52 protein-coding genes and 1 pseudogene (1 of these 53 cut by a window edge) are annotated in these 55582 nt (G+C 72.1%); 14 read left to right on the forward strand and 39 right to left on the reverse strand.

The window, feature by feature from the left end; all coding sequences use genetic code 11:
- Nucleotides 1-575 carry the 5' portion of a MerR family transcriptional regulator gene (locus tag ABZT74_RS21700; protein WP_356437259.1) on the reverse strand. Its footprint begins 427 nt before the window's first position, so the window shows 575 of its 1002 coding nt (coding positions 1-575); it begins with the start codon at nt 573-575; its stop codon lies off the left edge, out of view.
- Nucleotides 576-686: 111 nt separating this feature from the next.
- On the opposite strand from ABZT74_RS21700, the gene ABZT74_RS21705 reads away from it, so the two are divergent.
- The 3 genes from ABZT74_RS21705 to ABZT74_RS21715 all read left to right on the forward strand — a co-directional run bounded on the left by ABZT74_RS21705 (nt 687) and on the right by ABZT74_RS21715 (nt 2782).
- Complete coding sequence (locus tag ABZT74_RS21705; protein ID WP_356437262.1) at nt 687-1280, forward strand: sigma-70 family RNA polymerase sigma factor; 594 nt, start codon at nt 687-689, stop codon at nt 1278-1280.
- A 168-nt stretch (nt 1281-1448) separates the two neighbouring features.
- The gene (locus ABZT74_RS21710; protein WP_081222772.1) at nt 1449-2033 is read left to right on the forward strand and encodes a sigma-70 family RNA polymerase sigma factor; all 585 of its coding nucleotides are present in this window, start codon (nt 1449-1451) and stop codon (nt 2031-2033) included.
- Nucleotides 2030-2782, forward strand: coding sequence for an anti-sigma factor (locus ABZT74_RS21715; RefSeq protein WP_355877420.1), 753 nt, complete (start codon nt 2030-2032; stop codon nt 2780-2782). The genes ABZT74_RS21710 and ABZT74_RS21715 overlap by 4 nt, the downstream gene beginning before the upstream one ends.
- A gap of 101 nt (nt 2783-2883) precedes the next feature.
- Here ABZT74_RS21715 and ABZT74_RS21720 read toward each other — a convergent pair whose 3' ends face one another.
- The 6 genes from ABZT74_RS21720 to ABZT74_RS21745 form a co-directional block, all read right to left on the reverse strand.
- Nucleotides 2884-3690 (reverse strand): DUF1295 domain-containing protein, encoded by an 807-nt coding sequence (locus tag ABZT74_RS21720; RefSeq protein ID WP_356437265.1) that lies wholly within the window; start codon nt 3688-3690, stop codon nt 2884-2886.
- Nucleotides 3687-5006, reverse strand: coding sequence for a cyclopropane-fatty-acyl-phospholipid synthase family protein (locus ABZT74_RS21725; RefSeq protein ID WP_356437268.1), 1320 nt, complete (start codon nt 5004-5006; stop codon nt 3687-3689). The genes ABZT74_RS21720 and ABZT74_RS21725 overlap by 4 nt, the downstream gene beginning before the upstream one ends.
- On the reverse strand, nt 5003-6271 hold the full coding sequence (locus ABZT74_RS21730) for a cyclopropane-fatty-acyl-phospholipid synthase family protein (protein WP_355884317.1): 1269 nt from the start codon (nt 6269-6271) through the stop codon (nt 5003-5005). Before ABZT74_RS21730 ends, ABZT74_RS21725 begins: the two co-directional genes overlap by 4 nt.
- Nucleotides 6268-6999: a DUF1365 domain-containing protein gene (locus ABZT74_RS21735; RefSeq protein ID WP_355884315.1), complete on the reverse strand. Its 732-nt coding sequence runs from the start codon at nt 6997-6999 to the stop codon at nt 6268-6270. Before ABZT74_RS21735 ends, ABZT74_RS21730 begins: the two co-directional genes overlap by 4 nt.
- Nucleotides 6996-8318 (reverse strand): FAD-dependent oxidoreductase, encoded by a 1323-nt coding sequence (locus ABZT74_RS21740; RefSeq protein ID WP_356437271.1) that lies wholly within the window; start codon nt 8316-8318, stop codon nt 6996-6998. The genes ABZT74_RS21735 and ABZT74_RS21740 overlap by 4 nt, the downstream gene beginning before the upstream one ends.
- Before the next feature lie 226 nt (nt 8319-8544).
- Nucleotides 8545-9357: an MBL fold metallo-hydrolase gene (locus ABZT74_RS21745; RefSeq protein WP_356437274.1), complete on the reverse strand. Its 813-nt coding sequence runs from the start codon at nt 9355-9357 to the stop codon at nt 8545-8547.
- Nucleotides 9358-9528: 171 nt separating this feature from the next.
- On the opposite strand from ABZT74_RS21745, the gene ABZT74_RS21750 reads away from it, so the two are divergent.
- Complete coding sequence (locus tag ABZT74_RS21750) at nt 9529-10131, forward strand: TetR/AcrR family transcriptional regulator (protein ID WP_356437276.1); 603 nt, start codon at nt 9529-9531, stop codon at nt 10129-10131.
- Between the two features lie 231 nt (nt 10132-10362).
- A complete protein-coding gene (locus ABZT74_RS21755; RefSeq protein WP_355884307.1) occupies nt 10363-10800 on the forward strand; it encodes an SPW repeat protein in 438 nt (145 codons plus the stop codon).
- A 92-nt stretch (nt 10801-10892) separates the two neighbouring features.
- Here the strand turns inward: ABZT74_RS21755 and ABZT74_RS21760 are convergent.
- Together ABZT74_RS21760 and ABZT74_RS21765 are read right to left on the reverse strand one after the other, a co-directional pair.
- A pseudogene (locus ABZT74_RS21760) lies at nt 10893-11372 on the reverse strand (SRPBCC family protein); the annotation flags it as partial.
- A 16-nt stretch (nt 11373-11388) separates the two neighbouring features.
- On the reverse strand, nt 11389-12924 hold the full coding sequence (locus tag ABZT74_RS21765) for an AMP-binding protein (protein ID WP_356437279.1): 1536 nt from the start codon (nt 12922-12924) through the stop codon (nt 11389-11391).
- A gap of 137 nt (nt 12925-13061) precedes the next feature.
- On the opposite strand from ABZT74_RS21765, the gene ABZT74_RS21770 reads away from it, so the two are divergent.
- Nucleotides 13062-13634 carry a GNAT family N-acetyltransferase gene (locus ABZT74_RS21770; protein ID WP_356437281.1) on the forward strand — a complete coding sequence of 191 codons (573 nt, stop codon included), beginning with the start codon at nt 13062-13064 and terminating at the stop codon, nt 13632-13634.
- Between the two features lie 207 nt (nt 13635-13841).
- Here ABZT74_RS21770 and ABZT74_RS21775 read toward each other — a convergent pair whose 3' ends face one another.
- A complete protein-coding gene (locus ABZT74_RS21775; protein ID WP_356437283.1) occupies nt 13842-15296 on the reverse strand; it encodes an APC family permease in 1455 nt (484 codons plus the stop codon).
- 212 nt (nt 15297-15508) lie between these two features.
- Between ABZT74_RS21775 and ABZT74_RS21780 the strand changes: the two genes are divergently transcribed.
- Nucleotides 15509-16684 (forward strand): ROK family transcriptional regulator, encoded by a 1176-nt coding sequence (locus tag ABZT74_RS21780; protein ID WP_355884299.1) that lies wholly within the window; start codon nt 15509-15511, stop codon nt 16682-16684.
- 89 nt (nt 16685-16773) lie between these two features.
- Here ABZT74_RS21780 and ABZT74_RS21785 read toward each other — a convergent pair whose 3' ends face one another.
- Nucleotides 16774-18216: a hydrolase gene (locus ABZT74_RS21785; protein WP_356437285.1), complete on the reverse strand. Its 1443-nt coding sequence runs from the start codon at nt 18214-18216 to the stop codon at nt 16774-16776.
- 231 nt (nt 18217-18447) lie between these two features.
- Here ABZT74_RS21785 and ABZT74_RS21790 point away from each other — a divergent pair, with 231 nt between their 5' ends.
- Nucleotides 18448-18711 carry a GlsB/YeaQ/YmgE family stress response membrane protein gene (locus ABZT74_RS21790; RefSeq protein ID WP_355884296.1) on the forward strand — a complete coding sequence of 88 codons (264 nt, stop codon included), beginning with the start codon at nt 18448-18450 and terminating at the stop codon, nt 18709-18711.
- Nucleotides 18712-18883: 172 nt separating this feature from the next.
- Nucleotides 18884-19765, forward strand: a complete 882-nt coding sequence (locus tag ABZT74_RS21795) for a GNAT family N-acetyltransferase (RefSeq protein ID WP_356437287.1) — start codon at nt 18884-18886, stop codon at nt 19763-19765.
- Here the strand turns inward: ABZT74_RS21795 and ABZT74_RS21800 are convergent.
- The 13 genes from ABZT74_RS21800 to ABZT74_RS21860 all read right to left on the reverse strand — a co-directional run bounded on the left by ABZT74_RS21800 (nt 19704) and on the right by ABZT74_RS21860 (nt 34444).
- Nucleotides 19704-20684 (reverse strand): NAD(P)-dependent oxidoreductase, encoded by a 981-nt coding sequence (locus ABZT74_RS21800; RefSeq protein ID WP_356437290.1) that lies wholly within the window; start codon nt 20682-20684, stop codon nt 19704-19706. The genes ABZT74_RS21795 and ABZT74_RS21800 overlap by 62 nt on opposite strands.
- Nucleotides 20685-20754: 70 nt before the next feature.
- On the reverse strand, nt 20755-21531 hold the full coding sequence (locus ABZT74_RS21805; protein ID WP_356437293.1) for a GNAT family N-acetyltransferase: 777 nt from the start codon (nt 21529-21531) through the stop codon (nt 20755-20757).
- 161 nt (nt 21532-21692) lie between these two features.
- Entirely contained in the window at nt 21693-23021 is a 1329-nt protein-coding gene (locus ABZT74_RS21810) for an MFS transporter (protein WP_356437296.1), read from the reverse strand.
- Between the two features lie 359 nt (nt 23022-23380).
- Nucleotides 23381-24331 carry a catechol 2,3-dioxygenase gene (locus tag ABZT74_RS21815; protein ID WP_356437299.1) on the reverse strand — a complete coding sequence of 317 codons (951 nt, stop codon included), beginning with the start codon at nt 24329-24331 and terminating at the stop codon, nt 23381-23383.
- Nucleotides 24332-24340: 9 nt separating this feature from the next.
- A complete protein-coding gene (locus ABZT74_RS21820) occupies nt 24341-25426 on the reverse strand; it encodes a 4-oxalomesaconate tautomerase (protein ID WP_356437302.1) in 1086 nt (361 codons plus the stop codon).
- The gene (locus ABZT74_RS21825) at nt 25423-26133 is read right to left on the reverse strand and encodes a 4-carboxy-4-hydroxy-2-oxoadipate aldolase/oxaloacetate decarboxylase (protein ID WP_355872559.1); all 711 of its coding nucleotides are present in this window, start codon (nt 26131-26133) and stop codon (nt 25423-25425) included. The genes ABZT74_RS21820 and ABZT74_RS21825 overlap by 4 nt, the downstream gene beginning before the upstream one ends.
- A complete protein-coding gene (locus ABZT74_RS21830; protein ID WP_355872561.1) occupies nt 26130-26918 on the reverse strand; it encodes a PIG-L deacetylase family protein in 789 nt (262 codons plus the stop codon). Before ABZT74_RS21830 ends, ABZT74_RS21825 begins: the two co-directional genes overlap by 4 nt.
- A 75-nt stretch (nt 26919-26993) precedes the next feature.
- Nucleotides 26994-27644 carry a GntR family transcriptional regulator gene (locus tag ABZT74_RS21835; RefSeq protein WP_355872563.1) on the reverse strand — a complete coding sequence of 217 codons (651 nt, stop codon included), beginning with the start codon at nt 27642-27644 and terminating at the stop codon, nt 26994-26996.
- A 279-nt stretch (nt 27645-27923) separates the two neighbouring features.
- Nucleotides 27924-29000 (reverse strand): Ldh family oxidoreductase, encoded by a 1077-nt coding sequence (locus tag ABZT74_RS21840; RefSeq protein WP_356437305.1) that lies wholly within the window; start codon nt 28998-29000, stop codon nt 27924-27926.
- A gap of 17 nt (nt 29001-29017) precedes the next feature.
- Nucleotides 29018-30748, reverse strand: coding sequence for a thiamine pyrophosphate-dependent enzyme (locus tag ABZT74_RS21845; RefSeq protein WP_356437308.1), 1731 nt, complete (start codon nt 30746-30748; stop codon nt 29018-29020).
- A 13-nt stretch (nt 30749-30761) separates the two neighbouring features.
- On the reverse strand, nt 30762-31622 hold the full coding sequence (locus tag ABZT74_RS21850) for an amidohydrolase family protein (protein ID WP_355872569.1): 861 nt from the start codon (nt 31620-31622) through the stop codon (nt 30762-30764).
- Between the two features lie 131 nt (nt 31623-31753).
- Complete coding sequence (gene lhgO / locus ABZT74_RS21855) at nt 31754-32965, reverse strand: L-2-hydroxyglutarate oxidase (RefSeq protein WP_356437311.1); 1212 nt, start codon at nt 32963-32965, stop codon at nt 31754-31756.
- 30 nt (nt 32966-32995) lie between these two features.
- Complete coding sequence (locus tag ABZT74_RS21860) at nt 32996-34444, reverse strand: aldehyde dehydrogenase family protein (RefSeq protein WP_356437314.1); 1449 nt, start codon at nt 34442-34444, stop codon at nt 32996-32998.
- A 204-nt stretch (nt 34445-34648) separates the two neighbouring features.
- Here ABZT74_RS21860 and ABZT74_RS21865 point away from each other — a divergent pair, with 204 nt between their 5' ends.
- The gene (locus ABZT74_RS21865; RefSeq protein ID WP_356437317.1) at nt 34649-34936 is read left to right on the forward strand and encodes a putative quinol monooxygenase; all 288 of its coding nucleotides are present in this window, start codon (nt 34649-34651) and stop codon (nt 34934-34936) included.
- A 96-nt stretch (nt 34937-35032) separates the two neighbouring features.
- Here ABZT74_RS21865 and ABZT74_RS21870 read toward each other — a convergent pair whose 3' ends face one another.
- From ABZT74_RS21870 to ABZT74_RS21925, 12 genes are all read right to left on the reverse strand, one after another.
- Entirely contained in the window at nt 35033-36055 is a 1023-nt protein-coding gene (locus ABZT74_RS21870; protein ID WP_356437320.1) for a methionine synthase II (cobalamin-independent)-like protein, read from the reverse strand.
- 3 nt (nt 36056-36058) lie between these two features.
- Nucleotides 36059-36547, reverse strand: a complete 489-nt coding sequence (locus ABZT74_RS21875) for a heme-binding protein (RefSeq protein WP_356437323.1) — start codon at nt 36545-36547, stop codon at nt 36059-36061.
- Nucleotides 36544-37344, reverse strand: coding sequence for an alpha/beta hydrolase (locus tag ABZT74_RS21880; RefSeq protein ID WP_356437325.1), 801 nt, complete (start codon nt 37342-37344; stop codon nt 36544-36546). Before ABZT74_RS21880 ends, ABZT74_RS21875 begins: the two co-directional genes overlap by 4 nt.
- A 50-nt stretch (nt 37345-37394) precedes the next feature.
- The gene (locus ABZT74_RS21885; protein ID WP_356437328.1) at nt 37395-37766 is read right to left on the reverse strand and encodes a VOC family protein; all 372 of its coding nucleotides are present in this window, start codon (nt 37764-37766) and stop codon (nt 37395-37397) included.
- Nucleotides 37763-38560, reverse strand: a complete 798-nt coding sequence (locus tag ABZT74_RS21890) for a fumarylacetoacetate hydrolase family protein (protein ID WP_355872585.1) — start codon at nt 38558-38560, stop codon at nt 37763-37765. Before ABZT74_RS21890 ends, ABZT74_RS21885 begins: the two co-directional genes overlap by 4 nt.
- Nucleotides 38561-38565: 5 nt before the next feature.
- Nucleotides 38566-40014: an NAD-dependent succinate-semialdehyde dehydrogenase gene (locus ABZT74_RS21895; RefSeq protein ID WP_356437331.1), complete on the reverse strand. Its 1449-nt coding sequence runs from the start codon at nt 40012-40014 to the stop codon at nt 38566-38568.
- 82 nt (nt 40015-40096) lie between these two features.
- Nucleotides 40097-41017 carry a VOC family protein gene (locus ABZT74_RS21900; protein WP_356437334.1) on the reverse strand — a complete coding sequence of 307 codons (921 nt, stop codon included), beginning with the start codon at nt 41015-41017 and terminating at the stop codon, nt 40097-40099.
- A gap of 174 nt (nt 41018-41191) precedes the next feature.
- Nucleotides 41192-42103 carry a LysR family transcriptional regulator gene (locus tag ABZT74_RS21905; RefSeq protein ID WP_356437337.1) on the reverse strand — a complete coding sequence of 304 codons (912 nt, stop codon included), beginning with the start codon at nt 42101-42103 and terminating at the stop codon, nt 41192-41194.
- A gap of 124 nt (nt 42104-42227) precedes the next feature.
- Nucleotides 42228-43184: a sugar ABC transporter substrate-binding protein gene (locus ABZT74_RS21910; RefSeq protein WP_356437339.1), complete on the reverse strand. Its 957-nt coding sequence runs from the start codon at nt 43182-43184 to the stop codon at nt 42228-42230.
- 116 nt (nt 43185-43300) lie between these two features.
- The gene (locus tag ABZT74_RS21915; protein WP_356174732.1) at nt 43301-44314 is read right to left on the reverse strand and encodes an ABC transporter permease; all 1014 of its coding nucleotides are present in this window, start codon (nt 44312-44314) and stop codon (nt 43301-43303) included.
- Nucleotides 44311-45849, reverse strand: coding sequence for a sugar ABC transporter ATP-binding protein (locus ABZT74_RS21920; RefSeq protein ID WP_356437341.1), 1539 nt, complete (start codon nt 45847-45849; stop codon nt 44311-44313). Before ABZT74_RS21920 ends, ABZT74_RS21915 begins: the two co-directional genes overlap by 4 nt.
- A gap of 38 nt (nt 45850-45887) precedes the next feature.
- Nucleotides 45888-46451 (reverse strand): carboxymuconolactone decarboxylase family protein, encoded by a 564-nt coding sequence (locus ABZT74_RS21925; RefSeq protein WP_356174826.1) that lies wholly within the window; start codon nt 46449-46451, stop codon nt 45888-45890.
- A 235-nt stretch (nt 46452-46686) separates the two neighbouring features.
- Between ABZT74_RS21925 and ABZT74_RS21930 the strand changes: the two genes are divergently transcribed.
- Both ABZT74_RS21930 and ABZT74_RS21935 read left to right on the forward strand, forming a co-directional pair.
- Nucleotides 46687-47091: a cupin domain-containing protein gene (locus ABZT74_RS21930; RefSeq protein WP_355872600.1), complete on the forward strand. Its 405-nt coding sequence runs from the start codon at nt 46687-46689 to the stop codon at nt 47089-47091.
- Nucleotides 47092-47246: 155 nt separating this feature from the next.
- The gene (locus ABZT74_RS21935) at nt 47247-47681 is read left to right on the forward strand and encodes a (2Fe-2S) ferredoxin domain-containing protein (protein ID WP_356174739.1); all 435 of its coding nucleotides are present in this window, start codon (nt 47247-47249) and stop codon (nt 47679-47681) included.
- A gap of 316 nt (nt 47682-47997) precedes the next feature.
- Here the strand turns inward: ABZT74_RS21935 and fusA are convergent, their stop codons facing one another.
- Nucleotides 47998-50103 carry an elongation factor G gene (gene fusA / locus ABZT74_RS21940; protein ID WP_356437343.1) on the reverse strand — a complete coding sequence of 702 codons (2106 nt, stop codon included), beginning with the start codon at nt 50101-50103 and terminating at the stop codon, nt 47998-48000.
- 589 nt (nt 50104-50692) lie between these two features.
- Between fusA and ABZT74_RS21945 the strand changes: the two genes are divergently transcribed.
- Nucleotides 50693-51448, forward strand: coding sequence for an MBL fold metallo-hydrolase (locus ABZT74_RS21945; RefSeq protein WP_356437345.1), 756 nt, complete (start codon nt 50693-50695; stop codon nt 51446-51448).
- 63 nt (nt 51449-51511) lie between these two features.
- On the opposite strand, the gene ABZT74_RS21950 is transcribed toward ABZT74_RS21945, so the two are convergent.
- Together ABZT74_RS21950 and ABZT74_RS21955 are read right to left on the reverse strand one after the other, a co-directional pair.
- Nucleotides 51512-52369, reverse strand: coding sequence for a GNAT family N-acetyltransferase (locus ABZT74_RS21950; RefSeq protein WP_356437347.1), 858 nt, complete (start codon nt 52367-52369; stop codon nt 51512-51514).
- Nucleotides 52370-52701: 332 nt separating this feature from the next.
- Entirely contained in the window at nt 52702-53457 is a 756-nt protein-coding gene (locus ABZT74_RS21955) for a chaplin (RefSeq protein WP_356437350.1), read from the reverse strand.
- 290 nt (nt 53458-53747) lie between these two features.
- On the opposite strand from ABZT74_RS21955, the gene ABZT74_RS21960 reads away from it, so the two are divergent.
- Nucleotides 53748-55373, forward strand: a complete 1626-nt coding sequence (locus tag ABZT74_RS21960) for an alpha/beta hydrolase (protein WP_356437352.1) — start codon at nt 53748-53750, stop codon at nt 55371-55373.
- Nucleotides 55374-55582 lie beyond the last annotated feature (209 nt).

A 55582-nucleotide genomic window follows, 5' to 3' on the forward strand; every position in this document is an offset into this window, starting at 1 on the left:
GCCCGGGAGATGTGCCAGGACAGCAGGTGCTCCACCTCGACGTAACGGTCGCCGGCGGACTCCCATTTGCGTCCCACCGCGTGCAGGGTCGGCACCATCACCTCCTCCCAGCCGACGACCACGCCGTGCCGCTCGACGAGCGAGGTCAGCTGGTCGTCGACGGAGGGCGCGTCGAGGCGTACGGCGGCGCGCGCGAGTCCCTTGCACTCCTGCCGGGCGTCACCGAGAGGCAGCGGGCCCGCCGCCTTCGAGCGGGGCCGGTACGCGTCCGTCGGCGGCTTCGCCTCGGCCGGGGCGGGGTCGGCCCCCTCCTTCGCGGCTCTGGCCGCCTCGGCGGGCGGTACGCCGGCGGAGGTCAGCCGGCACATCTCCTCCAGCATCGCGACGTCCTGCGGCGCCCAGCGACGGTGCCGTCCGTCGGAGCGGACGGCGGGTCCCACGCCGTACCGGCGGTCCCAGGACCGCAGGGTGGTGGGTGACACGCCGAGCCGGCGGGCCAGCGCTCCCGTGGTGACGCCCGCGTCGACCGACACGGCGCCCGCTCCCCGCTCCTGATCCGACCGGCTCTCACCCATACGGCCGACTATACGACGCAGAAACGATGCGAGTTGTCGCTTCTGTCCAACGGTTCACACGATGGGGTGTCAGGGCCCGGAGCAGGAGGTGCCCGGAGCGAGGAGCGTGCCATGAGCGCAGATGCGACCACCGCACAGCGGTCCGCCGGGCCTGCCGGCCCGGGCACGGACGCCGACCTCGCGCGCGGCATCGCCGAGGGCGACGAGACCGCCCTCGCCACCGTCTACCGGCGCTGGTCGCCCCTGGTCCACACCCTCGCCCGGCGCTCGCTCGGCGACCCCCGCGAGGCGGAGGACGTCACGCAGCAGGTGTTCCTCGCCGTGTGGCGGGGCGGCCGGGGCTTTCGTCCGGACCGCGGCACACTGGCCGGCTGGCTCGTGGGCATCACCCGGCGGAAGATCGCCGACGCCCTGTCCGCGCGGACCCGGCGCACCGAGCTGGTGGGCGTGGCCGGTGCCCTGCTGGCCCTGTCCGACGAGGGACGAGTCCGTCCCGAGGCGGTGCTCGACCGTGTGCTGGTGGGGCACGAGCTGTCCAAGCTGCCCCCGCCCCAGCGCGAGGTGCTGCACCTCGCGTTCTACGAGGACCTCACACAGACGCAGATCGCCCAGCGCACCGGCTGGCCGCTGGGCACGGTCAAGAGCCACGCGCGGCGCGGTCTGCACCAGCTCCGGCGCTGTCTGCCGTCGCCCGCGGAGGTCTGACCCCCGGGCCCGTGCGACGGTTGCTCCGGCCCGTGGTCCCGCGGGCCGGCCGCTTCGCGTCGCGTCGGCCACCGACCCGTCCGGAACTTTCCCGGCCGCGGGGCAATCCGTCGGCCGATCAGCTTCGGATCACCTGCGAATCAACAGCGCGTCCTGGAGGACCACACCGTGAAGGAAGCCGTGGAGATCGGGAGAAACCCGTCTGCGGAGCCGGATCTGCCGGAACTGATGGCCCGGGTCGCCCGGGGCGACCAGCAGGCGTTCGCCTCGCTGTACGACGTCGTGGCGGGCCCCGTCCTCGGCATCGTGCGCCGGGTGCTGCGCGACCGGGCCCAGTCCGAGGAGGTCGCCCAGGAGGTGCTGGTGGAGGCGTGGCGCACGGCCGCCCGCTACCGGCCCGAGCGGGGTTCGGTGATGAACTGGGTCCTCACGCTCGCCCACCAGCGGGCCGTGGACCGGGTCCGCTCCGTCGAGGCGTCGGCGGCCCGCGAGCACAAGGCCGCGCTGCTCGACAGGACACCCGAGTACGACGAGGTGACCGAGCAGGTCGAGGCCCGTCTCGAGCGCGAGCAGGTGCGGCGCTGTCTGCGCACGCTGACCGAGCTCCAGCGCCAGTCGGTGACCTTGGCGTACTACCGCGGGCTGACCTACCGGGAGGTGGCGGAGCTGCTGGCGCTTCCCCTCGGCACGGTCAAGACGCGCCTGCGTGACGGTCTGATCCGACTGCGTGACTGCCTGGGGGTGACGGCGTGACCACGGTCGACCTGCACACGCTGACCGGCGCGTATGCCCTGCATGCGCTGGCCGACGACGAGCGCGAGCTGTTCGAGCGGCACGCCGAGGACTGCGAGTCCTGTGCCCTGGAGGTCCGTGAGCTGACGGCCGCCGCCGCGCGGCTGGGCATGGCGGTCACCGAGACGCCGGCTCCGGCGCTCAAGGAGCACGTGATGCGGCGCATCACCACGGTCCGGCAGGAGGCGCCGCGGACCGTTCCGGTCGCCGCGCCCCGGCGGGCGGCCGGTCGCGGACGCCGGCCCGCACGGTGGGCGCTCGCCGCCTGCCTGGCCGCCGCGGCCGGACTCGGTGGCACGGCGGTGTGGCAGCACGACCGCGCCGAGGACGCGCGGCAGCAGGCGCGGCAGGCCGAACGCCGGACGAACGAGGTGGCCTCGGTGCTCGCCGCTCCCGACGCGAAGTCGCGTACGGCGACATTGGCGGACGGGGCGCGGGGCACGGTCGTGGTGTCCAAGAGCCGGGACCAGGCGGTGTTCGTCGCCGCGGGGATGGCGAAGCCGCCGACCGGCAAGGTGTACCAACTGTGGTTCAACGACGCGGGGACCATGCGGTCCGCCGGTCTCATGGACCCGGCGCGTACGACGGAGGCGGTGCTGATGAAGGGCTCCGTGGACGCGGCGTCCGGGATGGGGATCACCGTGGAGCCGGCCGGTGGTTCGGCCGAGCCCACCTCCGATCCGGTCGCCCTGCTGAACTTCCCCGCCTGAGCGGTCGTCCCCCCGGTCTTTCGGGGGAGGGGACGAACGGCTGAGACGCGTCGCCCCGCCGGGTTCGACCCGGCGGGGCGACGTGTTTCCGGCGGGCGGGGTCAGCCGCGCGTCTTCGGGGGCAGGGGGAAGAAGCCGCTGGTCCGGGCCACGTACTCGGTGAAGCCGGGGCGCTGCGCCATGTGCCGTTCCAGCATGGGCTTGCCGCTGCCCTTGGTGAGCAGGTAGCTCATCACCAGCGGGGACACCACGGACACGGCCGCCGCGGCGCCGCTGTCACAGGTGAACAGGAACAGGCCCCACCAGACGCAGAAGTCGCCGAAGTAGTTGGGGTGCCGGGTCCAGCTCCACAGACCGCGGTCCATGACCTTGCCCTTGTTGGCCGGGTCCCGCTTGAAGCGGGCGAGCTGGAAGTCGCCCACCGCCTCGAAGAACAGACCGCACGCCCAGAGCGCCACGCCCGCCCAGGCGAATCCCGTCACGGGTCCCGGCACGTACTGCGCCGCCTGGACGGGCAGGGACACCAGCCACACCAGCGCGCCCTGCAGGAGGTACACCATGCGCAGGGCGTACAGGTCGCGGTTGCCGGGGGCCTTGGCGAGCATGGCGTCGTAGCGCGGGTCCTCGCCGTGTCCCCGGCCGCGGCGCGCGATGTGCGCGGCCAGCCGCAGCCCCCACACCGCGGTGAGGGCCGTGACCAGCGCCCGCCGTACGTCGTCGCCCTCGCCGGCCGACGCCGCGAAGGAGACCAGGGCCACCGCGGTGAACCCGATCCCCCAGGCGACGTCCACGATGCGGTGCAGGCCCTTGTGCACGGCGACGGCGAACGTGACCAGCATGACGGCGAACGCGGCGGCGGCCGCGAACCCGAGGTTCTGGGCGAACGCCGCCCAGGGGAAGCCGCTCATCGCTCGTCCGTGCCCGTGTACCAGGTGTGCGGTACGGCGGGCATCCCCGCGGCCCCGCCGGGTGTGGGCCGCACGCTCAGGATCTGGTCGACGCCCATGCGCCTCTCCTCGAACGCGAGGGCGCCGCCGACCAGGTAGAGCCGCCACACACGGGCGGTCTCCTCACCGACGAGCCGCACGAAGTCGTCCCACCGCTCCTCCAGGGTGCGGTGCCAGGCGGCGACCGTGCGGACGTAGTGCTCGCGCAGCGATTCCACGGAGCGCACTTCGAGTCCGGCGCCCTCCAGGAGTCCGACGGTCTCCCCCAGCGGCCGCATGTGCATGTCGGGGGCGATGTACGCCTCGATGAACGCGCCGCCGCCCGGGGCGACCGACCCCCGGGACATCTGCTGCACGAGCACCCGCCCCTGAGGACGGACCAGCCGCCGCAGGGCCGCGGCGAACGCCGGGTACTCGGCGTCGCCGACGTGCTCGCCCATCTCGACCGTGGCGACCGCGTCGTAGGCACCGCCCTCGATGTCGCGGTAGTCCTGGCACACCACGTCGACGAGGTGCTCCAGCCCGCGCTCGCGCACCTGCTCGCGTACGTGGGCGGCCTGCTCGGCGGCCAGCGTGACGGCGGTGACCTGGGTCTTGTACTCCTCGGCCGCGTACAGGGTGAGGGAACCCCAGCCGCACCCGATGTCCAGGAGCCGGGCTCCCGGCACGAGGGCGAGCTTGCGGCAGATCAGCTCCAGCTTGGCGCGCTGGGCGTCGGCTGGCCCGAAGCCGGGGTCCTCGCTCGTCCAGTAGCCGCTGGAGTAGGCCATGGTCTCGTCGAGAAGGAGGCGGTAGAACGCGTTCGACAGGTCGTAGTGGTGACTGATGGCGGCCCGGTCGCGGGACCTGCTGTGCAGGCCGCCGCGCAGGCGGGCCTGGGACGCGGGTGTCGGGGGGCGGGGGCCGACGGCGCCGAGTCGCACGGCGGCGCCGACGGCCCGGCCCCGGTCGGCGAGGCCGATCCGGGGCGCGTGCAGGCCGCGTTCGCGGACGGCTCCCCACATCACGCGCAGGGCCTCGGCGAGGTCGCCCTCGACGTCGAGTTCACGGGTGACGTAGGCCTGCGCGAGGCCGAGTTCGCCGGGCTGCCAGAGCAGGCGCCGCAGGGCGCGTCGTGAACGCACCACGACGACGGGGGTGTCCTGCGGTCCGGCCTCGCTGCCGTCCCAGGCGCGCACCCGCAGCGGAAGGGGGCCGCCGAGCGCCTCCTCGGCGAGGGCGGCGAGCCGTTGGGCGGCGCCGCGTCGGACGGCGCGGGCGACGGGCGCGGTGCTCATGGGATGGGGACCTCCTTGGTGAACAGGTACTGCTGGACGTCGAGATAGCCGGAGCGGAAACCGGCCTCGGAGTAGGCGAGGTAGAAGGTCCACATACGGCGGAAGGTCTCGTCGAAGCCGAGGGCCGCGACCTCCTCGGCCCGCTCGGTGAACCGCTCCCGCCACAGCCGCAGGGTCTCCGCGTAGTGCGCTCCGAAGGCGTCCCTGCGGGTGGTGCGCAGCGTGGTGTGCTCGCGGGTGACGTCCTCCACGGCTTCCACGGAGGGCAGCAGTCCGCCGGGGAAGATGTACTTCTGGATCCAGGTGAAGGTGTCGCGTGAGGCGCGCATCCGGTCGTGCGGCATGGTGATCGCCTGGAGCGCGACGTGGCCGCCGGGCACGAGCAGGGTGTCGAGGGCGGCGAAGTAGGTGGGCCAGAACTCCTCGCCCACGGCCTCGATCATCTCGACGCTGACCACGGCGTCGTAGGTGCCCACGGCCTCGCGGTAGTCGCACAGTTCGATGTCGACGCGGTCGTCGAGTCCGGCCTCGCGGACGCGCTGCCGGGCCAGGTCGCGTTGTTCGCGGGACAGCGTGAGCGAGGTGACGTGGGCTCCCCGCGCGGCGGCCCGTATCGCCAGTTCGCCCCAGCCGGTGCCGATTTCGAGGAGTCGGGTGCCGGGGCCGACCTCGGCGAGGTCCAGCAGCCGGTCGATCTTGCGGTGCTGGGCGGCGGGGAGGAGGTCCCAGGTGGCGGGGAAGCCGCGGAAGAGCGCCGCGGAGTAGCTGAGGGTGTCGTCCAGGAAGAGGGCGAACAGGTCGTTGGACAGGTCGTAGTGGCGGCTGATGTTGTCGCGGGCGCCGGTGGGGGTGTTGCGCTGGATGTCGGGCCGGCGCAGCGCCCAGAGTCCCCGCAGTTTCTGGAGAGGGGCGGGGATGAGTCCGGCCGCGTTCCCGGCGAGCACGGTCAGCGCGGCGACCAGGTCGGGCGCGTCCCACTCGCCCGCCATGTAGGACTCGCCGAAACCGATGAGTCCCGAGGTGCCGATGCGGGCGTGGAAGGCGGCCGGGTCGTGGATGTCCATGACCGGGCCGCCGAGGCCGACGCGGGTCCCGTCGGCGAACCGGGCCTGCAGGGGCAGGCGTTCGAGTGCTCGGCGCAGGACGGCGCGGGTGACGGCGGTGCGGGCGCGCGAGGCGTCCGGTCGCGTCAACACGTCCGGCCGGCTGTCCGGGTCGGTGTCCTGTCGTGGCGTCTCGACGGGGCAGGACTCGGCTGTCCTCATTTCACGTTCTCCTGGGTTCGACGTGGGGTGCGGGGCTGCACGGGCAGTCCGCGGAGATACAGGCGGACGCCGTGCAGCCGGATGGCGGCGGACACGGCGACGGTGGACCAGGGGTGGCGCAGCGCCTGACGCAGCAGCGCGCCGAGGGTGGCCGTCCGGCGCGTTCCGCGTACGGTCGCGGTGAAGGGACGTGTTCCCGCGCGTTCCAGATGTACCGTCAGGTTCAGGCTGCTGTCGGGCTCGGGCAGCCGCATCCGGTACGCGCCGTCGACGGGGAAGAACGGCGAGACGTAGAACTCCTTGGGGGTCCGCGCGGTCCCGGTGTCGTCGGGGTGCAGCAGGTAGGTGTGCCGTTCGCCGTACGTGTTGTGCACCTCGGCGACGACGCAGCGCTGTGTGCCGTCGGGGTCGTGGCACCAGTACAGGGTCAGCGGGTTGAAGACGTGGCCGAGGACGCGGGCGTGGGCGAGCATCAGCACGTCACCGCCGAGCAGGTCGATGCCGTGCGAGGCGAGATAGCGGTCCAGGCCGGCGCGGATGGTCGGCTGGTCGCCGTCGAAGTGGTCGCGGGGGTCGAACCGGGCCAACGGGCGCAACAGGTAGGGCAGTTCGGGCGGGCGGTCCGGGTCGGTCAGCCACATGTACGTACGGTGGCGCAGGGCGTACCGGCTGGGCGCGGTCCGTATGTGGGCGACCGTGCACGGGTAGAGGGCGGGGGCGGCGGTCACCAGGTCACCCCGAGCGCGGCGGCGGCCTCGACACCGGAGCGGCAGCCGTCCTCGTGGAAGCCCCAGCCGTGGTAGGCGCCGGCGTAGGCGGTCACCGGGCTGTTGAGGGCGGGGAGTTGTCGTTGTGCGGCGACCGACTCGGGTGTGTACACGGGGTGTTCGTACTCCATGCGGGCCAGCACTCGGGTCGGATCGACACGGTCGCCGCCGCCCAGGGTGACGACGTAGGTCTCGGGTGCGTCGAGCCGCTGGAGGCGGCTCATGTCGTAGCTCACCCGGACCCGGTCCGCGCCGGCGTCGCAGTCCGGCATCAGGTAGTTCCAGGAGGCGCGTGCTCCGCGGGCGCGCGGCAGCAGTGTCGTGTCGGTGTGCAGGAGGGTGGCGTTGCGCGAGTAGCGGAAGGCGCCGAGCACCTCGCGCTCCTTCCCGCTGGGGTCGGCGAGCAGCCGCAGGGCCTGGTCGGGGTGGACGGCGATCACCACGGAGTCGTACGAGGCGGTGGTGCCGTCCTCGGTGGTGATGTCCACTCCGTCGCCGTGCCGGCGGACGGCCCGTACGGGGGCGGAGGTGTGCACGGCGTCGAGCTGCTTGGCGAGCCGGTCGACGTAGGAGCGGGAACCGCCGGTCACCGTGCGCCAGACCGGCGAGTCGCCCACGGACAGCATGCCGTGGTGGTCCATGAAGCGGAACAGGTAGGCGGCGGGGTAGCGGCGGGCGGTGGAGGCGTCGCAGGACCAGACCGCGGACACGAGCGGGGTCATGAAGTGCCGGGTGAAGTAGGCGGAGAATCGCTGCCGGACGAGGAACTCACCGAGGGTGAGGGTGTCCTCGCCGTTCTCGGTGCCCTCGGCGAGCAGACGGCGGGCGGCCCGGTGGAAGGCCGGCACCTCGGTAAGCATCCGCAGGTAGGGGCCGCGCAGCGCGTTGCCGGGCCGGGGGAAGAGGCCTGCGGGACCGCGGGCGCCCGCGTACTCGAGTCCGCATCCCTCGCACCGGACGGACATGCTCATTTCGGACTCCTGGGTGGCGACGCCCAGCTCGGCGAACAGCCGCAGGAGGTTGGGGTAGGTGCGGTGGTTGTGCACGATGAAGCCCGAGTCGACGCGGTGCACCCGCCCGTCGGAGGAGGCGAGGTCGTGGGTGTGCGCGTGGCCGCCGAGCCGGTCGTCGGCCTCGTAGACCGCCACGGACCGCGTCCGGCTGAGCACGTGCGCGGCGGTGAGGCCGGCCACTCCCCCGCCGATCACGGCCGTACGTCCCGCCTCTCGCCCTCCGGCGCGCCCCGCGTCGCCGCCCGACGCGTCTGCGGACCTGTTCATCGTCGTTTCCTCCCGCCCGGCTCCTTGTCAGAGCTCTCGGTGGTATTCCGAAGCTGGGCCCTCTACGGATTGCCTGGGGCGCGATCTTCCTCAAATCGGGTGAGCGGACCCCGGAAGGCCGTACGGGAGGGCATCGGAGCGCGGTAGGGAGGTCCCGCCCGTGGGCGGTCGCGGCGCGGCCGGGGCGGCGGACCGGCTCTCGTCGGGGCGCCGTCCCGGCCCCGGTTCAGCCCGTGTACCTGGCCAGCTCCCACGGGTCGTGCGCGCTGAAGACCTCGACCTCGTCGCCGTGCAGGCGGACGAGTTCCCGCAGCCGGGCATGGTTGCCGAGCCGCAGGGGCCGGTCCACCTCGGTGAGCCGCTGGAGGAGGTCCGTCCCGGGGTGGCCCTCCGGGCGGTCGGGGTCGACCTCGCGATGGAAGTAGTAGGCGTCCCCGCAGTGCAGGAGCCGGCGCCCGCCGTCCTGGACGGCTATCGCGCTGTGGCCGCGCGTGTGTCCGCCGAGCGGGACGAGCAGGATCTCGGCGTCCATTCCCTCCAGCGGGCGGACCGCGTCGAACCCGAACCAGGGGTCTCCCGTGGCCCCCGCGTACGTGACCCAGTGCGGGCGGTGGGCCCACTGGGCAGGGCGGTAGCGGACGCGGTCCTCGGGGTGGGTTCCAGGTGCCGCCATCGCCGCGCGGTGCTCCGCCTCGCTCAGGTGGACCTTGGCCCAGGGGAAGTCGGGGAGTCCTCCGGCGTGGTCGAGGTCGAGGTGGCTGAGTACGACGTGCCGGACGTCCTCGGGCCGGAAGCCCAGGGCGGTGACCTGGTGGAGGGCTGTCTCGGCGAGGTCCAAAACCGGCTGCGCGCGGGCGAGGAAGCCGGCTCCGAGGTTCTCCTCGGGGCGCGCCACGTCGGCCGTACCGATCCCGCTCTCGACGAGGACGAGCCCGTCGCGGTCGGTCTCGACCAGCAGGCAGTGGCAGACGGCGGGCAGGCTTCCCTCCTCGCTGTCGATCGTGCGCAGGGAACCGCAGTTGAGATGGCGGATCTTCACGATGAGTCCCTTCAGGGTTCGCGGATGCCGTCGGCGGAGCGTTGCCGGGGGCGGGACGGGCTCGCTGCGGGAGCCGGGCGACAAGGCGGGCGAGCCGACCCGGCCCGCTCCGGATAAAATAGCGAACGTTCGTAAGCTAAAAGCGAACGGTCGTGAGGTTAAGCTGTCCGCATGAGCCCGCGCAAGTCCGTCGCCGAAACCGCCGCCACCCGCGACCGGATCCTCGGGAGCGCGTTGGCCCTTGCCTCGGCCGAGGGCCTCGAGGGCCTCACGATCGGACGCCTCGCCACCGGCCTGGGCATGAGCAAGGCGGGCGTGATCGGCCACTTCGGCAGCAAGGAGGTGCTCCAGCTCGCCACGCTGGACGCGGCGGTCGAGCGGTTCCGGCTGCGGGTGCCGGGGCGGGCCGTCGGCGCGCGGCCCGGCACGGAGCGGCTGGCGCGCGCCTTCGACGAGTGGATCGCGTACATGGCCGAGGACGAGGGGCACGGGGGCTGCTTCCTCACCGCGGTGGCGAGCGAGTTCGACGGCCGCCCCGGGCCGGTCAGGGACGCGGTCCTCGACGCGCTGACCGCGTGGACGGCGTACGTCACCGCGGAACTGGACACCGCGATCGGGACCGGCCAGCTCCCCGAGCGGACCGATGTGGACCAGCTGGTCTTCGAGCTGGGCGGCGTGATCCTGGCGGCCGACCAGGCGATCCAGCTGCACCGCGACCCTCAGGCGCCGACGCGGGCACGCCGCGCGATCGCCCGTCTGCTCATCGCCTTCTGAGGCGGCACGCGAAGGCCGGGGAGACCGGGGCACGAGGACACGGGTTCACGTCCGACCGGCCAGGGCCGGCGAACGTCGCGGTCGTCGGCGCCCGGTCTCTTTTCGCAGCCGACATCCCTACACATAAGGGAGAAATAAGAGCAGACTGAAGGTAAGCGGTCCTGACCGCACCCCCTCCGGGCGCGGCCGGACCGTGGAGATCGGATCGGACCAGATCGGAGGAGACGAGTCATGGCCAACGTCTCGCATCACACCGGCGACATCACCGGCCACCCCGACGCATCGGAGATGCGTGCCAGGTACGACCGCGTGATGGGCGGCCGCGACGTCGCGCTGGTGGACGGGCCGGTGTTCCTGCTCGGCCTTTACTGCGCCGTGTCGCCGTGGATCCTGCACTACACGTCGAGCCAGCCCGCGCTGGTGACCCACAACCTGATCATGGGCATCGCGATAGCGCTGCTGGCCCTCGGGTTCACCGTCACACCGGAACGGATGTACGGCCTCAGCTGGGCGATCTGCGCGATGGGCGCGTGGATGATCATCTCGCCGTGGATCGTCGGCTCCAGCCCGGACACCGGAGTGGTGGTCAACAGCATCATCATCGGCGCGCTCGCCGTGGCCCTCGGAGCCGTGTGCGCGCTCACGGCGACCAGAGGCGCCCGGAGGTAGCGCCTCTCAGGTCACGCGACCGAGCAGCGAAGGGAAGGTCCGGCCGGCCCGCCGTCGAGGCGGGCCGGCCGTCGCGCCGGGACCCGGCCGCCTCAGCCGCGCGGCATGAGCCACGGTTCCTGCGGGAGCGGACTGCCGGTCTCCAGCAGGGACTTCAGGTTGGACAGGACCGCCGCCCAGCCGGAGGCCGCCTCGCGTCGCGTGTCCTCGTCCGGCAGGTCCTCGTGGGTCACCGTCAGCCGGACGATGTCGGCGTGCGGCTCGACGACGAAGGTGACACGGCTGTACGCGTCCTCGTCCCCCTCGTCGGCGGGAGCGGCCCAGGTGGTGACCAGCCGGGTCGGCCGCTCGCTCTCCACCACCGTGCCGACCACGTCGGCGATGCCGGAACCGTCCGTTCGCCGGTGCTCCCAGCGCGAGCCCGGCCGCCAGTCCGGGGAGACGTTGCTGTGGCCCCAGTAGGCCGCTGTGAGCTCGGGGTCGGTGAGCGCGTCCCAGACCTTCTCGGCGGCGCCGCGGATGTAGGTGACGTACACGAACTCCGGCTTGTCGGTCATGGCTTCCTCGGCTCGTCCGTTCCGTACGCGGTCAGTTGACGCCCCGGTCGCGCCCCTCCCAGTACGGCCGGCGCAGCTTGTACTTCTGGAGTTTGCCGGTGGCGGTGCGCGCCAGCTGGTCCCGGAACTCGACCGAGGTGGGCGCCTTGAACCCGGCGAGTCGCTCCTTGCAGTACTGGATCAGTTTGTCCTCGGTCACGGCCGCGTCCGGCGCGAGCACCACCAGGGCCATGACGGTCTCGCCCCACTTCTCGTGGGGTACGCCGATCACCGCGACCTCGGCGACGGCGGGGTGACTGAAGAGCGTGTCCTCCACCTCGATGGAGGACACGTTCTCACCGCCGGTGATGATCACGTCCTTCTTGCGGTCACTGATCGTCAGATAGCCGTCCTCGCCGATCGATCCACCGTCACCGGTGTGGAACCAGCCGTCGGCCAGGGCCCGTTCACTCTCCTCGGGCTGCTCCCAGTAGCCCTCCAGGACGACGTTGGAGCGCGCGAGGATCTCGTCGTCGGCGGAGATGCGCAGGGTGACGCCCAGGGCCGGGGCACCGGCGCGCACCAGCTTCTCCGCCCGTTCCTGCGGCGCGAGTTCGTCCCACTCGGACCGCGAGCGGTTGACGGTGAGCAGCGGCGAGGTCTCGGTGAGGCCGTAGATCTGGATGAACTCCCAGCCCAGTTCGGACTCGACCCGTGCCACGGTCTTCGTCGGCGGCGGCGCACCGGCGACGATGATGCGGACCCGGTCACGGCCGGGGATCTCGCCCTCCCACGAACCGGCGGCGGCCAGAACGGCGTTGACGACGGCGGGCGCGGCGCACATCACGGTGACGCCGTGCTCGGCGACGCGGCGCAGGATCTCCGTCCCGTCGACCTTGCGCAGGACGACCTGGGGAACGCCCAGGCCCGCCATGGCGAACGGCATTCCCCAGCCGTTCGCGTGGAACATCGGAAGGGTGTGCAGGTACACGTCGCGGTCGGTGACGCCCGCGTGCAGGGCGAAGGTCGTGGCGTTGATCCAGATGTTGCGGTGGGTGATCTGGACACCCTTGGGCCGCGCGGTCGTGCCGCTGGTGTAGTTGATCGTCGCGGTGGCGTTCTCGTCCGCGTCCCAGGGGGCCGGTTCCGTGTCGAAGCGGTACAGTTCGGCGTCCGTCGCGGCCCCGAGGGTGAAGCGGTGCTTGCAGGCGACGCCCTCGAAACGGTCGGCGAGTTCGGGGTCGACGAGCAGGACGTCCGCCCCCGAGTGCTCGACGACGAAGCTCACCTCGTCCGCCGTCAGACGGAAGTTGACCGGCACGAGGACCCGGCCGTGGCCGCTGACGCCGAAGAACGAGGTGAGCAGCCGGGCACTGTTGGGCGAGACGACGGCGACCCGCGCGCCGTGCGGGACACCGAGGGCGTCGAGCCCGGCGGCCTGGGCTCCGGCCAGCTCCCCGACGCGCCGGTACGTCAGCCCCTCCCAGACCTCGGCGGGCTGGTCCGGTTCGTCGACGACGCCGACACGGTCGCCGTACACGGTGACGGCGCGGTCCAGGAAATCACGGGCCCCCAAAGGGACGAACATCACGGCCTCCCGATGATCCGAACAAGTCCAGGGTCCATCCTGGCCATGCCTCCGCGCATCCCGACAGTCCCCGGCCCGGGTGGCGTGCCCCACGAGGCGCCCTTGGCCGCCCCCGCCCGACGCGTAAGGATCGTCCGATGAACAGCCGACCGACGTTCCACTTCCCCGGGCCACTGCGTATCGACGGACTGGGGCTGCTCCTGCGCGAATGGTCCGACGACGACGTGGCGGATCTCGTCGCCCTCTACGACGATCCCGAGATCGACCGGTGGACTCCGGTCGCCTCACCGTTCGACACCGCGGCGGCACTCGCCTACCTGGCGGCCGCCGAGCAGAAGAGTGCGGAGGGGCGGGCCGTCCAACTGGCCATCACCACGGACGGTGAGCTGCCCCGGGGGGAGATCCTGCTGTTTCCCGGTTCGGGCGACGAGCGCGATGTCGAGCTCGCGTACGGAGTGGGGGCCGCCCACCGCGGGCGGGGGCTCGCGACCCGCGCGGTCCGGCTCGCCGTGGACTTCGCCCACCGGTATGTCGGCGGGCGGCGCGTCGTGCTGTGCATCGAGGACGGGAACGCCGCGAGCGAAGGGGTCGCCAGGTCGGCGGGTTTCGTCCTGGCCGACGACGATCCGGTGGTCCGTACGGCGAAGGGCCGTGACGTCGTCCTGCGGACCTGGAGCCGTTCCAGGGACGGCGAGGGACCGAACGGGTGACGGCCTGCGCCCACAGGGGCTCCGATGCGCTCGGGCTCCCGCCGGACGCCGGGCCGAACCGCCGTCCGCGGCCCGGCACTCAGGTGTTCGTGCCGCGCCGGGCCGTACGGGGCCGCTTCGGCCGGTGTGCCCCGGAACCGCTCTCCCCCAGCCCACCGGAACAGGTGGGACGCCCCCGGTGTCCGTCGTCCGGAGGCGTCCGCGCCCTCACGCGCCGGCGGGTTCCGTCTCCGGGGCGGGTGCCGTCAGGTACTCCTCGGTGATCTCCTTCGGGCCGAACGGCCACACCTTCTCCAGGCGCGCCCAGACGACGAAGGCCACCAGCCCGAGAAGGAGCCAGGCCAGCGACCACTCGATGGGGTGGCGGCCCGGGGAGTTCTTGTCGGCGTAGCCGTAGATGGTGAGCCAGCCGACGAGGGCGAGGACGCTCGGCACCGGGTAGAGCCACATCCGGTACGGGCGCCGCAGTCCCGGCTGCCGCCTGCGCAGCACCGACAGGGCGACGATCTGGGCGAGGGCCTGGACGATCACCATGACGGTGGTCAGCAGCTGGATCAGGGTGGCGAGATCGGTGTGGCGGCCGATGAGGAACCCGATGGCGGTGATCACTCCCATGGTGGCCAGGCTCAGCATCGGGAAGCGGTGCTTCGGGTGCAGCTTCGCGTAGGGGCGGAAGAAGACGCGGTCGCGGGCGGCGTCGTAGGGCACCCGTGAGCCGCCCAGCAGCCCCGTGAAGACCGAGGCGAACGCGGTGATCAGGATGAGGACGGTGACCGTGTCCGCCGCGCCCTTGCCCCAGGTCTCCTCCAGCACGGCCGAGGCCACGGAGGTGGAGGCGATGTCGCCGGGGTCGGTCATCCGGTGCCAGTCGACGACGCCGAGGGTGCCGATCTGGAGCAACAGGTAGATGGCCATGATGCCGAGGATCGAGAAGATGACCGAGCGGGGCAGGATGCGGCCGGGGTCCTTGATCTCGGCGCCCATGTACGCGGTCGTGTTGTAGCCGAGGTAGTCGTAGATGCCGATGGTCAGGCCCGCGGCGAAGCCGATCCAGAAGTGGCTGCCCGAGAGGTCGAAGGCGTGCGCCGGGTACGTGAAGGCCAGGTGGGCGCTGAAGTTCGTCGCCGCGGCGATGATCACCAGGAGGACGGAGGTGATCATCACGGCCCACATGACGGCGGTGATCCGGGCGATGTGCTCGATCCCGCGCCAGAGCAGCAGGACGACGAGCAGGATGACCGCGAGCCCGACGAGGTCGCCGGTGGTGCGCCCCATGCCGGGGGCCAGGTAGCCCAGGTACTGGACGAATCCGACCACGCCGGTGGACATGATCAACGGGATGAAGAGCATCGCCGTCCACACGAACAGGAACGGCATCAGGCGTCCGGTGCGGTACTGGAAGGCCTGGCGCAGATAGACGTAACTGCCGCCGGAGCCGGGCATGGAGGCGCCCAGTTCGGCCCAGATGAGTCCGTCGGCGAGCGCGAGCACGGCGCCCGCGACGAAGCCGATGACCGCCTGCGGGCCGCCGAACGCGGCGACCATCAGCGGGATCGTCACGAACGGCCCGATGCCGCACATCTGGCTCATGTTGATGGCGGTGGCCTGGAACAGGCCGACGCGGCGGACGAATCCGCCGTCGGGTGGCGGGCTACCGGACATGGGTCCTCCTCGGGACACGGCACGGCGAGCGGTACGGGGTGACGGTCCGCCGGGACGACGGCCGCCGGGGCGGATCGGGCACGACGGGTGACCGGCCGGCGTGCGCTCGCCCCGACAGGCCGGGGCTGAACGCGAACGTCGACCGGCCGATAAAGTTAAGGAGCCTTACTAGATGCGTCAAGGGGGTGTCATGAATGCGTGAGAATGGTGCGATGCCCGCCAGCGACTCCGCAGAGCAGCCCGAACCGACCTGGAACCGCAAGCGGCTGCGCAGCACCAACGAACGTCTGCTCCTCGACCGGCTGCGCACCGGCGGGGCCGCCTCCCGGGCCCAGCTCGCCCGGGAGACCGGCCTGTCCAAACCCACGGTCTCCAGCGCGCTCGCGGCCCTGGAGGGGGCGGGGCTCGTCCACGAGGTCGGCACCCACGCGCCGGAGCGCGGCCGGGTGGCCGTGCTGTACGCGCCCGACCCCGCGGCCGGCTACGCGCTCGGCATCGACATCGGCCGCAGCTGGCTGCGTCTCGCGGTCGCCGACCTCGACGGCTCGGTCGTCGCCCGCGCCGATGTCCGCAACCGCGCCCGCACCTCAGGGGCGATGGCCGACCTGGTGGTCGCCACCGCCCGTCAGGTCGTCGCGGACTCCGGTGCGCGGGACGTGGCCCACGCGGTGGTCGGCACGCCGGGCGTGTACGACGAGAAACAGGGCCGCGTCCGGTACGCGATGCACCTTCCCGGCTGGGGTCGGGCCGGCCTCTTCGACCGGATGCGCGACGAGTTGGGCATCCCGCTGGAGGTGCACAACGACGCCAACCTCGCGGCGCTCGGCGAGTACACCTACGGGGTCGGGGCGGGCAGCCGGCTCTTCGCCTACATCATGATCGGCACGGGTCTCGGCATGGGGGTCGTCAGCGAGGGGCGGCTGTTCACGGGGGCGCACGGCGGGGCCGGCGAGATCGGCTTCCTGCCCTGGCCCGGGCGGCACAAGCCCGAGACGCTGGAGGACGCGGTGTCCGGCGTGGCCGTGGTCGAGGCGGCGCGGCATTTCGGCATGACCGGGCACCTCACCGCGAAGACGGTCTTCGACGCGGCGCGCGAGGGACACCCGGCCGCGGTGGAGGCGGTCCGCCTCGAAGGCGAGCGGATCGCGCACACGGTGGCCGCGGCGGCCGCGGTGCTCGACCCCGACCTGGTGGTGCTCGGCGGCGGCGTCGGCCACAGCGTCGACCTGCTGCTCGCGCCGGTCAGCGAGACCCTGCGCACCCTCACGCCGCTGCGCCCGAGGCTCGTGCCGGGACGGCTGGGCGAGGACGCGGTCCTGCTCGGCGCGGTGGCCACGGCACTGGGCACGGCTCGCGACGTGGTGTTCGAACGCCGCTCGGCGCCCTGAGCCGCGGCCGGCGCGGACGGCCGGGCGGCGATCGGCACGCGGGGGCGGGCCCGGCGCCGGACCCGCCCCCAGGACGAACCGCTGTCCGTTCAGCTCACGTCGAGTGCCGTGTCGTCGAGGACGAACGACGTCTGCAGGGTGGAGCCCTCCGTACCGGTGAACCTGACGCCGACCGTCTGTCCGGCGTACGTGGTGCCCAGGTTGAAGGTCCGCTGCGTGAAGCCCGAGGCGGCGCTCAGGTTGGAGTACGTGGCGAGGGTCGCCAGCACGGTGCCGGAGCCGTTGACGATCTGGGCCTTGAGGGTGTCGTACGCGGTGGTCGTGGTCGTCTCGGCCGTGTCGACGTGGAGATGGAAGCTCAGCGTGGCGGAGCAGCCGGTGGGGATCGTGACCGACTGGGAGAGCGTGTCGGTGTTGGCCGAGCCGTAGCCGTTCAGCCAGGCCTTGTACGTGCCCGTGCGGGCCGCTTCACCGGAGCTGTCGGTGATCACGCCGCTGGTCGCGGTCCAGGACGTCGCGCCGGACTCGAACCCCTGGTTGGCCAGCAGTTGGGCGGCCGTGCAGGACCCGCCGCCGCCACCGCCACCGCCGCTGCTGGTGCCGGCGAGCCAGTCGGTGGCGTTGAGAGCGAGTGCGGCGTTGGTGGCGCCGGTGTCGTTCCAGCCGTCGTAGAGGGTGTTGCCGGACTGGCCGGTGCCGTCGTCGATCGGTGAACTGTCGCCCCAGAAGGCCACCTTGCCGCTGCCGAAGGTGCTGGTCGCGAAGAAGGCGCCGGTGTTCCCGGAGTAACCGGTGCGGTACAGCAGGCCCTTGACGGCCGCGTTGTCGGCGGGCTTGAGGGTGACCGTCGTCCCGCTCGCGATGAGGCTCTTGGTGACGGTGCCGTGCGCGCCGTGCAGGATCGCGTTGGCGCTGTCGCCGACCGCGGCGGGGTAGTCCGAGCCGATGCTCAGCGAGTCGATGGCGAAGCCGAACGGATCGGTGCTGTCGACGCTGTTGTTGCTCATCAGGTCGTTGAGCACCTCGACCGCGTCGTAGCCGTCGTTGTTGCGGTCGGCACCGGTGTGGTCGGAGATCATGAACAGGCCGCCGCCGTTCTTGACGAACGTCATGATGGCGGTCTTCTCGGCGGTGGTGAAGAGCGTGTTGGGCTCGGGCAGGACCAGTTCGTCGACGTTCGACAGGTCGGTCGCGGCCGTGCCGCCGTAGGTCAGGCTCGATCCCGAAGGCAGCGTCTTGAGGCTGTAGTCGCCCGTCTTCTGAAGGGCGACGCCCCACGAGGACAACGCCCCGGTCCAGTCGGTCTCGGCGGACGGGGTCGAGTCCTGTCCGAGGGGGTCGGGCTGGCTGGTGGAGATGATCCAGTCGGCGTTGCCCGCGGTCTCGGCGTGGCCGTTGTCGAACAGGACGCGGTGGGGGGTGGCCGCGTGGGCCGGGGCGACGGCCGCCGCCTGGACGGCGGCGCTCGTGACGAGCAGTCCGAACACGGCGACTGCCGTGGTGATGCGGGGGGATCTTCCGAGTCCGAGCATCCTGCAAACCTCCGTCGGGGTGGGGAGAGGCCGTGCGGGCGCCAAGTCTGCGCGCGTAGAACGGTAGTTGACCGTCCCCGGCACGACAGGCGATTGAACGGTACATGACCAAAATATGGGTCGGCGGGGGCATCGGCCGCTCTGTGACACGGCGCCCGGCCCGAAGCGGACTGGCCGCCGCCCGCGGAGGGCAGATACATAGCGGCGACAGACCCACCTGGAGGGGCGGAGATGGAGATCTCAGGCATCATCAGCGCCATCGTCATCGGCATCATCATCGGCATACTGGGCCGGCTCGTCGTGCCGGGCCGCCAGCGCATCGGCATCCTGCTGACGATCGTGGTCGGCATCGTGGCCGCGTTCATCGGGTCGGGCGTGGCCGCCGCGTTCGGCGTGGCCGACACCAAGGGAGTCGACTGGATCGAGTGGCTCATCCAGATCGGCCTCGCGGCCGTGGGCGTCGCGGCCCTGGACCGGACGAGGGCGCGCCGCTGAGCGGGCGCCACCGACACGGAATTGACGGGAGTCCGAGCGAGCGGGCGCGGCGGCCGCTCCGGCCCGCCGGGGCCGCTCGTGCGGGCTCCCGTCAATTCCGTTGCGGAGCGCTCCCCCGTGCGGCTACGTTCTGCGGGCTTCCCACCCGCACGCCCGACACCCCGGAGCGACCTTGCCGCCGCGCATCACCCCGTTGACCGATCCCGAGCCCGCCGCGTCCAGCCGCCGCCTGGCCTGGCTGGCCTCGGACGCCGAAGGAGCACCGCTGGGCTCGGCGTACGTCCGGCTGTTCACCGACGAGGGCCGCCGGCACCTCGCCGAGCTGGAGATCGCCGTGCACGCCGCCGAGCGGCGCCGCGGCGTGGGCGGCGCCCTCCTGGACGCGGCGACGGCGGCGGCACGGGCCGACGGACGGCGGTCACTGGTCGCCCAGGCCGGGACCGGCTCCCCCGGTGACCTGTTCCTCGCCGCGCGGGGCTTCCGCCGGGTGCTGGCGCTGACCTACGCGCGACTCCCGCTGCCGGACCTCGACCTCACCCAGATCGACGCGGTCGCCGAACGCCCGCATCCGGGATACGCGTTGACGCACTGGGACGGTGTGGTCCCGCCGGCGCTCGCCGCCGGCTTCGCCCTGTCGCGGCGGGCCATGGACGACATGCCGATGGAGGAGACCGACTACGGGACCGTCGTCTGGGACGTGGACCGGGTGGTGGCCGTGGCCGAGGCCGTGCTCAAGCGCGGCGAGGCCCTCCACACCGTCGCCGTGCTGGACCGCTCGGACGAGTCGGTCGTCGGGTTCTCGGAGCTCGTGGTGCCCGGCGACGGCCGGGGCGACGCACAGCACTACGGGACGGGCGTCCTGCCCGAACACCGGGGCCACGGGCTCGGCCTGTGGATGAAGGCCGAGTCGATCCGGCTGGCCCGTGCGCGGTATCCGGAACTGTCGGGCCTGCTCACGGACACGGCCGACAGCAACGCGCCCATGCTCGCGATCAACGACGCCCTGGGCTACCTGCCGACGCATCGGGCCGTGGAGTACCAGCGGGATCTCTGACGTGCTCCCGGGCCGCCGCCCCGAGTGCGGCGAGGCCGTCCCGGCTCGACGCGTGGAGAGGCGTCCAGCCCAGCTCACGCTCCGCCTTCGCCGAGGAGGCGCGCAGGGTCGTCCGCATCATCACGTGCGCGTACGACAGGGGCCGCATCGTCCACAGCGGTACGGTCATCGGCTTCGGCAGGCCGAACTCCTCGGCCACGGACCGGACATGGGCGGCGAAACCGAGCGGGGTGCGGTCGGTGACGTTGTACGCCTGGCCGGGGCGGCCGTGGTCCACGGCGGCGGCCACCGCTCGTGCCGCGTCGGCCAGGTCGACCCACGGCAGCACCCGGCCGTGGTCGTCGGCCACGGGGAGCTGCCTTCGGCGCAGCATGGGCAGCAGGGTGTCCGTGCCGCCGGCTCCGTAGAACAGGCCGAAGCGGAGGGCGATCCCCTCCATGTCCGTGGCTCCGAAGGTGAGTTGCTCCTTGATGCGCATGGCGGCGATGTGCTGTTCCAGCGCGGGGGTGGTTCCTGGGGGGCCGAAGGGACCGTCCTCGGTGAGGACGTGGTCGCCGTGATCGCCGTATCCGTAGCCGAAGACCATCGACTCGGCGATGATCCGGCGGGCGCCGGTGGCCCGGGCGGCCTCGACGAGGTGGGCGGTGCCGTCGACGCGCAGGGCGTCGGTGGCCCGCATGTCGCGGTGGCGCAGAGGTGCCCTGCTCAGGGCGGTCGCGGCCAGGACCACGGTGTCGTAGTGCAGGCCGTCGACGGCGCGCAGTGTGGCCTCGCGGTCCAGGATGTCGGCGCGGACCGTGTTGGCCGGGCCCCGGCCGAGTCCGGTGACGGTGTGGCCCGCCTCGGTCAGTGCGCGGGTGATGTGCCGGCCGAGCACTCCGCTCGCGCCGGCCAGGAGGATGTTCTGGTGCGTGGTCATGCCGATGCGACGGACCGCGGGGGCCTGGATGTGACATCGGCGCCCGGCCGCCCCGGCACCGCGCCGGACATCACGCCTCGTAGACGTACGGTGTCGTCGTGGTGAGCGGCTGGAAGCCGAGCCGGGCGAGGATCGGGCGGCTCTGGCTGGAGGCGTCGACCTGGACATAGCGGTACCCGCGGTCCGCCGCGACGCGGGCGCGGTGGGCGACCAGGGCGCGGTAGATGCCGCGGCCGCGCCAGGCCTCGACGGTGCCGCCGCCCCACAGTCCGGCGAACCGCGCTCCGGGCAGGAGTTCCATGCGGGCCGCGCTGACGGGGACGTCACCGGCGAGGGCCACGACGGCGACCACGGTGTCCGCGTCGCCGGTGAGCTGCGCGAGCAGTTGGTGACGCAGGCGGGTGCTGTCCGTTCCGAAGGCCTGCTGGTGGACCTCGGCCACGAGGTCGACTCCGGCGCGGTCGGTGACGGGCAACAGGCTGACGCCTTCGGGCGGTTCGGCGTCGAGTTCCAGATCGCCCAGCTCCGCGATCATCAGTGTCTCCTCGGGCTGGGCGGTGAAGCCGGCGGCCGTCAGCCGCCTGCCGAGGTCCTCCGGACGATCGTGTCCGTACAGCTTCCACTCGAACTCCCGGCCGAGGCCGGTGAAGTGGCGTATCTGTTCGGCGACGGCCGCGTCGGCGTTCGTGCCGTCGAGGTCGGACCAGATCACCCCGTTCCATCCGCCCTCGGCCCCGACCTGGCGCACCACCCGTCCGGCGCGCTCGATCCGGGCGCCCGGCGCGTCAGGGCGTGCCGTCTCCCGCATGTCCCGGTCGAACAGGGCAAGTACCGCTACGTGATCCATGGGCTCACTCCAGCACCCCGGGACCTCCGGGGCAACGGAGATTGCGGGCCGCGCGGCGCGGCGGGGGGCCCGGCACCCGCCGCGCGGCGGCGCGGGGACGTGGGCGCCCGGGCGGACCCCTCGTCGGGTGCCGCCCGGGCGCCTGCTCTCCTGGACGGGGATCAGCCGGTGGTGGTGAGTTCCTGGTGCGGTGCGGTGGCCGGGGGTGTCGTCCTGACGCGGCGCAGGCCGGTCAGGCTGACGAACACCAGGGAGAAGACGCCGGCGGCGGCGAACGCCGTGAAGCCGGCGGTGGTCGAGCCGGTGGCGAGGAGCTGCCCGCCCAGCCAGGGGCCGAAGACGGCGCCGAAGCGGCCCATGCCCGAGGTCCAGCCGACCGCGGTGGCGCGGTTGTCGTCCTCGGAGCGGTGCGCCACCGTCGCGTAGATCATCGCCTGGGCGCTGAAGAGGAACAGACCGGTCAGGAAGACGACGGTGTACGTGAGGGGCAGCGGCATCTTGACGCTGAGGGAGTAGACGCCGACGGCGGTCGCGCCGAACCAGATGGCGGAGATGAGCGAGCCGCCGAACCGGTCGGTGAGCCGGCCGCCGATCAGCATGCCGACGATGCCGCCGAGGTTGATGACGATGACGAAGCCGATCGAGGAGCCGAGGTTGTAGCCGTTGGCCTTCATCAGCGAGGGCAGCCACTGCGAGACGCCGTAGACGAGGAGGAGGCCGCCGAAGGAGGCGAGCCAGAAGAACAGGGTCTCGACCCACTGGCCGCCGCGGAAGAGGGCGGTGAGGGCGCTGAAGCGGTCGGCGGTGGCCCGGCGTTCCTTGTCCCGGGCGGCGAGGTCGACGCCGTAGCGGTCGGCGAGCGCGCGGGCCTCCTCGGTGCGGCCCTTGGCCTGGAGGAAGGCCATCGACTCGGGCAGGAACCGGACGGCCAGCGGAACACCGACGAACAGCGGTATGACACAGATCCAGAACGAGACCCGCCAGTCGCCCGTCCCGAGCGCGACGAATCCGGCGACGATGCCGCCCGCCTGGTGGGCCGTCATCAGGGAGCCCACGATCAGGGCGCGGTGACCGCGCGGGGCGTACTCGGTGACCATCGTGATCGCGCTGGGCAGCAGGCCGCCGAGGCCGAGACCGGCGAGAAAGCGGCCGAGGCTGAAGACGCCCAGGCTGGACGCCGAGGCACAGACGGCGGAGGCCAGGGAGAACACGGCGGTCGACACGACGATCGTCTTCTTGCGGCCGACCCAGTCGCTGACCGTGCCGGAGGACAGGGCGCCGATCAGCATGCCGAAGGTGGCGTAGGAGCCGACGTCGCCGGCCTTGCCGGGGTCGATGCCGAGCGCCTTCGTCTCCAGCATGTGCGGCAGCACGGAACCGTAGATGAACATGTCGAGGCCGTCGAAGAGGACGACCAGCCAGCAGAGACCGACGACCAGTGCGGCCATTCTGCTGCCGCCGCGCGCGGGCAGGGCGAGGGAGGAGGACATCGTTGTTTCCTCTCGTCCAGGAGGTGTGGGCCCTGGAAGGGGATCGGGGATGCGGGGCGGCGCGGCTCGTGCGGCCGACCCGGCGATGCGCTAGACGCTAAGGAGTGATCTCCGGAGTGTCAACGCTTTTGTCAACAATCCAGAGGGGAATCAGGCCACCCCCGCGACGGTGCCACGACGAGCTGAGAGGCAGATGAAATGGGCGCGGGCGGCACGCAGTCGGGTGCCACCCGTACGCCTGTACTGGCTTGTTCTGTTCGCTCAACCGATCGGTCGGCGACAGCTGACCCGAGCCGGCCCCGGATGGCCGCCGGTCCGTGGACGAGCGGGGGACGACCGCGGGTCAGGGCGGGCCCCGGTCAGCCGATGGGCGGCGTTCCGTGGGTGTGGAAGGACTCGATGGTCTTCAGCCCCCAGGCCTGGCCCTTCTTCCGCTCGTTCTCGGTCCAGGTCACCAGAGGCCAGTCGGGGGCGAGGACGAGACGGGTGAGCGGGTTGCACAACTCGACGCGGTTGCCGCCGGGTTCGTACACGTAGAGGAAGAACGTCTGCTGGACGGCGTGCTTGTGCGGGCCCGTCTCGATGAACACGCCGGTGTCCAGCGCGAGATCGGCGGCGCGCAGGATGTCCTCGCGGGTGTCGGTGGCGAAGGCGATGTGGTGCAACCGCCCGTTCGACCCCGTCCAGTCCTCCGTGTAGACCACGTCGTACGACTTGTTGCTGAACGTCAGCCACTGAGCGGCGATCCTGCCGCCGTCCAGCTGGATCTGCTCGGTCGGGCGGGCCCCGAGCGCGTCCCGCACGAAGTCGCCGCAGGCCGCCACGTCGGCGGCGAGGTAGTTGACGTGGTCCAGGCGTCGCACGCCGACGCCGTGGCCGGGCTTGGCCTGGGGCTGGTTCTTCAGGCCCGGCTTCAGATGCTCCGGCGCGCGGTACCACTCGCTCTCCCAGTACAGGGCGAGTTCGTGGCCGTCGGGGTCGGTGGTGACGAAGACGGGGCCGATGCCCGGCTCGTCGTCGCTCCAGCGGCCCTCCCGCCCGGTGCTCTCGATCTCCTTGACCCGGCGCCGGAGGGCCTCCTCGCTGGAGGCGCGCAGGGCGGTGCGGCGGATGCCCGAGGTGGAGTGGGAGGTGAGGGTCAGACTGTGGTGCTCGTAGTCGTCCCAGGTCCGCAGGTAGACGGAGTCGCCGGAGCGGCCGTTCTCGGTCAGGCCGAGGTAGTCCGTGAAGAACCGGACGCTGGCGTCCAGGTCGGGGGTGAGCAGTTCGACGTGCCCGAGGTGGGCGATGTCGCCGAGCGGCGGGGCCATGGGGCCTCCTCAGGGTTGGTGTGCGGCTCCGGCCGGCCGGGGGAAGACCGTGCCGTCGAAGATCTTGCGTGCGGTGCGGACGACCGCGGTGCGCCCGGCCGCGGGGACGCCTCCGGGCCCGTACGCGAGGCCGGACTCGATGTCGAGGAATCCGGTCGGGTGCTCGATCCGCAGCCGGTCCCCGCGCTCGGGCAGCCGGGCCACGGTTCCGCCGACGCCGCCCGCCACGCGCAGCCCCGCCGCGACGCTCGCGGCGCCGAGGACGCCGATGGAGGTGTGGCAGCGCACGGGGATGAACGTGCGGGTGGCGACGGCTCCCCCGGCGCGCGGCGGCGCCAGCAGCGTCACCTTGGGCACGGTGGCGTTCTCGACGTCCCCGAGGCCCATCAGCTTGCCCGCCTCCAGACGGATCTCGCGGAGCCGGTCGGCCAGGGCGAGGTCCTCCTCCAGGTCCTTGGGAGCCTCGTACCCGCTGACGTCCAGCGCGGACGCGGCGACGAGCACGGTGGGCATCCCGTTGTCCACGCAGGTCACGTCGATGCCGGCGACGGTGTCGCGGGCGCGGCCGGTGGGGAGCAACGGGCCGCTCCCCCGCGGGAACTCGACGACCACCGGCGCGGCGGTCCCCGGCACCCCGGAGATCTCGGCCGAGCCCGCGTAGACGACGCGCCCGTTCTCGGTGGGGAAGCTCACGACCGCCAGGTCACCGGAGTTGACCATGCGGATCCGTACGGAGGTGTGTCCCCGGCCCGGCTCGACGAGTCCGCGCTCGACGGCGAACGGACCGACTCCGGCGAGGAGGTTGCCGCAGTTCTGACGGTCCGACACCTCCGCTCGTTCGACGCCCACTTGGAGGAACAGGTAGTCGATGTCGGCGTCGGGGTCGGCCGACACGGAGACGACGGCCACCTTGCTGGTCAACGGGTGCGCGCCGCCCAGACCGTCGATCTGGCGCGGGTCGGGACTGCCCATCACGCGCAGCAGCAGGCCGTCGCGCTCCGCCCGTTCCGCGGGGAGGTCCCCGGCCAGGAAGTAGGCGCCCTTGGAGGTGCCGCCGCGCAGGAGCATGCAGCGCAGCTCCTCCGGCCCGCTCACGGCGCGGCTCCGTCCCGGACGTAGGCGTCGTAGGGCGTGTAGGTGACGCCGAGGCGGGCCAGGGTGTCGCGCAAGCCGTAGCGGTCCAGGCCGAGTTCGCCCTCCCGGAAGGCCGCGCGGGCCAGTGCCTCCTTGCGCTCGCGGGCCTCCGACGCCTCGGCGGTGCGGCGGGCGTCCTCACGAGGTACGCACACCACGCCGTCGTCGTCGGCGAGGATCACATCGCCGGGACGGACGATCTGGCCGCCGAGGACGACGGGGACGTTGACGGAGCCGCCCGTCGCCTTCACCGTGCCCTGCGGACTGACCGCGGCGGCCCAGGCGGGGAAGCCCATCGTGCGCAGTTCGTCGGTGTCGCGGACGCCGGCGTCGATGACCAGGCCGCGCACACCGCGTCGTTGGAGCGCGGTGGCGAACAGTTCGCCGAACATGCCGTCCGTGGAGGGGGACGTGGTGGTGACGACGAGGACGTCACCCTCGCCGCACTGCTCCACCGCCGCGTGGATCATGAGGTTGTCGCCGGGCCAGGAGAGCACGGTGACCGCGGTGCCGGCGACGCGGATGCCCTGCTGGACGGGGCGCAGCCGGGTGCCGAGCAGCCCGGTGCGGCCCATCGCCTCGTGCACGGTGGCGGTGCCGTACGCGGCGATCGCCTCGACGTCCTTCACGTCCGCCTTGGGCGGGCCGGTGACGATCACGCCGCTCATGCCAGCTCCTTCGCGATCTGCGGGTAGGGACGCATGTACGCCTCGGCCATGGTCCGGTGGGCGAGACCCAGGTTGGGTCCTGCGTTGCGCTTGAGCTGCACCCCCCGGCGTACGGCCAGGTCGGTGTAGTAGTCCCACAGGTGCTGCTGGGCGCCGAGGCACTCCATCGCCCGGCGCTTGGTCTCCCACACCTCGGTGATGTCGAGCAGCACTTCGGGCCGGAACCCGCTCATCTCGGGCTGGTGGGGTTCGAAGTAGAAGACGGGCGGGGCGCCGATGATCTCGCCCTCGCCGGGGTAGCCGATGGCCTGGGCGAGGACGCGGGCCTCCAGCGCCATGCGGTTGGCGGCCGGGTGGTCGCCGTTGTACGGGTCCTCGGTGGGGTGGGTGAGCACGACGTCCGGCTGGGTCGCGCGGTAGACCGCCACCAGACGGTCGGTCAGCTCGGCGGTGGGGGTCAGCGGGTAGTCGCCCGCGTCGAAGAAGCGGACCTCGGCGCCGAGGGTGGCGGCGGCCTTCTCCGCCTCCTCACGGCGTATCGCCTTGATCTCGTCGAGGTTCCGGCCGGCGCGCCACGCCTTGGCGGACTCACCGCGTTCGCCGAAGGTGAGGCAGGCGATGGTGACCCGCTCGCCCCGGGAGGTGGCCAGGGCGATGGCGCCGCCGGCCCGCCACACGAAGTCCCCGGCGTGCGCGGTGACGACCAGGGTCGACCGTGCGGAGGGTGCACCCCGGCCCGGTGGGGCCGTGGGTTCTGGGGAGGCGGGCGCGTCGCCGTGCGTCATGGCAGAGATCTCCTTGGTGGACAGGTGCGTGCCCGCCTCGGATGCCCGTCGTGCCGCGCGTCGCCGCGCGGGACGTCAGTCGCGCAGCGCTTCGATCACGCTGCCGAGGTGGGCGCGGACGGCCGCTTCGGCCGCCTGCGGGTCCCTGGCGCTGATCGCCTCGATCATGGCCAGGTGTTCACTCAGGGACTGCTGCGCACGACCGGGACGCAGCGCCAACTGGAAGCGATGGCGCACCAGTTGGGCGTTGAGCCGTTCCAGGAGCCCGACGGCCGTCCGCTGGCCGGAGAACTCCCTGATCCGGGCGTGTACTTCGTGGTTGAGCTCCGAGTAGGTCACGGGCTCGCCGTCGGCGACCGCCTTGGACATCGCCGCTCCCAGTTCGGCCAGTTCGGCCAGCTGGTCGTCGGTCGCCGCGACGGCCGCCTTGGCCGCGCAGAGTCCTTCGAGTGCCATCCGGCACTCGGTGATGGCGACCGCCTCTTCGACGGTCACGACCCGGACCCGCGATCCGCGGTTGCGGATGCGCTCGACCAGTCCCTCCGTCTCCAGCTCGATCAGCGCCGCCCGGGTACTGGCCCGGGTGACGCCGAACTGCTCGGCGAGTTCGTTCTCCACCAGCCGTTGGGCCGGTGCCATCTCTCCGCGCAGAATCGCCTGCCGCAACTGCACCAACGCGTGCTGCTTGGCCTGCTCGCCGGTGCCTGGACGGGCTTCCTTCTGCATTGCGCCCTCCCTGAGTGAGTGCCTGTCGAACGTAAATCTAGACCAACAAGATTGTCAACAATTTTGTTCGGTATGTTGCCGACACGCCTCACCCCGATACACCCGGTCCGCCCCGGCACCCGGAACGGCCCGGTGTCGCCGCGCTCCGGTCCACCGAACGTCGGACGCGGTCCCGGACACGCCGGATGGCCGGGGGCCCCGGTACTGCGGGGCACTCCGGCCATCCGTCCTCCACTCTCTTCGTGGAGTCCTCGCGTCCTCGGTGGGGAGCGGTTCGGCCTACCGGCCGAGTGGTTCGGGCGGAGTGACGCCCAACCGGCCGGCGCTCTCCGTGAGTTCACGCCACACCTTGGCCGCCACGGGAATCCCCTCCGCCGAGCGCCGAGCGGCCAGGCCCGCGCTGCGCTCGCCCGGATAGAACACGCCGGGAGCGTCGTCGGCGGGTGTCAGCGACGTGAGGGTGGCGAGCGTGGTGTCGACAGCCGCCGTGAAGGCGTCCGGATCGCCGAATGCCGCCGGGTCGATGGCGATGATCAGGGCGTTCTGCCGGTGCTTCCGACCCTGCGGGTCCTCGGAATGGAAGGCGGAGAGGATCGGCGCGCCGACGAGCACGCTGGTGATCAGCTCGAAGGCGAGCGACATACCGGATCCCTTGGCGCCGCCGAGCGGCAGCGGCATGACCGCCTTCTCCGGGTCGGTGGTGGGCGTGCCGTCCGCGGTGGCGGCGGCACCCTCGGGGAGCGCGGTGCCGCTCGCCCTGGCCTGCCGGATCCGGCCCAGGGCGATGGTGGCGGTGGCCATGTCGAGGAGCAGCGGGGCCTGGCTCGCGGCGGGCACGGCGACGGCCAGCGGACTGGTGGCGACGGCCGCGCCCTTGACGCCGGTGTAGCCCATGTTGGGCATACCCGCGACGAACGCGATGCCGATCAGGCCCTGTTCGGCGATCTTCGCGACGTAGTAGCCGATGGCGCCGGTGTGCACGGTGCGGCGCACGCCGACGGCGGCGACCCCGCTCGCCCGCGCCCGGTTCACCGCCTCCTCGGCGGCCGCGGTGAGTGCCACCGGTCCGGGTGCGCGGTCCGCGTCGAGGACGGCGACGCCGGGCACGCCGGAGGTGACCGTCATCTCCGGGTGGCCGTTGGCGGTCCCCTTGGCGAGGAGTTCGAGGTAGGCGGTCACGCGCGCGGTGCCGTGGGAGTCGACGCCGCGCAGCGCGGCCCACACGAAGACGTCGGCGGTGGTCCGCGCGTGTTCGGTGCTCAGGCCGCCCTTCTCCAGGAGTGCGGCGGCGAAGCCGCGCAGCGCGTCCGCGGGCACGGTCACCCTGCCCGGCGCGGGTGTCGGGGTGTCGGTCATGGGGAGGGCCTCCTGGGTCAGCGGGTGACGAGGACGTCGACGACGGCGGTGGTGCCCTCGGACACGGCCTTGAGGGCGCGCTCCAGGGCGGGGGCGAGCGCGTCCGGTGTGTCGACGGTCTCGGTGTGCATGCCGAACGGCTCGGCGAAGCGGGCGAGCCGGGGCAGCCGTCGCAGGTCGGTGCCGAGCCACTCGCCGGTGTCGGCGGCGGCGCCGTCGGGGTAGAACCTGCGGTGGTTGAGGTTCATCGACTTGTAGACACGGTTGTTGAACACCACGATGAGGAGCGGCAGTCCGTAGGTGTTCGCCGCGTCGTAGGACGGGATGACGGGGTTGTAGGCGAAGGCGCCGTCGCCGATGGTGAGGACCACGGGACGTTCCCCGGCGGCGAGTTTGACGCCGAGCGCGACCGCGATGCCCTGGCCGAGTCCGCCCTGGACGTAGAAGTACGCGTCCGCGGCGTCGGTCCGCAGATGGCGTCGGACGACGCGGCTGTGGGTGATGGTCTCGTCGACGACGACGGCGTCCCGGCCGTCGAGCAGTGCGCGCAGGCAGGCTGCGACGAGGACCGGGTCGACGCCCTCGGCGTCCGCGGCCCGCGTCTCGGCCGCCGCGATCGCCGCCCGTTCCCGTGCGTGGCGTTCCTCCTGCGCCAGGCGCCGGCCGGCGACGGCGGGGGCCGTCTCCGGGGCGGTGGAGAGCGGACCGGCCCGCTTGGCGAGCTGGTGCAGGGTGTTCGCCGTGTTGCCTTCCAGGTAGTGGTCGGCGAAGAGGACCTGGTAGACGACGTGCGGGCGTTGCGGGACCTCGTCGATGACGACGATCCGTGCCTTCGAGGGGCGGCGCGAGGGCGGGTAGAAGGGGGCACGGCAGTTGACGAGGAGGATGAGGTCGGCCTCGTCCATCCAGGGGCCGATGTCCGAGCCCGCGTGCAGCGGGTGCGTACGGGGGAAGTTGGCGCACACCGCCGAGTCGGGTTCGACGACCGGGATGCTCCAGGCCTCGGCGAAGGCGACCAACGCCTCGAAGCCGCCGGCGTCCCGGCCCGCCGTCTCGGTGACGATCACCGGATTGTCCGCCTCGCGGATCAGTTGTGCGACGGAGTCGGCCTCGCCGGGCGAGCTGTGGGTCGATCCGGGTGGGACCACCGGCTTGGCCTCGCGGCCGTCCCACTCCTCCAGCAGGATCTCCAGCGGGATGTTGAGGTAGGCGGGTCCGGCCGGGGCCCGCCAGGCCAGCTCCGCGGCCCGCGTGACCATGGTGGGCAGCGTGTGCACGTCGGCGGCCTCGGTGGACCACTTGGTGAAGGGCCGGGCGATGCCGTGCGGTCCGCCCACCACGGACAGGTTGCGGTACCACTGGCCGCCGGGGTCCTGCCCCGGTCCGTCGCCGTAGCCGGTGGACTCCGAGGAGGCGACCACCATGGGGACACCGGCGAGCAGGGCGCCGTGGACGGCCATGGAGCCCTGGAGCAGGCCGGGTGCCGCGTGCAGGAGGACGCCTTGGGGACGGCGGACGATCAGGCCGTAGCCGGTGGCCATGCCGACCGCGACCGTCTCGTGGGTGAGGTCGAGGTATTCCGGGGCAGGCTCGCCGTCGCGGTGGCGCCGGGCCAGGGACTCCCAGACCGGGGCCCATTCCGATCCGGACGAGCAGAAGAGGTAGTCGGCTCCCATGGCGCCGAAGGCGGCGACGAGCGCCTCTCCCCCGTCACCGCCGGCGGCCGGTGGGTTCGTGGTGTCGGTCATCTCCCCGGTGCCCTCAGCCCTCGATCGGCCAGTCGAGGACCTCGGAGATGCCGCGGCCCAGGATCCACTCCAGTTCCTCCGGGGTGAAGTCCCAGTGCTGGGTGAACTGTTCGATGGTGTCGGTGTACGTGATGCCGTGGCCGAGCAGGCGGGTGATGTCGGTGCCGTAGAAGCACCGCTGCGGGCCCAACTTGTCGACCATCTCGCGTACGTACTTCTCGATGTTCTTGTTCGGGAAGGGCTGGGTCGAGTAGCCGGGGAGCGCCGAGACCTTGACGTAGATGTTCGGGTGGGCGGCGAGGTCGGCGGTCTCCTGGACCCAGTAGCCGATGGCGTCGTCGACGCAGCGGGCCATGATGCCCATGTGGTCGATGATGATCTTCAGGCCGGGGTGCTTGGCGGCGATCTCGCCGAGTTCGCGCTTCCAGATCGGCGCGTGGACCATCGTCGGGATGCCGAGTTCCTCGGCGATCGGCCAGTACCAGTCGTTGGTGCCGTCGATCATCCAGTTGCGGTCCTGCGGCCGGTGGAAGGTGAGCCGGGTGCCCTTGATGTACGGATTGCCGGCGAACTCCTTGAGCAGGGCGGTGCCTTCGACCGGGTCGTCCTGCGGCACGCGGGCCATGATGCCGAAGCGGTCGGGGTGGGCCTCACAGGCTTCGAGGGCGTAGTCGATGCGGTTGCCCTCCCACGACGGCGGCAGGATCAGCGCGCGGTTGACTCCGGCCTCGTCCATCAGCTCCAGTGCCTCCTCGTAGGAGAAGGCCTCCTCGCGGTGGCCGTTGAGGCGGATGCGCTCCCGGGCGCCAGGGACCCAGGGGCGGTCCGGGGTCTCTTCCTTCCAGATGTGGATCTGGGTGTCGACTACGAACATGGCATCTGCCGTTCTCTGCGAAGGGGGTGGTGAGGTGGTGCGGAGGGAACGCTAGGTCGGCGGGAGACCTTTGCCGAGCGCTGGGAGCGCAAGCAGTTCTTGCGCGGAAGTCCGCTGTATCCGGGGCATGTTCAGGGTGCGGACGGATCACCGAGCACGGTGTCCGCGATGTGTTCGGCGATCGCCATCGAGGAGGTCGCGGCGGGCGAGGGCGCGTTGCGTACGGCGGTGACGCCGCCCACCCGGTGCAGGGCGAAGTCGTCGACCAGCGAGCCGTCCCTGCCGAGCGCCTGGGCACGGACACCCGCTCCGCCGCGCACCACGTCACGGGCGTGCAGGGCGGGGACGTACGCCTGGGCGGCCTTCATGTAGGCGGTGACCGACAGCGAGCCGCGGATCTCCTTGACTCCGGTACGCCAGTGTTCCCGTGCCAGCCGCCACATGCCGGGGAAGCGGGCGATGCGGGCGAGTTCGCGCAGGTCGACGTCGGAGCGCCGGTAGCCCTCCCGGGACAGGGCGAGGACGGCGTTGGGGCCGACCTCGACCGTGCCGTCCACCCGGCGGGTGAAGTGCACGCCGAGGAAGGGGTACCGGGGGTCGGGCACCGGGTAGACCAGGCCGCGGACCATGTGCGTCTTGTCCGGGACGACCGTCATGTACTCGCCCCGGAAGGGCACGATGCGTGGCTCGTCCCCGTCGTCGGCGAGCCGGGCGACGCTGTCGCTGTGAAGGCCGGCGCACAGCACGAGCCGGTCGACGCGGAGGGTCTCGGCCGCGGAGGCGACCTCGATGGCTCCGCCCGTGAGCCGCGTGACGCGGGTGACGGGGAAGCCGAGCCGCACCTCCCCGCCGGAGTCGGTGACGTCCTTCGCGAAGGACCGGGCGACGGCGGTGTAGTCCGTGATCGCGGTCCGCGGGGAGTGCAGGGCGGCGCGGCCCACGGCGTACGGCTCGATCTCGTGGATCTCGCCCGCGCCGACCCGGCGCACCCCGGGGACCCCGTTCTCCTGTGATGTGGCGAACAGGGCTTCCAGGCGGGGGACTTCGTCGTCGGTGACGGCGACGACGAGCTTGCCGCACGCCTGGTGGGGCAGCCCCCGGTCCTGGCAGTACTCACGGAGCATCGCCATGCCCCTGGTGCACAGACGGGCCTTGAGGCTGCCGGGCCTGTAGTAGATGCCGGCGTGCACCACTCCCGAGTTGTGCCCGGTCTGGTGGACGGCGACGTCCTGTTCCTTCTCCAGCACCACGACCCGGGTGCCGGGCCGGCGCAGGGCGATCTCACGGGCGGTCGCGAGGCCCACGATGCCGGCACCGACGATGCCGATCGTCTCGTCAGCCATCGGCCTCCTCCTTTCGTGACGCGGCACCCGTCAGGCGCCGAAGTGGATGGCGACGGTCTTCACCCGGGTGTAGAAGCGCAGTGCCTCCTCGCCCTGCTCCTTGAACGGCGATCCGGAGTCGCGGAACCCGCCGAAGGGATGGTGGACGTCCCATCCGGAGGTGGTGGTGTTGACCGCGATCTGGCCGCACTCCGCCTCGTCGGCGAACCGGTGGGCGGCGCCCAGGTCACGCGTGAACACGGCGGCCGCCAGGCCGAAGACGGAGTCGTTGACAGCGTCGACGGCCTCTTCGAAGGAGTCCACGGCGCGCAGCGCGAGGACCGGTCCGAACACCTCCTCGCGCCAGACGTCCTGATCGGGCGTCACCTCGCCGAGCACGGTCGGGTTCACGTAACAGCCGTGCCCGAGCGTCTCGTCGGCGGGCCGGTCGCCGCCCGTGAGAACCGTCGCGCCCTGCTTCACGGCCCGTTCGACGTCGGAGAGGATGCTGTCCCGCTGCCGGGCGCTGACCAGGGGGCCCATCGTGGTGCCGGGATCGCGCCCGGGGCCCACGCGCAGGGCGGCGGCCTCGGCGAGCAGCAGTGCGGTGAACTCCTCGTACACGGGCCGCTCGACGATGACCCGACTGGTGGCCGTGCAGCGCTGTCCCGCCTGGGCGAAGCCGGCTGCCGCGACGGCACGGGCGGCGGCGGGCAGATCGGCGTCGGCGAGGACGACGGTGGCGTTCTTGCCGCCGAGTTCGCCCTGGAAGCGGACGTTGGTGTGGGCGAGCGCGGCGCGCAGCCCCTCGCCGACCTCGTTGCTGCCGGTGAAGGTGACCGCGGCCAGACGCGGATCGCGGAGCAGGGCCCCGGAGATCTCGGAGCCGCGGCCGGTGACCACGTTCAGGACACCGGCGGGCAGTCCCGCGTCGTGCAGGGCGCGGGCGAGGTGCAGGGCGGCCTGCGGGGTGTCGGTGGCCGGCTTGAGGACGGCCGCGTTGCCCGCCGCCAGGCAGGGTGCCAGTTTGCGGGCCGGCGTGATCAGCGGGTCGTTCCACGGGGTGATCGCGAGGACGATGCCGAGGGGCTCGCGCTGGTGGTGGGTGCGGGTGTCCGGGCGTATGTCGTGCACGAGCGTGCCGTAGCCCTGGCGGGCGACGCCCGCGTAGTACTCCAGGAAGTCGGCGGCCTTGAGGGCCTCGCCGGTCGCCTCGGCGAGGGTCTTGCCCATCTCGGTGCTGAGGTCCTCGGCGATCCGGGTGACGCGCTCGCGCAACAGCCGGGCGGCGTCGGTCATGATCCGCGCCCGTTCGAAGGGGCTGGTGCGCTTCCAACGGGCGAAACCCTGTTCGGCGTGGTCGTAGGCGCGGGTGACGTCGGCGGCGCCCAGGGCGGGAACACGGGCCACCGGGGTCCGCAGATCGGCGGGGTCGTGGACGTCGATCCACTCGCCGGTCGCGAACCACTCCCCACCGGAGAGGGTTTCCAGGGTACGCATCACGATCACTTCTCTCGTCCGCCGCGGTGCGGGCCGCGGTCAACCGGATGGGACGGCCGTGGGGCCGACACGACAACACACGAGGAGGAGGTGGCCGGACCAGCCCCGCGGCGGCACTCATTGCTTGCGCTCCGCGCGCGCCGCTCATCAGGCCGTTCGTGCTGGAATCGGCGGGTCCGACAGCAGCACGACCAGAGGAGAGACATGGCATTCGCAGTCGTCGCGCACTACCGGTGCGCACCCGCCGACGAGGCGGCCGTGCGCGCCGCTCTGCTGAGGATGCGCGAACTGACGCCCGCCGAGCCCGCGAACCTCGGCTACGAGGTGCACGCCGAGGTGGACCGGCCGGGCTCGTTCGTGCTCTACGAGCGGTACACGGACCGGGCGGGCTTCGAGGCGCACCGGGAGACGGACCACTTCGGGGAGTTCGTCGTGGGATGTGTGCTGCCGCTGCTGACGGAACGCACGGTCACGTTCGCCGAGGTGCTCTGAGCGGTCCGCCGGGCGAACGCGGGAGACGCGGCCCGGCGGACCGGCGTCCGCCGGCCGGGAGAGCGGGACCGCCTCCCGGCCGTGACCGGCCCCGGGTCAGAACTCGTTGCCCCAGCAGTAGCGGGCGAGGGTCTCCACCAGGACCAGTTTGCGCCGCTGGTCGCCGGCGCCGAGCAGCGGCCGGTCCGCCATGTCGGCGAATCCGCGGGAGGGCGCGAGCGCCATGTCCTCGATGTCCTTGACCTCGGCCGCCGCGTCGATGCGGGCCAGCACCGTGTCGATCTCCTCCAGTCGCGCGGTGGTGGCGTCCACGACACCGAGGCAGACGTCCCGGTCCTCGGGCAGCGCCCTCAGCAGGTCGAGTTCGGCCGCCGTCCCCTGGTCGTACGGGAGGATCCAGCGGTCCGCGGGAATCTCGCCGTAGAGCCGCACGACCCGGGCCCGGTCCACCGCGGCCGGCGCCGCCCAGCCGGGGCAGAGGCCGGTGCGCACCCCTTCGGGACGCTCGTCGAGGAGGACGGTCGTCGCGTCCACGGCGAGCGCGTCCTCGAACGACAGGGCTCCGGGAGCGGCCGGATCGGCGGCCACCTGTGCCAGCAGCAGGGGGTTGTTCAGCTGGATGAGCCGTACGCCGCCGGCGACGAGAAGTCCGATCTCGGCGCGGATGATCTCCGCGAGCGCCTCGCCGAGTTCGCGCGCCGAGGCCGGGCCGCCGCCGGCCGCGAGGTTCTCGTCGAAGGTGAGGGCGGCGAGGTAGGCGGGCGAGGGCAGGGACACCTTGGGGGCGATCACCGTGAGCTCGGTGAGCCGGGCGGCCCAGTCGGCCAGCAGCGGCCCGTCGGCCTTGGGCAGGGACTCGGCCACCCAGCGGGGCAGCCCGTCCGGGCCGTCGCCGCTCGCGCGCCGGAATCCCCTGACCGTGCCGAGCACGGCGCCGCGGAAGTCGTCCCGGGGGAAGTCCCCGTCGGTGACCACCGTGGAGCGCACCGAGCGCTGCAGGGCCACGGCTTCCTTCACCGCGTCGCGCAGCGCCTCGGGGTCGTCACCCGGAGCCGGGAGGGTGACGGGCCGGACCAGGCTGCCGTGGTGGTCGATGCGGTAGTTGAACGTGTCCGCCATGGGTCAGTCCTCCTTCTCGATCGTCGCGGCCGCGTCGGTGGCCGCACCCGCGACGCCCCAGGCGGCGAACTCCAGTTCGTAGCCGAGGGAGGCGAGGACGTCGTCGGCGACCTGCTGGTCCTCGTCCGCGGTGCCGCCCGCGATGCCGAGCCCGCCGATGATCTCTCCGTCCCTCTTGATGGTGACGCTTCCCTCGGTGGCCATGATCGGCAGTGCGGCGCCGGGCAGTTGGGAGAGCTGAGCGAAGAAGACCGGCTGGCTCTCCTGCCATTTCTTCAGCATCCTGCCGGGCCGTTGCATGACGGCGGCGGTGTAGGCCTTGGCGCGGGCGATGTCCGGGGTGAGCGGTCGCGCGCCGTCGTCGCGGTGCACGCTGACGACGAAGCCGCCCGCGTCCACCACGGCGACGCTCACCGCCTTCCCGAGCGCCCGGGCCCGTTCGAGGGCCGCGCCGACGAGTTCCTCGGCGGCGTCGAGGGTGAGGCTGCTCATGCTGCTTCCTTCTGTCCGAGGGTGCGGCGCAGGTGCGCGACGGCCTGGTTGTACGGTGCCGGCGTCTCCCAGTACATGGAGTGCGGGGCGTCCGGGACGATCTCCAGCCGGGAGCCGGGGAGCAGTTCGTGGGCACGGGTCACCGTCTTCACGCTGAGCACCGCGTCCTTCTCGCCGAGCAGGAAGGCCACCGGGACGCCGGAGTCCTCGATGTCCCGCAGGGTGGGTCCGTCGGTGTCGAGGTTGCGCAGGTCGGCCATCCTGGCGACGTTGAAGGTGCCCATCTGCTGGAAGAGGAAGGTGCGGTCGGGCCGCTCCTCCTGGAAGCGCCGGGTCAGCAGCCGGTCGATGACGGGCAGCTTGACGGCCTCGGCGCGGTCGGCGGCGGCGAGTTCGCGCAGTTCGGGGTGGTCGATGCCGCCGAGGGAGTGACCGAGGACGACGGACCCCACCCGGTCGGGGCGGAGCAGTCCGGCGCGCAGGGCGGCGACCGAGCCGACGGACTGGCCGACCAGCATCACGTCGGTGAGGTCCTCGGCGTCCAGTACGGCGAGCAGGTCGCCCGGAAAGTCCTGGCCGTCGAACTCCGGCCTGGCCGCGTGGGGGAAGAGCGGGGTGCCGGACTTCCCGAAGCCGCGCAGGTCCATCGTGACGACCGTGAACTCGTCGCGCAGGGCGGCCACTTGTTGCCACCAGGCGGCGTGGTTGCCGCCGCTGCCGTGCACGAAGAGGATGGCCGGTCCGCTGCCGTGGCGCTCGTAGTAGATGGGGGTGCCGTCGGAGTCGGCGAGGGGCATGGGAGGGGACTCCTAGCGATGCGGTGGAATGAACTCCGTGGGGCCGAACTTCAGTTGGGGCGGCGGCCGTGGAAGACCAGCTCGATCATGGTGTGGTCGGGGTCGTGGATGTAGCAGAACTTGGACTGGTTCTCGGGGCGTTCCACCGGCCGGGTGTGCCGGATGCCCAGCTCCTTCAGATGCGCGAGGAACTCGTCCCAGTCGTCGACCTCGACGGCGAAGTGGTAGGGCGCCATGCGCTCCATCTCCTCGACCGGGGTGAAGTGGAGGTCGAAGTTGCCCCGGGTCATGAGCACGACCCGGGTGTTGGATTTGGGCATGATGCGATTCATCCCGAAGACCTTCGTGTACCACTCGGCGGTCCGGTCGGGGTCGGTGGTGGGGAAGTTGACGTGGTGGATGTAGAGGGGTGTCTTGCTCATACGGGATTCCCTTCCGGGTGTACGGGGTTGGAGAGCACGCCGATGCCGCTGATCTCGATGTCCACGGTGTCCCCGGGCTCGATCTGGCAGGCCGATTCGGCTCCCATCCACAGCACGTCACCGGGGTGCATGGTGATGTGGCGGGTGATCGCGACGATGTGGTCGAAGGGGTCGAAGACCATGTCGCCGGTGGGGAACGCGGCCCGGACCTCGCCGTTGACGCGGAGCGTGGTCGTCTGCGCCAGGGCGTCGACGTCGGTCTCCACCCAGGGGCCCATCGGCTTGAAGGTGTCGCTGTTCTTGCTGCGCCAGAACGTCCGGTCCTCGTGCTGCCAGGTGCGGGCGCTGACGTCGTTGCCGATCGTCCAGCCGAACACGCCCGCTCGGGCCTCCTCGTAGCCGGCGTTGCGCAGTGTGCGGCCGATGACCGCGACGAGTTCCGGTTCGGCCTCGAACCGTCCGGTCACGTCCGCGGGGCGGACGATGGGCGAACCGTGGCCCGTCAGCGCGTTGTTGGCCCGGTAGCCGACCTCGGGGCGGGCCGGGGTGGCGGCGCCGGCGTGCGCGATGTGCCGGGGGTAGTTCATGCCGACGGCGTAGAAGACCGGCGGGACCACGGCCGGCAGCCAGACGGCGGTGTCACGGGGCACGCTGCCGATGACGGTGGGGCAGGCGCCGCCTCGTGGCCCGCGTCGGGCCGCTTCGAGGGGCGACGCGGAGAGCAGCTCGATGTCCCGCTCCCCCACACGCCCCCAGACGGCTCGTCCGCCGACCGACACCCGGGTGTACCGCACGGCGCTCAGCCCGCCAGCAGATGGGAGACGCGCTTGGTGACCAGGTAGGCGTCCAGGGCCTCGGGTCCGCCCTCCCTGCCGTAGCCGCTCTCCTTGACGCCGCCCGAGGGGGCTTCGCTGACGGAGCCGCCGCAGTGGTTGACGGAGAGGATGCCCGCCTCCAGTTCGCGGACCAGGCGCTCCGCGGTGGCCGCGGACTCGGTGAAGGCGTAGGCGGCGAGACCGTAGGGCAGTTCGTTCGCGGTGCGCAGCGCGGCGTCGAGTTCGTGGAAGGCGGTGATGGGGGCGAGCGGCCCGAAGGGCTCCTCGCGCATCAGGTCCGCGTCGGCCGGTACGTCGGTGAGGACGGTCGGCGCGAAGAACCAGCCCGGCCGGTCGAGACGGCGGCCTCCGGTACGCAGGGTGGCGCCGCGGCGCACTGCGTCCTCGGTGAGGCGTTCCACGGCCAGCAGCCTGCGCTCGTTGGCGAGCGGTCCCATGGTGGTGCCCTCGGCCAGGCCGTCGCCGACGACGACCGCTTCGGCCGCCTTGACGAACTCGGCGGTGAAGGTGTCGACGAGGCTGTCGTGGACGAGGAAGCGGCTCGGTGAGGTGCACACCTGGCCGGCGTTGGCGAACTTGGCCTGGGCGGCGCGCCGGGCCGCCCGGACCGGGTCGGCGTCCGCGCAGACGATCACGGGGGCGTGGCCGCCCAGTTCCATCAGGGACGGCTTCATGACCTGTCCCGCCGCCGCGGCCAGCAGCTTGCCCACGGGGACCGAGCCGGTGAAGGCGACGAGCCGGATGACCGGGGAGGCGATGAGGTGGGCGGAGACCTCCGCCGGTTCGCCGAACACGAGGTTGAGGACACCGGCAGGCAGTCCCGCGTCCACGAAACAGCCGACCAGGGCGGCCGCCGTGGCGGGGGTCTCCTCGGACGCCTTGATGACGATGGAGCAGCCGGCGGAGAGCGCCGAGGAGATCTTCCGCATCGGTCCGCCGGCCGGGAAGTTCCAGGGCACGAACGCGGCGACGGGGCCGACCGGTTCACGGCGTACGGAGAGCAGGGTGCCGGGTGCGGAGGGGATGATGCGGCCGTAGGCGCGGCGGGCGTCGTCGGCGTGCCAGCGCAGGGTGTCGGCGACGCGGCGGGCCTCGCCGGCGGCTTCGGCGAGCGGCTTGCCCTGTTCCAGGCTCATGACGCGGCCGATCTCGGCCGCCCGTCGGGTGAGCAGGTCCGCGGCGGTGTGCAGGACGGCGGTGCGCCGGGCGACGGGGGTGTCGCGCCAGGCGAGGAATCCGGTGGCGGCGGCGTCGAGCGCGCGGTCCAGGTCGGCGGTGGTGGCGAGGGGTACGGCGCCGATCACCTTCTCGGTGGCGGGGTTGACGACGGGGGCGGTACGTCCGGTGCCGCCCGCGCACCACTCGCCCGCTATGTGCATGCGGACGGCGGGATAGCGGTGGTCGGTGGTCATGGGTGGGTGCCCTCTCAGGCCGGCGAACGAGGCGAAGGGGACCCGCGTCCGGAGGGGCGCGGGGTGGCGATGCGGCGCGTGGTCAGGACGCGGGGGCGTCCTGCTGGTCCCGGTTGGTGCGCAGGGCCCAGATGTGGTGCGGCGGAGTGCTCTCGTGGACGCGGGTCTCGTAGGAGTCGTCGACCCGGTCCATGTCGGCGGCGTACTCGACGCGTCCGCCGCAGGGCGCGTGCAGGAAGCGGAAGACGTTGGAGCCGACGGTGTGCCGGCCGAGCCTGCGGGCCTCGCGCCAGCCCTGGTCGATCATGTGGTTGCCGCCTTCGACGACGTCGTCGAAGCCGGGGACCTCGTAGGCGACGTGGTTGACGCCCGCCTTGTCGGGGCGGTGGCAGAGCAGCATGGTGTGCTGGTCGTCGTCGCCCGGTGCCTGAAGGAAGACGCCCATGGGCTCGACGATGTCGGTCGGCCGGAAGCCGAGGCGTTCGACGTAGAACGCGACGGCCTCCCCCCGGCCGGCCTTCGGGATGTTGAGGGCCACGTGGCACATGCGCAGCGGGCGTACGCGGGTGATCGGTGTGAGCCCGGTGTTCCAGCGGTTCACGTCGCCGAGGGTGTTGGCGGGGCGCGGGGTGACGTCGGCGGGCCGGGGCGCGGCCAGGGTGAGGCCGGTGCCGAAGCCCGTCTCGTCCACGGTGTGGAACACGCCGGCGGCGTCCTCTCGGACCGTGCGGTCGCGGCCGGCCGCCGCCACGAGGCGCTCCAGCTCCGGTGGGGTGTCGACGCCCCACACCACCTGCCGGAGGGTCGGGCCGGGCTCCACCGGCGGCGGGAGCGGCGGGCCGGGTTCGGTGTCCAGACGGAGTGTCTGCCCGGTACGGGTCTCGAACACCGCGTGCTCGTCGGTCCGCTCCAGCGGGAGGAGCCCGAAGTCGTCGAAGAACCGGACGCAGGTGTCGAGTTCGTCGATGGCGTAGGTGACCGATTCGATTCTCTGGATTCCCATGGGTTCCTCGTTTCGCGGGTCGCCCGGTGAGCGTAGGTTTCGGGCGGCGGCGTCCTCAACGGTCCGGGCTCGACGGAATGCGCAATCGTTTCTTGCGGTCTTGGGGTGCCCGTGGGACCGTCCCGGACCTGCCCGAACGGGGCGTCCGCTTCAGGGAGTTCCGATCGGCGGGCCTCAGGGCCGGATCACCGGGATGGGGTTCTGGGCGAACCAGGTGGTGAGGAAGTCCAGGAACACGCTCACCTTGCGCGGGGTGCCCTGTCCCGGCCCGTAGATCGCGTACAACGGCCTTTCGGGCACCGCGAGTTGGGGAAGCAACACCCTGAGGGCGCCGGAGATGAGGTCGTCGTACGCCGGCCGTTGCGGGAGCAGGGCGATCCCCCGGCCGTGCACGGCGGCCTTCTGCAGGGCGATGTAGGAGTTGGACGAGAAGGCCACGTTGCGGATCTTGTGCAGGGTGGAGGCGTGGCCGTGGCCGATGCGCCAGACCGGGTCGTTGACGTGTACGAGGCACTCGTGGGCGGCGATGCCGTTCGGCTCGGTGAGGGGGCCGTTGCGGTCGAGGTACTCCTCCGCCGCGCACAGCACGAAGGGCAGCGAGGCGATCTTCTTGAGCCGGACGCTGGAGTCCCTCAGGTCCCGGGTGTGGAAGGCGACGTCGAATCCGCTGTCGAGGAAGTCGTAGGTGCGGTCCGACATCCCGCCGAGTTCGAAGCGGACCTGGATCCTGGGGTGGGACGCGGAGAACGCGGCTATCGCGTCGCCGAGGTCCAGGCTGCCGATCCACTTCGGACAGATGATGCTGAGGGTGCCCTCCGCCCGGTCGTGCAGCTGGGCGATCCCGGCATCCTCGGCCTCGATCTCGTCCAGGATGCGGGCCGCGAACTCGGCGTACCGCTGGCCCGGTTCGGTGAGGCTGACCGAGCGGGCCGTGCGGTTGACGAGCCGGACACCCACCTGCCGCTCCAGTTCGGCGACGTGCCGCGACACCAGGGAGCCGGAGGAACCCAGCTTCTTGGCGGCACCGCTGAAGCTGCCGACCTGCGCGACCGTGACGAAGCTGTGCATGAGGAGCAAGCGGTCCATGTTTCCTCCGGAGGCCCACGGCTGCCGGGGGCGGGCCCCGGCGGCGGTGCCGGTCGTTCGAGTGTGCGGGCGTCCATCCGTGCGTCGTCACAGGAATGTCCCGAGAGCGCGGTCAGAGGGTGTTCTACGAGGTGGGGCAGTACTGCGGGGCCTTGGTCAGGTTGTCCTTGGTGACCAAGAGAAGAGGAATGTTGGCAATCTTGTCAACCTTTTCTTTGCCCAGCAGTCCGACGGTGTCCTCGACCGCCGTCTGCCCGATGACCATGGCCGAGTTGGCCACGGTCGCGGAGAAACGGCCGTCCTTCACGGCGGCCAGTCCCTCGTCGGTGCCGTTGACGGTCACGATCCTGACGTCCTTGGCACCGGCCGCGTCGAAGGCCTTGCGGACGGCGAAGCCCATCTCCTCGTTGGCGACGAAGGCGTAGTCCAGGTCGGGGTGGGCCTGGATCATGTTCTCGGCGACTTCCTGGGCCTTGACGGGGTTGAACATGCCGGGCTGGTTGGCCACCACCTTCGCGGTGGCGGGGAGTTCCTTGGTGAAACCGCCGACGAGCAGGTCGGAGGCGGCGCCGGGTGCGCCCGCGACCACACCGACCTTCACGTCCTTGCCCGCGGCGTCGGTCCTGATCCAGTCCGCGTCGAGGGAGCCGACCTTCTTCAGGTCGACGACCGCCGCGCCCAGGATGTCGTCGGCGTCGTCGGTGGCGACCGAGGTCAGGTAGATCGGGACGCCCGCCGCCTTGGCCTTGGCTATGTCGCCCTTGAGCGCGTCGACGTTGACCGTCTGCACGATCAGCGCGCTCACGTTGCGGGAGATCATGTCCTCGATGTTGGACAGCTCGGTCCCGGAGTTCTGGTGGGAGTTGGCCGTGTAGACCTTCGCTCCCTCCTTCTTGGCGGTCTGTTCCACGGCCTTCTGCAGACAGGTGTGGAACGCGGTGTCGGCACCGTTGACGAAGCCGATGGCGATGTCGCCGGACTGCGTACCGGCATTGTCGTCGCCTCCACAGCCGCTGAGCACCAGGGTGGTGCCGGCGACCGCGGCGAACAGGGCGTGGCGGGAACGGGCGGACAGTCTCATGAGGGAACGCCTTTCGTGACCGGCGAAGGGCAGGGGGAATCGCCTGCCCTCGGCCGAGGGAGGTGAACGAGGTGGAGACGGCGGGACGACGGGGCGGCGGGGAGGGCGGACCGGTGTCAGTTCCGTGCGGAGCGTGCCTTGTGGAACTCGTTGGCGACGGCCGCGACGAGCAGCACACCGCCGACCGAGACCTGCTGGTAATTGCTGGACACCTGAAGGAGGTTGAGGGCGTTGGCCACCACTCCGAGGAGCACGACGCCGAGCGCGGTCCCGATCACGGTGCCGTGACCGCCGGCCAGCGAGGTGCCGCCGATGACGACCGCCGCGACGGCGGTGAGCTGGAGGGAGAGGCCGCCCGTGCCGGGGCTGCTGGAGCCGAGGCGGGACAGCAGCATCAGGCCCGCGAGGCCGGACAGGGCTCCGGTGACGCCGTACAGCGTGAGCTTGCGCGCGGTGACGTTGATCCCGCTGAGCCGGGCGACGTGTTCGTTGCCGCCGATGGCGTAGGCGTCGCGGCCGAAGACCGTGAATCGCAGGACGAGGGCCGTCGCCAGCAGGACGAGGACGGCCAGGATCAGCAGGTAGGGAATGCCGAGGATCTTGTCGTTCCCGAGGGAGAACATCCGGGTGCCGATGGAGACACTCACGCTGTTGAGCACCAGGAGCGCGACGCCGTCGAGGAGCGTGGCGGTCGCCAGCGTGGCGACGAACGGGGCGACGTTCGTGAACGTGACGACCAGCCCGTTGACGAGGCCGATAGCGGTCGCGAGCAGGATCGAGGCGACGACCGTGAAGGCGGTGGAGTGGCCGTGCGACAGCAGCTGCGCGCCGAGGGCCGTGGTGACGGAGACGTTGCTGCCCATGGAGAAGTCCATGCCGCCCGCCGTCATGAGCAGCGTGAGACCGGCCGCGATCACGGCGGTGACGCTCACCTGGCGCAGGATGTTGATGACGTTCGTGTCGGTGGCGAAGGCGTCGGTCCGCAGTGCGGTGGCCACGACCACGACGAGGAGGACGGCCACCAGTCCGGTGTGCGGTGCGCGACGCAGCGTGCCGAGCGGACCGCCGGGCCGCTCGCGGTCCTGCGGGCCGGAGACGTCCTGGGCATCCGGAAGTGTCTTGACGCTCACTGGGGTTGACCTCCGAGTGCGGTGGCGACGAGTTCGTCGCGGGTGATGGCGGTGATCTCGTGTTCGGCGACGGTGCGGCCGCCCCTGACCACGATCACCCGGTCGGCGAGGCGCATGACCTCCTCCGCGGACGAGGAGGCGAGCAGCACCGCGACGCCACGCGAGGCGAGTTCGTCGACCAGCGTGTGGATGTCGGCCATGGCCGCGATGTCCACGCCGTTCGTGGGGTCTTCGAGGAAGCAGGCGACCGGATCGGTCTGCAGCCACTTGGCGAGCAGCACCTTCTGCTGGTTGCCGCCGGACAGGGCACCGACCGGCGGGTTCCCCGCGAGGGAGACCACTCCGTAGTTGCGTCGCAACGGCCCGGCGCGGCGCGCGAGTTCGGTACGGCGGTGCAGTCGTCGGCGGGCCAGGCGGTCCCCGGCGAGCATCAGGTTCTCGTCCAGGGTCATCCCGGGGACCAGGCCGAGGGCGCGGCGGTCACCGGTGACGCAGCGCAGTCCGCCGGCGAGCGAGGCACGCACCCGGCCGAACGGCACCGGGGCTCCGTCGACGAGGAGTTCACCGCTGTCGGGACGGCGGCGGCCGGAGAGCAGGTCGAAGAGCCGGGACTGGGCGTCGCCCGCCGGTCCGAGGACGGCGACGATCTCCCCTTTGCGGACCTCCAGGTCGAGGTCCCGGACGGCCCGGCCGTCGCGCAGACCGCGCAGCGCGAGCCCGGTCTCGTCCTGGGGGGCGGGGCGTTCGGACCGCCGCGAGACGACGTCCCGGCCGACCATGCCGCGTACCAGCTGTTCCGGGTCGAGTTCGCGGGCCGGAGCGGTGCGCACGACGGCTCCGTCCCGCAGCACGGTGAGGCGGTCCGCGACGGCCAGCACCTCGTCGATGTAGTGCGAGATGTAGACGACGGCGACACCCTCGTCCCGGAGCGTGCGGACCAGGGCCCGGATCCGTCCGGCGGCCTCCGCGCTCAGACAGGCGGTCGGTTCGTCGAGGATCAGGATCCGGCCGCCGCGCCGGACCTCGCGGGCCACCTCCACCATGGTCTGCTCGGCGACGGTCAGGGAGCCGGCGGTCCGCTCCACGTCGATGTCGATGCCGAGGTCCGAAAGGGTCTGCCGCGCCGCGGACTTGAGGGTCTTCCAGCGCACGGTGCCGCGCCGGGTGGGCAGGTCCCCGAGCAGGACGTTCTCGGCGACGGAGAGTCCCATCGCCAGTTCACGGCGCTGGGGGACGGAGGCGATGCCGAGCCGCCTGGCCCGGCGCACGGTCAGCCCGTGCTGGGTCCGTCCGTCCACCTCGATGGTCCCGCTGTCCGCCTGGTGGACCCCGGAGAGGATCTGCACGAGGGTCGACTTGCCCGCTCCGTTCATGCCCATCAGGGCGTGGATCTCACCGGGGTACAGGTCGAGGTCGACGTCCGTGAGCGCGGCGGCACCGCCGAAGGTCTTGGTGACGCCGCGCACGCGCAGGACGGGCGGGTGCCCTGATCCGGCTCCGTCGGGCGTGGTGGCGGCCGGGTCCTCCGGTGTCACGGGGGCGCCTCCCTGCCCGTCCCGGTCGGTGAGCGCTGTCACGGCCGCGGTCCGGCGTCGTCGGGGTCGATCCGCCCGTAGCCGCGGATGTCGGGGAAGGGGGGCTCGCGGTCCGCCTGGAGGTCCACCTGGAAGGTGTTCAGGCACATCCCGAGCATGGTGAAGTTGCCGAGCGCGCCGATCGTGTCGACCAGGCCCTTGGGACCGAAGTGGCCGAGCGCGCGGGCGAAGGTCTCGTCGGAGACGAAGTGTTCGTCGAGGATCTCCCGGCAGAACTGGTAGAACGCCTGGTCGGCCGGGTCGTCGAAGAGCGCCTCGCGCCGCTCGGCGACGGCCTTCACCGCCGCCTCGGGGATGCCGGCCTCGATCGCCTGGTGAACGTGCGCGTTCCAGGAGTACTGCGCGTCCCAGTTCCGCGCGGCCATCAACAGGCTGAGTTCGCGCAGGTGGTGCGGAAGGCCGCAGTCGAATCGGGCGAAGGCGCCGAGCGATTCGGCGCGCTCGCACATCTCCGGGCTGTGCAGCCAGACCCGGAAGGGGCCACGGACGGCGCCGCGCCGCCCGGCGATGCGGGCGGCCAGTTCCCGCTGGCGCGGATCCATGTCCTCATCGGTCAGAACGGGGAGCCTCATGTGGCTGCTACCTGCCTTTTCTTTCCGGCGTGTTTCCGGCACGTACGGGGATGCCGTGCGATGCCAGCCGACGGTACAGCCGGGCGCGGGAAGCTCACCCTTCCCGGAGCGCAAGGTAAAACTGCACGCCGGAGGGCACCCGTTGACCGGCGTGCGACCTAACGTCGGTCGTCGCTGAGCAGCCCCCGCGAGAGGAAGACTCCGGATGACCACGATCATCAAGACCGCGTCCGTGCCCCTGCTCGACCGGGGCGGTGCCGTCGTGACGACCCCCTTGGTCACCACGCGGTCGGCGGGCGGGGAGAACCGGATCACGAGCGGCATGAGCGTGTATCCGGCCGGCTCCGGGGCGCCGTTGCACTCGCACAACTGCGACGAGCACGTGACGATCCTCGACGGCGAGGCGGAGGTGGTGGTCGACGGGGAGGTCACCCGGCTGGAGCGGTTCGACACCACGTACGTCCCCTCCCCCGTACCTCATCTCTTCAGGAACGTCGGGGCCGGTCCGCTGCGCATCCTGTGGGTGTACTCGTCGGGCCATGTGACCCGCACGTTCACCGAGACCGGCCGGACCGTCGAACACCTCTCGGACGAGGACCGGATGGGCTGAGCGCCCCGCACCCGGACCCGGTCCGGTGAGCAGCGGAAACGTCTCGTACGGTGGCTGTCGGCGGCCTCGGGCGACACGTCCGGACGGCCGCCGGTCCCGCCCGCGAGCGATCACGGGCGGGACCGTTCGCTCCCTCTCGCGAAAGGCCTCCCCTCGTGCCGGTCGACTCTCCGCGCGGACTCCCTCGTACGGTGGCGGTCGGTGCCGCCCGCTCGCGGCCGTGCACCCTCGTCGTCTGCCGGGGGTGCTGCTGTGGCGACGCCCGCAAGTTCCCGGACATCGACCACGCCCGGCAGCTCGCCCGGCTGCGGGCCGGAGCGGAGGAGTCCGGCGGGCGGTTCATCGTCCGGACGACGGACTGCCTCGGTCCCTGCGACCAGGCGAACGTGGTCGTGGTGCAACCCTCGTCGGCGGGACGGCGCGGCGGCGGTCGCCCGACCTGGGTGGGTTTCGCCACGGACGACGGCTGTACGGACGACCTGCTGGCCTGGGCAGCCGCGGGCGGGCCCGGAACGGCCGAGCCGCCGGCCGCGCTGGAGCTGCAGTTCGTCAGTCCACCACGCGCCGGGCGAACCCGCGGACGGCGCTGAAACGGATGCCCGTCCGCGGTCGCGCGACCGGGTCGACCGGACGCGCGACTCCTGAGCAACTCTCCTTTCAGGCACAACGGTTGACGCGGAATGGACAGGTGCGAGCTACGCGGGACGTCGCGCCCGGCGGCTCCATCGGCACCGGCGGGGAGTCCCGTTCGACAACTCCTCTGCCGTGAGCGCCTGATGGGCGCCACCGGGCCAACTCGACGCCCATGACGTCCGAAGGGGCGTCGGCGGTACAACTCCACCGCCGTTCAGCGCCGTTCCGTCCCCTCGGGCGGAGGCGTCGCCGGAGCGACACCCCCGCCTTCACTCACCGGGCCGCGGCCCCCGTCGAAGGCGCCGGACTCGGGGCCGGTGCGAGACCCGTGGGCCGGGTCGTGAAGACACCCCGGCCCTGGGTCCGGCTGCGCAACCGGGTCGCGTAGCCGAAGAGTTCGGCCAGCGGCACGGTGGCGGTGAGGACCGCCGCACCTCCGCGGGTGAGCGAACCCGTGACCCGGCCGCGCCGCGCCGCGAGGTCGCCGAGCACCCCGCCGACCGCGTCCTCGGGCACGGTGACCGTGACCTCGACGACCGGTTCGAGCAACTGCATCGCACAGGCGCGCAGCGCCGCGCGGAGCCCGAGCCGTCCCGCCGTGCGGAACGCCATCTCCGACGAGTCCTTGGCGTGGGTCGCCCCGTCGGTCAGCGTGACGCGCAGTCCGGTCACCGGGTGACCGCCGAGGGGACCCTCGGCGAGCGCGTCCCGGCAGCCGGCCTCCACGGCGCGGACGTACTCCTGCGGCACCCGTCCGCCGACCACGGCCGAACGGAACACGAAGCCCGCCGCGCCCCCTTCGGCGCTGTCCGGGGTGCTGGTCCCGAGCGGCTCGACATCGAGCACGACGTGGGCGAACTGCCCCGCGCCGCCGTCCTGTTTGACGTGCCGGTACACCAGACCGGACACCCCGCGGGCCACGGTCTCCCGGTAGGAGACACGAGGCCGCCCGACGACGACATCCAGCCCGTGGGCACGCCGGACCTTCTCCACCGCGACCTCCAGATGCAGCTCTCCCATACCGGACAGCAGTGTCTGACCGGTTTCCGCGTCGGTGCGGACGACCAGCGAGGGGTCCTCCTCGGCCAGCCGCGTCAGGGCCGACACCAGACGGCCGGTCTCGGTGTTCCTGCGCGCCTCGACCGCCACCGAGACCACGGGATCCGCGACGACGGGCGGTTCGAGGAGGAGCGGCGCCGCCGGGTCGCAGAGCGTCGCGCCGGCACGGGCGGACTTCGGCCCGATCACCGCGACGATGTCACCGGCCACGGCGCGCTCCAGTTCCGCGTAGCGGTCGGCGCGGACCCTCAGGATCCGTCCGACCCGCTCGGTGCGCCCCGTGCCCACGTCCGTCACCGCCTGCCCCTTCTCCACCGTGCCCGCGTACACCCGCAGGTACGTCATCCGTCCGGTCGCCGTGGCGTTCACCTTGAACACCAGCCCGGCGAACGGGGCTTCGGGGTCCGCCGCCCGTTCCTGTTCCGCCCCGCCGTGCGTGCCCCGTACGGCGGGCACGTCGAGCGGCGAGGGCAGATACGCCACCACCGCTTCCAGCAGGGGTTCGATCCCCCGGTTGCGGTAGGCCGAGCCGCACAGGACGACGACACCCTCGCCGGTCCGGGTCAGGTCGCGCAGGGCGGCGGCCAGGGTCTCCGCGGAGACCGTGGACCGGGTGCAGAACTCCTCCAGGGCCCCTGGGTGGAGGTCGGCCACCGCCTCCTCGAGGAGCCGGCGGCGTCGGTGCGCCTCCTCGGTCAGCGCCTCCGGCACCGGCCCCTCCTCGGCCGACTCGGTGCCGTCGGCCCACACGTGGGCGCGCATCCGCAGCAGGTCCACCACTCCGGTGAAGGCGTCCTCGGTGCCGATCGGCAACTGGACGACCAGGGGCGCCGGATGGAGCCGTTCGCGGATCGACGCGACCGCCGTGTCGAGGTCGGCTCCGGCTCGGTCCAGCTTGTTCACGAAGGCGATCCTCGGAACCCCGTGCCGATCGGCCCGCCGCCACACCGACTCGCTCTGCGGCTCCACGCCGGCGACGGCGTCGAACACCGCGACGGCGCCGTCGAGGACGCGCAGCGAGCGCTCCACCTCGTCGGAGAAGTCGACGTGGCCGGGGGTGTCGATCAGGTTGATCCGGTGGCCGTCCCAGGCGCAGCTGACGGCCGCGGCGAAGATGGTGATGCCGCGGTCGCGTTCCTGGGGGTCGAAGTCGGTGACGGTGGTGCCGTCGTGGACCTCGCCGCGTTTGTGGGTGGTCCCGGTGGCATAGAGGATCCGTTCGGTGACGGTGGTCTTGCCGGCGTCGACGTGGGCGAGGATGCCCAGGTTGCGGACGGCGGTCAGGGAGTCGGTGAGGTGTCGGTGCAGCTGGGTACGCACGGCCCTTGGCCTTTCGGACGATCCGGAGCGGGTCGGCGCGATTCCCGTACGACATGCCTGCGGACAGGCGGTTGAGGGTCTCCGGCCGGCAGGAGCGGGGCGACCGGGCGTGCGGTCACCGCCGTGCGGGCGGAGGTCAGAAAGTCGTCACGGGCATCCGGTTCCGGCCGCGCGGCCGGTTCCGGGCTCCCGGAGACACGAGGATCACCTCGAACTGTGACCGGGGAACGACGACAGCGGTGCGGTAACGCATGGCCCGTCTCCCCTCGTCGGTCACGACACGCGGCGCCGGATCGGCGGCGCGTGATTCCGTGGCGAGTGTAGGGAGTCGGGAGGCCCGGGCGCATCACCATTTCCCGGCCGGGCCCGCCCCAGCCCGGCACCGGATCCGGACCACGGCCCCGGCGCACCTCCGGCCGTGCCGCACCGTCGTCACCGGCCTCGGGCGTGCCGCCTCAAGTGGGCCGCACAGGGGGCTCGTTCAAGCTCGGCCGGTCGGGCCGGGTCCGCTCGCCTCCGGGGCCTCGCGATACGTTCGACCTGGCCCGGCCCGCCGGTCGGGCGGCACGTCGTCAACATCGGGGTCGGGATGGTCATGGGCGAGGAAGCGATCGTCGAGGCAGCCGCCGGAGTTCATCTGGTGCACGGCAGCGACACGAACTGGGTGGTGTTGAGCGAGGGCGAGTCGGTCACCCTGATCGACACGGGGTACCCCGGCGACCGCCAGGAGCTGCTGGCGTCGCTGGCGGCCCTCGGTCACCGGCCCGAGGCGGTGACCGCCGTCCTCATCACGCACGCGCACACCGACCACCTCGGTTCCGCCGAGTTCCTGAGCGGTGCGTTCGGAACACCCGTGCTGCTGCACGAGGACGAAGTGCCGCACGCGCGACGGGAGTTCCTCCACCAGGTGGGTATCGGCGAGGTGATGCTGCAGGCGTGGCGGCCCGGCGTGCTGCCCTGGGCGGTGCGCGCGCTGCGCTCCGGCGGGAAGGCGGACGTCCGCATGGCGAAGCCGGAGGCTTTCAGCGGAACGGGGCCGCTCGATCTGCCCGGCCGCCCCGTTCCGGTGCACACGCCCGGACACACGCCCGGCCACTGCGTCTACCACCTGCCGGACGTGGGTGTCCTGATCTCCGGCGACGCGCTGGTCAGCGGCCATCCGACGTCGCGGACCCGGGGCCCGCAACTGCTGCCGGCGATGTTCGACACCGAACGCGCCGGCGCGCTCGACTCGCTGCGGCACATCGAGCGCCTGGACGCCGACGTGCTGCTGCCGGGGCACGGGACCGTGCACCGCGGCCCGGTCGGCGAGGCGGCCCGGCGCGCGCGGGAACTCGCCGGCTGACCTTCGTCGGCCGGCGAGGCCGGGTTCCGCCAAGGGCTGCCGGGGTCCGTTCCGAGCGGGTCGTCAGCCGAGTTCCAGCGTGGTGACGCCGTGGACGCGTTCCGCCGCGAAGGGCCGGACCGGGCCGGTGTACATACGGGCCGTCTCGAACGAGGGGGCGAGGCCGAGCTTCTCGACGAGCGCGACGGCCGGGGCGTTGGTCTCGGGCACGTCGATGGCGAGGGCCCTGCCGTCGGCGTCGGCGGCCAGCGCGGCGAAGAGGGCCCGGGCGTCGTCGGCGGTGTCCGCGAACAGGGGCCCGACGCGCAGCCCCTCACGTGCCGGACGGAGCACCGCGTAGCCGGCCGGCCGGCTGTCGTCGGCGTGCCGTACGAAGGTGCGGTGGCCGGGTGTGGTCAGCCAGGACGCCAGGAACGCCGGCCGGTCGGCGGGGGTGCACGCCGCGTCGTACGCGACGATGGCCGCGTGGTCGCCGGGCCCGGCCCGTCGTACTCCCGACGGTTCCTCGCCGGGCTGCACCACTCCGCCGAACCGGACGGTGCGGTGGGCGAGTTCGAACCCGGACTTGCGGTAGTTGTCCTGCTGCGCGACCACTCCGTCGAGGCCCACGGTGCGGCCGCCCGCATGGGCGAGGGCGGCCTTCCAGGTGGCGAGGCCGTAGCCGTGACCGCGCAGATCGGGGCGTACGAGGTAGCAGCCCAGGAAGGCGTAGTCCGCGCCGTGGTTGACCACCGAGATGGCCGAGACCGGCTCCCCGTCGACCCGCCCGACGAAGAACCCCTCGGGGTCCTGGGCGAAGAAACTCGCGCTGTCGGACAGCCCCGGATTCCACCCCTCGTCCGCCGCCCAGCCGGTGACCACCGTCCAGTCGGCGGGCGAGGCCTGGGCGACGACGAGGCCGTCGGGTCCGGGAGGGGTCATGGAGTCGCTCCAATGCGTGGGGGTCACGGAGTGCGCCCGCCGGACGCACGCGCAGCATCCTTGCCGATCTCCGTGCCGACGGCGGCGACGAGGGCCTCGCACGGGGCGGGATTCGGCCATCCCGCCGGACGTCCCGCACGGCGCGGCCAGGACGGTGGAGCGGCACCCGGCCGAGAACACGGACCGGGACAGGGGACGCCCGAGGACAAGCCGAGGACAAGCCGGGGACAAGCCGGGGACAAGCCGGGGACAAGAGGGAGCAGGAGTGGGGACAAGAGGAAGGCCCCGCCGGTCTTGCGTCCGGTGGGGCCTCCTGTGCGTGATCGCCCGGGTCAGCGCACCGCGGCGGGGCGGAACCGGCGGAACATGACCGCGCCGCCCAGCAGCATGGCCGCGCTCGCCGCGATGGCGGGCAGCGTCCCGTCCGCACCGGTGTGGGCGAGGGTGGCCTCGGAGCCACCCATCGTCCGCAGCTCGCCCGGCACGGTGGCCGCGGGGTGCTCGGGGTGTTCGACGGGCGGGGCGACGGACGGCCTCGGAGCCGGGTTCACGGGCCGCGAGGGCTCGGGCCGCTCGCCCGAGGTGTTCGTGGACTCGTTCCCCACGGAGGCGTTGCCGAGGCCGACCACCGTCACGGAGTTGCCACTCACGTTGACGGGGAGGTGCACCGGCAGCTGCAGACCGTTGCCGGAGAGCAGGCCCGGCGAGCCCTCCGCGCTGCCGTGGGCGACCGCGCCGCCCCCGTTGTCTCCGACGGCCCCACCCGGGTGACGCCCGCCGGCGTCACCCTGCGCGACCGGTGGGACGCTCCGCCGGCCGCCGGAGGAGCGGGTCGCGGCCCCGCCGCCGCTCTCGTTGGCACAACGGTTGCCGGCGTCCGGGTTGAGCAGGCCGACGACGTTCACCGTGTTCCCGCACACGTTCACCGGAACGTGGACCGGGAGCTGGACGGTGTTGCCGGAGATCACCCCGGGCGATCCCGCCGAGGTGCTGTCCGCGGCCGAGTCGGCGTGGGCCGGCATGGTCGCGGCCAGCGCGCCCGAGGCGGCGGCCGCGGCGATCAAACCATTTCGGGTCACCCGTTTCATAGGTTCACTGCCTTCCAGACAAGGTCACGGGCACTCACCCGCACTGCCTAAAACGCACAAGACCCATCCGAGTTATGGCTAAACGGTCTTTCACCCCATCGAGCGTCAGACATATCGAACTGCCACAGTGACCCGTCCGGGCGACAGGGGTCACGCAGAGTAGGGCACGCCGAGCGGTCCCGCGCGCCCGGCGGGCCGGACGAGTCCGCCCGGAGGCGTGCCTCCACGGCCGCGCCTATCGTGATCCGGGGGGTACGCCGGTCCACCGCAGGGCGACCCTGGAGGCTTGCATGCTGTCCATGCACCAACGCTGCGCGGTCGTGGGAACCGCGACCGCGACGCTGACGCTGCTGGCGGCGGGTCTGCCGACGACGGCGACCGCCGAGGATCCCGGCCTGTCCCGGTTCTACCGACAGAAGGTCACCTGGGCGGCCTGCGACGGCGAGGGCATGCCCAAGGATCTGCAGTGCGGCAAGGTCACCGTGCCCCTCGACTACGCGAAGCCGGACGGCGGCACACTGGACCTGGCCCTGGCCCGCTACCGGGCGACGGGCTCCTCGCGTGGCTCGGTCCTGCTGAACTTCGGCGGGCCCGGCGGCGCCGGCATCCCCCAACTCGCCCTGGGTGGCAAGGAGTTCATGGGTCTGACCAACGGCTACGACGTGGTGACGTTCGACCCGCGCGGGGTCGGCCGGTCCTCGCCGGTGAGCTGCGGCGAGGGGGTCGACGACATATCCCAGGCAACGGACGACAGCGCGGAGGGCACCGACAGCGCGTCGGTGCGGTCGGCGCTCAAGGCGGTGAAGAAGGCCGCCGAGGAGTGCGCCCAGCACTCGGGTGCCGTCCTCCCCCACATCGGCACGGTCAACGCCTCCCGGGACATGGACGTCATGCGGCAGGCCCTGGGCGACAAGAAGCTCAACTACCTCGGCTTCTCCTACGGAACCCGGCTCGGCGCGGTGTACGCGGCCCAGTTCCCCAAGAAGACGGGCCGGATGGTGCTCGACGGCGTCGACACCCTCACCGAGCCGATCGCCGAGCAGGGACTGACCGGCGCCGAGGGCCAGCAGACGGCGCTCGACGACTTCATCACCTGGTGCGCGCAGAACATGGCCTGCCCCTTCGGACAGGACGCCCGCACCGCCCGTGAGCAGGTGGTCCAGCTCGTCGACTCGCTCGACGACGAGCCCGTGCCGTCGGACTACGGCCAGGAGTTCTCCGGGCAGGACCTGGTGGGGTCGATCAGCCAGGCCCTGTACAGCAAGGAGATGTGGCCCTCTCTCGAACAGGCACTGAGCCTGCTCGTCCAGGACGGCGACACGCACGGACTCACCCAGCTCTCCGGCGGTGCCTCGCTGCCCGACGTGTCCGCTCCCGTCCGGGAGAAGGACGGCCACCGGGAGAAGGCCTGGGACAAGCAGGACAAGCAGAAGCACGGCGGACTCGTGGACGAGGAGGAAGTCCCGCTCGACAACCTCCCGGCAGCCCTGATGGCGATCAACTGCGCCGACGACCCCGACCGTCCCAGCGCCGACGAGATCACCCGCGACATGGGCAAGCTGCGCGCGGCCTACGAGGAGGCGTCCCCGGTCTTCGGGCAGTACCGGCTCACCCAGGTGCTGATGTGCTACGGCCGGGCCAGGGGCACCGACTACATCCGCGACGACGTCCGCGATCTGAACACCTCGAAGGTGCTGCTCGTCGGCACCCGCGGGGACCCGGCGACCCCGTACCGGTGGACGGAGGAGACCGCCAAGCGGCTCGGCTCCGCGGCGGTCGTCCTCGACAACAAGGGCGAGGGACACACCGGATACGCGTCCTCGAAGTGCGTGCACCGGAAGGTCAACGACTACCTGCTGTACGGCTCGCTGCCGGACAGCGGCAGCTCCTGCGGCCCGGAGGACACGGACGACTGACGCCCGACGGCTGCCCACGGGCAGCGCCGGTCCCGTGCGGCCCCGTGCCCGGCCGCCGCACCCCCGAACGGCCCAAGCGCCACCTCCGGACTTCGCTACCGCCCCGACTCGGACGCCGGTCGGGGCGGTAGGGCGGCAGAGCACGGACACGGGGCCAGAACGCGGACACGCACGCGGACAAGTCGGGTACAACCTCTCGTACCCGCCGA

The sequence above is a fragment of the Streptomyces sp. NPDC005302 genome (genome assembly GCF_040607345.1).
Classification (GTDB): domain Bacteria; phylum Actinomycetota; class Actinomycetes; order Streptomycetales; family Streptomycetaceae; genus Streptomyces.

Excerpts from the sequence above, each read along its gene's own strand:
- lhgO (WP_356437311.1), bottom strand. The coding sequence starts at position 32,965 with ATGGCTGACGAGACGATCGGCATCGTCGGTGCCGGCATCGTGGGCCTC.
- ABZT74_RS21960 (WP_356437352.1), top strand. The coding sequence starts at position 53,748 with ATGCTGTCCATGCACCAACGCTGCGCGGTCGTGGGAACCGCGACCGCG.
- ABZT74_RS21740 (WP_356437271.1), bottom strand. The coding sequence starts at position 8,318 with ATGAACAGGTCCGCAGACGCGTCGGGCGGCGACGCGGGGCGCGCCGGA.
- ABZT74_RS21800 (WP_356437290.1), bottom strand. The coding sequence starts at position 20,684 with ATGACCACGCACCAGAACATCCTCCTGGCCGGCGCGAGCGGAGTGCTC.
- ABZT74_RS21870 (WP_356437320.1), bottom strand. The coding sequence starts at position 36,055 with ATGGCGGACACGTTCAACTACCGCATCGACCACCACGGCAGCCTGGTC.
- ABZT74_RS21900 (WP_356437334.1), bottom strand. The coding sequence starts at position 41,017 with ATGGGAATCCAGAGAATCGAATCGGTCACCTACGCCATCGACGAACTC.
- ABZT74_RS21775 (WP_356437283.1), bottom strand. The coding sequence starts at position 15,296 with ATGTCCGGTAGCCCGCCACCCGACGGCGGATTCGTCCGCCGCGTCGGC.
- ABZT74_RS21815 (WP_356437299.1), bottom strand. The coding sequence starts at position 24,331 with ATGGCCCCGCCGCTCGGCGACATCGCCCACCTCGGGCACGTCGAACTG.
- ABZT74_RS21705 (WP_356437262.1), top strand. The coding sequence starts at position 687 with ATGAGCGCAGATGCGACCACCGCACAGCGGTCCGCCGGGCCTGCCGGC.
- ABZT74_RS21895 (WP_356437331.1), bottom strand. The coding sequence starts at position 40,014 with ATGACCACCGACCACCGCTATCCCGCCGTCCGCATGCACATAGCGGGC.
- ABZT74_RS21840 (WP_356437305.1), bottom strand. The coding sequence starts at position 29,000 with ATGACCGACACCCCGACACCCGCGCCGGGCAGGGTGACCGTGCCCGCG.
- ABZT74_RS21950 (WP_356437347.1), bottom strand. The coding sequence starts at position 52,369 with ATGACCCCTCCCGGACCCGACGGCCTCGTCGTCGCCCAGGCCTCGCCC.
- ABZT74_RS21955 (WP_356437350.1), bottom strand. The coding sequence starts at position 53,457 with ATGAAACGGGTGACCCGAAATGGTTTGATCGCCGCGGCCGCCGCCTCG.
- ABZT74_RS21755 (WP_355884307.1), top strand. The coding sequence starts at position 10,363 with ATGGCCAACGTCTCGCATCACACCGGCGACATCACCGGCCACCCCGAC.
- ABZT74_RS21790 (WP_355884296.1), top strand. The coding sequence starts at position 18,448 with ATGGAGATCTCAGGCATCATCAGCGCCATCGTCATCGGCATCATCATC.
- ABZT74_RS21725 (WP_356437268.1), bottom strand. The coding sequence starts at position 5,006 with ATGAGCACCGCGCCCGTCGCCCGCGCCGTCCGACGCGGCGCCGCCCAA.
- ABZT74_RS21810 (WP_356437296.1), bottom strand. The coding sequence starts at position 23,021 with ATGTCCTCCTCCCTCGCCCTGCCCGCGCGCGGCGGCAGCAGAATGGCC.
- ABZT74_RS21750 (WP_356437276.1), top strand. The coding sequence starts at position 9,529 with ATGAGCCCGCGCAAGTCCGTCGCCGAAACCGCCGCCACCCGCGACCGG.
- ABZT74_RS21835 (WP_355872563.1), bottom strand. The coding sequence starts at position 27,644 with ATGCAGAAGGAAGCCCGTCCAGGCACCGGCGAGCAGGCCAAGCAGCAC.
- ABZT74_RS21860 (WP_356437314.1), bottom strand. The coding sequence starts at position 34,444 with ATGCGTACCCTGGAAACCCTCTCCGGTGGGGAGTGGTTCGCGACCGGC.
- ABZT74_RS21720 (WP_356437265.1), bottom strand. The coding sequence starts at position 3,690 with ATGAGCGGCTTCCCCTGGGCGGCGTTCGCCCAGAACCTCGGGTTCGCG.
- ABZT74_RS21780 (WP_355884299.1), top strand. The coding sequence starts at position 15,509 with ATGCCCGCCAGCGACTCCGCAGAGCAGCCCGAACCGACCTGGAACCGC.
- ABZT74_RS21770 (WP_356437281.1), top strand. The coding sequence starts at position 13,062 with ATGAACAGCCGACCGACGTTCCACTTCCCCGGGCCACTGCGTATCGAC.
- ABZT74_RS21875 (WP_356437323.1), bottom strand. The coding sequence starts at position 36,547 with ATGAGCAGCCTCACCCTCGACGCCGCCGAGGAACTCGTCGGCGCGGCC.
- ABZT74_RS21845 (WP_356437308.1), bottom strand. The coding sequence starts at position 30,748 with ATGACCGACACCACGAACCCACCGGCCGCCGGCGGTGACGGGGGAGAG.
- ABZT74_RS21910 (WP_356437339.1), bottom strand. The coding sequence starts at position 43,184 with ATGAGACTGTCCGCCCGTTCCCGCCACGCCCTGTTCGCCGCGGTCGCC.
- ABZT74_RS21885 (WP_356437328.1), bottom strand. The coding sequence starts at position 37,766 with ATGAGCAAGACACCCCTCTACATCCACCACGTCAACTTCCCCACCACC.
- ABZT74_RS21730 (WP_355884317.1), bottom strand. The coding sequence starts at position 6,271 with ATGAGGACAGCCGAGTCCTGCCCCGTCGAGACGCCACGACAGGACACC.
- ABZT74_RS21765 (WP_356437279.1), bottom strand. The coding sequence starts at position 12,924 with ATGTTCGTCCCTTTGGGGGCCCGTGATTTCCTGGACCGCGCCGTCACC.
- ABZT74_RS21880 (WP_356437325.1), bottom strand. The coding sequence starts at position 37,344 with ATGCCCCTCGCCGACTCCGACGGCACCCCCATCTACTACGAGCGCCAC.
- ABZT74_RS21905 (WP_356437337.1), bottom strand. The coding sequence starts at position 42,103 with ATGGACCGCTTGCTCCTCATGCACAGCTTCGTCACGGTCGCGCAGGTC.
- ABZT74_RS21930 (WP_355872600.1), top strand. The coding sequence starts at position 46,687 with ATGACCACGATCATCAAGACCGCGTCCGTGCCCCTGCTCGACCGGGGC.
- ABZT74_RS21825 (WP_355872559.1), bottom strand. The coding sequence starts at position 26,133 with ATGAGCGGCGTGATCGTCACCGGCCCGCCCAAGGCGGACGTGAAGGAC.
- ABZT74_RS21830 (WP_355872561.1), bottom strand. The coding sequence starts at position 26,918 with ATGACGCACGGCGACGCGCCCGCCTCCCCAGAACCCACGGCCCCACCG.
- ABZT74_RS21805 (WP_356437293.1), bottom strand. The coding sequence starts at position 21,531 with ATGGATCACGTAGCGGTACTTGCCCTGTTCGACCGGGACATGCGGGAG.
- ABZT74_RS21945 (WP_356437345.1), top strand. The coding sequence starts at position 50,693 with ATGGTCATGGGCGAGGAAGCGATCGTCGAGGCAGCCGCCGGAGTTCAT.
- ABZT74_RS21925 (WP_356174826.1), bottom strand. The coding sequence starts at position 46,451 with ATGGATCCGCGCCAGCGGGAACTGGCCGCCCGCATCGCCGGGCGGCGC.
- ABZT74_RS21850 (WP_355872569.1), bottom strand. The coding sequence starts at position 31,622 with ATGTTCGTAGTCGACACCCAGATCCACATCTGGAAGGAAGAGACCCCG.
- ABZT74_RS21865 (WP_356437317.1), top strand. The coding sequence starts at position 34,649 with ATGGCATTCGCAGTCGTCGCGCACTACCGGTGCGCACCCGCCGACGAG.
- ABZT74_RS21785 (WP_356437285.1), bottom strand. The coding sequence starts at position 18,216 with ATGCTCGGACTCGGAAGATCCCCCCGCATCACCACGGCAGTCGCCGTG.